The following is a 42,566-nucleotide window of genomic DNA, read 5'->3' as shown; positions in this document are numbered from 1 at the left end:
GGACCGCGATTTCCGCCGTGACGGCAACGGCGAGGGCGGCGAGCGTCGCGACTTCCACAAGGGCCCGCGCCAGGGCGGTTTCCGCAAGGACGGCGAGCGTGGCGGCTACCGCGGCAACGGCGGTTCCCGTCGTGACGACCGTCGCGGCGACCGCGGCGGCTTCCGCAAGGACTTCCATCGCGATGGCGACCGCGATTTCCGCCGTGACGGCAACGGCGAGGGCGGCGAGCGTCGCGACTTCCACAAGGGCCCGCGCCAGGGCGGCGACCGCGACTTCCGCGGCAACGGCGGTTTCCGTCGTGACGACCGCCGTGACTTCCACCGTGACGACCGCCGCGGCGGCAAGGGCGGTTTCCGCAAGGACTTCCATCGTGACGGCGACCGTGATTTCCGTCGTGACGACCATCGCGACGGCGAGCGTCAGGGCTTCCGCAAGGACTTCCATCGTGACGACCGTCGTGACGACCGTCGCGATCGCGATTTCCGCCGTGACGAGCACCGTGGCGGCAACCCGCGTTACCAGCGCGACGACGCGCGCCGCGGCGAGGAGCGCCGCGAGTTCACCGCGGAGGAGAAGCGCGAGTACCGCGAGCAGAAGCGCTCCGAGTACATGCACAAGGGCCCGCGCCGCAACTCCGACGGCACGGTGAGCTTCCCCTCGCAGAACCCGTACACCGACCGCCGCCCCGACGAGCCGAAGATGCCGAAGGGCATGGTGTGGGGCATGCTCTCCAAGGACGAGAAGGAGCGCCTGCGCGGTCTGTCCAAGGAGCACGCCGAGAACATCGGCCTGCACATCCTGGCCGCCTACACGCTCATCGAGGATGATCCGGACGCGGCGCTCGAGCACGCCAAGTGGGTCGCCCGCCAGGCCTCCCGCATCGACTTCGCCCGCGAGACGCTCGCGTTCGTCGCCTACCGCCGCGGCGACTACAAGCTCGCCCTCAAGGAGTTCCGCACCGCCTACCGCATGAACGGCTTCCTCGACTACCTGCCGTTCATGGCCGATTGCGAACGCGGCCTGGGCAACCCGAAGAAGGCCATCGAAATGGCCGTCTCCGACGACGCCAAGTACCTCAAGGGCGAATCCAAGGCCGAGATGTTCCTCGTCTACGCCGGCGCCCTCGCCGACCTCGAGCGTTGGGACAAGGCCATCGAGATCGTGCACACGCTGGGCCGCTCCAAGGGGCTGGCCGGCGGCTACCGCATGCGCGCCCTGCAGGCCGAGCAGCTCTTCCTCGAGGAGGCCGGCCGTTCCGACGAGGCCATCGCGCTCGACCAGGTCATCGAGAAGCTGGAGAACCAGTACGCCGACTTCGACGAGGACGAGGACAGCGACGACGTGGTCATCGACCACGACCTCGAGCGTCTCGAGGACCCGGACGTGCTCGCCGAACTCGGCATCACCGAGGACGACGCCCAATACGCGCCCGAGGACGAGGATGCCGACGAATCCGACGGCGAGCCCGAAGAGGCCGGCGAAGCCGAAGAGACCGAAGACGGGTCCGACGGGGTCGAAACCGAGTCCGAGTCCGAGGCGCACTCCGAGGAGGAGGCCCAGGACGAGGCCGTGGAGTCCGCCGACGGCGAGACCGCCGACACCGACGAGACCCAGGCCCCGGCCGAGGAGGCGACGGAAGGCGCCGAATCCGACGGCGAGCCGGAGCGGGCCGAGGCCCCGGAGACCGAAGAGGCCTCCGACGAGACCGCCTCCGACGAATCCGCGACGGCCGAGGCGTGAGCCGGACGATGACGCGATTCCTCAAAGGCACCGCGAAGCCGATCGCCGAAGCCTACAAGCTGGCGCTGCTCGACCTCGACGGCGTGGTCTACCGGGGCAAGAACCCGGTGGACCACGCCGCGGCGTCCATCCGCGCGGCCGAGGCCGCCGGCATGACCATCGAATACACGACGAACAACTCGTCGCGTTTCCAGCACGTCGTCGCCGACCAGCTCAAGGGCTTCGACCTCGACGTCGAGCCCTGGCAGGTCATCACCTCCTCGGTGGTGGCCGCCCGCATGGTCGCCAAGGCCGTGCCGGCCGGCTCCACCGTGCTCGTCGTCGGCGCCGAACATCTGCGCGAGGAGGTCGCGCGCGCCGGACTCGTCGTCACCGACGATCCGAGCGACGGGCCCGCCGCCGTCATCCAGGGCTGGTTCCCGGAGATGACCTGGCAGATGATGGCCAACGCGGCGTATGCGGTCGAGGCCGGGGCCACGTACTTCGTGACCAACCGCGACCTGACCATCCCGCGCGAACTCGGCATCGCGCCCGGCTGCGGATCGATGATCCGCGCGGTCATCGCCGCCACCGGCGTCGAACCGGTCGCCTCCGCGGGCAAGCCCGAAGCGTACATGTACGACGAGGCCCGCGAGCTCAACGCCTCCGGCGGCCAGAGCCTCGTGCCCAAGGAGGAATCCATCGCCATCGGCGACCGTCTCGACACCGACATCGAGGCGGGCAACCGCGGCGGCTACGACTCGCTGGCCGTGCTCACCGGCGTCACGAACCCGCATGAGCTCATGCTCGCGCCCGCGCACCTGCGCCCCACCTACGTGGCGCCCGACCTGCGCGCGCTCACCGAACCCATGCACGCCCCGGCCGACCACGGCGACGGCCGGTGGACCTGCGGCGACGCCGAAGCCGTGTTCGACGCGGCGGCCGGTGCGGTCACCGTCTCCGACGCCACGTCGGCGGACGCCCTGCGCGCCGCGATCTGCGCCGCATGGCAGGCCGCCGACGACGGCGTGGACATGACCGGCGTCACGTTGCCGCGATTCGCGCTGCAGGAACGATAGGACACGCACGAGGCCCCGTGGGAACGGGGCCTCGCCGATAGTGGAGGACATTCCACCATGAACGACCACAGCATCGGGGACGGCCCCGTCTCCGGCGCCGGCCTCGCCGTGAACACGGACATAGACACGGCCGGCGCCGCACCTTCCACCGCCACCGCCGCATCCGACGGCGACCCGGCCCGCACGCCGCTCGCCGACCGGTTCGCCGTGCTCGCGGACCTCGACGGCGCGGACGACGAACGCCTCATCGGGGCGTTCCGCGACGTGCTCGGCTCGCTGCGGAACGAACTCGACGGGATCGGCAGGTGAGGACGACGCCATGACCGATCGCTTCGACATCGATGCGGAACCCGTCGACATGCCCGACCGTCTCGACCTGTGGCTGGTCGCCGGGGGAGTGGTCGACTCGCGTTCCAAGGCGCAGCGGCTCATCAAGGGCGGCCACGTCACCGTCAATGGACGGACCGTCACCAAACCGGCGTACGCCATCGGCGACGCCACGCACACGCGCATCGTCGTGGACAAGGGCGACGACTACGTCTCGCGAGGCGCGTACAAGCTCGTCGGCGCGTTCGAACGGTTCGCCGAAGACGGGCTGCCGGAGCCGGAGGGCCTCGACTGCCTCGACATCGGCGCCTCCACCGGAGGGTTCACGCAGGTGCTGCTGCGCCGTGGCGCGGGCCGCGTCATCGCGCTCGACGTCGGCCACGGCCAGCTCGACCCGCGCGTCGCCGACGATCCGCGGGTCATCGAGATGAGCGGCGTCAACATCCGCGACGTGACCGCCGACGACCTGCCGTACCGTCCGGGGATGATCGTCTCCGACGTCTCCTTCATCTCCCTGACCTACGTGATCCCCGTGATCGCGGGGCTGGCGGCGCCGGGCGCGCACATCGTGCTGCTCGTCAAGCCGCAGTTCGAGGTGGGGCGCGCGGGGCTCGACCGCCACGGCGTCGTCGTCAGCGAGGCGTTGCGCGCCAAGGCGCTGGACGACGTGGTCGCATGCGCCGGCGACCACGGCCTGCGGGTCGTCGCCACCGCGCCGAGCCCCATCGAGGGCACGCACGGCAATGCCGAATGGCTGCTCTACGCGCGCGGGTGAGGTGACGGGCCGACGGCCCCGGCAAGCCCGCCCGCTCAGCGGTTCCCGTCGTGGATGAACTTGTCGATCTGGTCCTCGGTGCCCATGATGACCAGTTCGTCGTTGCGGTGCATGATGAGCTCCTTCGAGCCGTACTGGAACTCCTTGCCCGGCGATTTGATGCCCACCACGGTGATGCCGTAGCGTTCGTGCACCTGGGCGTCCTCGATGGATTTGCCCACCGCGTGCGAGGGCGTGTGGATCTTCACGACCGTGTGCGCGCCCTCGATCTCGATGTAGTCCAGGTAGTTGCCGCTCACCAGGTGGCCGACGCGCTTGCCCGCGTCGGTCTCCGCGTTGATGATGTGGCGCGCGCCGATGCGCTGCAGGATGCGCGCATGCTGGACGGACACGCTTTTCGCCCACAGGTCGGTCACGCCCGCGTCCAGCAGGTTGCCGGTGGTGATGACCGACGCCTCGACGCTGTCGCCGATGGCGACGACCGCCGTGTCGAACTGGGAGGCGTCGATCTGTTCGATGGCCAGCACGTCGGTCATGTCCGCCTGGACGACCGGCACGTGCGTCGACCAGCGGGCCACGAGGCCCGGGTCCTTGTCGACGGCGAGCACGTCCTGCCCCATGGCGTCCAGGGTCATGGCCACGGCGCTGCCGAAACGGCCCAGTCCCACGACCAGCACGCTCTTGCTTGATTTCGCCATTGCCTTCCGTCCTTTCCGTGGGATCCCGGTGGTTGTCCCGTGTGGTTGTCCTGTCGAGGTTTCTTGGATGTTCGGATCGTCCGAGGCCGGTCAGCCGACCACGATCGGCTCGGTCGGGTAGCGCACCGCCTCGAGCGTGCGCGGCCTGCTGATCGAATACGCGATGGTCATCGGTCCCAGACGCCCCACCACCATCGTGGCGGCGAGGATCGCCAGCGCGGCCGGGTTGTCCTCGCGGGCGACGCCCACCGTGTAGCCGCCCAGGCCGAACGCGGAGCAGGAGTCGAACAGCGAGTTCGTCAGCGACGCGCCGGAGACGAGCATGAGCGACAGGGACGAGACGAGCACGAGCAGCAGGCAGGTGCTCGTGATGCTCACGGCCGTCATCGCCACGTTCGTGTGGATGCGGTGGTGGAACGTGTTGATGTCCTTGTGCCCGGTGAACGAGGCCCGGCAGATGAGCAGGATCACCGCGAACGTGGTCACGCGGATGCCGCCGGCGGTCGAGGTGCTGCCGCCGCCGATGAACATGATCACGCTCATGAACACCTTCGTCGGCTCGCTCACCTGCGGCACCCACGACAGGTCGAACCCGGAGCTGCGCGGCATGACCGCCGCGACCATCGCGTAGCGCATGCGGGTGTTGAGGTCGGCGTCCTTGAACAGGAACGGGTTGTCCCATTCGACGAGCAGGAACCATGTGAGCGACATGGCGACGATGATGAACGTGACGGTGAGCGTGATCTTCGTGTGCAGGCTCCAGCGCTTCGGAGGCACGTGGGCGCGCGCGCATTTGAGCAGGTTGAGGATCACGGGGAATCCGAGCGTGCCGCAGAACGCGGAGAGCATGATCGGCAGCCCCACGCCCCAGCTGTTGACGTGCAGGCCGGCCGTGTCCGGCGTGAAGCCCGCGTTGTTGTACGACATGACCGCGAAGAACAGCGACTCCCACAGCGACTTGCGCCAGTCGCCCTCGTTGACCTTGAGCAGGCCGGGGAACAGCGCCACGAACGTGATGGTCTCGATGACCATCGTGGTTGCGATGACCACGTTGAGCACGCCGCGGATCTCGCTGAGCTTCGACGTGCCCAGCTCGCTGGCGGTCAGCAGGCGCTGCGTGGACTTCATGTGGTGGTTGATGGCGAGCGTGATCAGCGAGGCGAACGTCATCACGCCGATGCCGCCGAGCTGCACGGAGACGAGCAGCACCGCCTGGCCGAACAGCGTCCAGTGCGTGGTCGAGTTGACGATGGAGATGCCGCAGGTGGACAGCGCGGACACCGCGGTGAAGATCGCCGTCGAGAACGTGGTCGTCTCGCCCTTCGGCGTGGACGGCGGGATGAGCAGCATGGTCGTCGAGGCGATGACCAGCACGATGAAGTACATGATGGTCAGGCGGCCGGGGTGGGAGACCAGATGCTGGATGACGGTGCGTTTGCGCGGCGGGCGCCCGTCGCCGGCCTCGGACTGCGCGAACGTGTTGCCGGAGAACCACCAGGCGTAGCCGTGCGAGGATTCCCGGTTCGACGAGGCCTGGTCAAAGACGGGATTCGCCATGTGCCTCGCTCCTCGTGAAACCTTGGGGTCCTTAACGTGTTCTCTCCTGGCCGGCCCCGAATCGGGCCGTATGTGGGCCATTGTAGGCGTGCGTGGCGAGAAGTGCGCGGCGGGGGCGCGGGAGAGATGCCGCGCGGGCGGTCCGATTCGGTTAGGATGGGGGCTGCAATGTGTCCTGCGCGCCGCCATGGCGCACGTCGTTCCAAGGGGGATCGCGATGTCCGGTGTTCGTCATGCGGTGGTGGTGACCCACACGCGCCTCAGGCGCAGCGGCACCGTGGTCGCCGAGGCGGTGGACAGGCTGCGCGCGGCCGGCTTCGAGGTCACGATCATCGACAACCTCGAGCCGCCCGCGTTCGACGTGCAGCCGCCGGTCGTGGGCGAGGACACCGAGATCGTCGTCGTATTGGGCGGCGACGGCACGATCCTGCGCGCCGCCGAGCTCGTGCGCTGCACCGCCACGCCGATCCTCGGCGTCAACATGGGGCACGTCGGCTTCCTCGCCGAATTCGAAAGCTTCCAGATGGACGAGGCGTTCCGGCGCATCGCCGAACGCGACTACTCCATCGACGAGCGCATGATGGCCCACGTGGACGTGTGGCTGCCGGGTGCGTCGAAACCCATCGAGAACTGGGCGTTGAACGACATCACGCTCGAGCGCGCCGACCGCGGCAAGATGGTCGAACTGTCCATCAGCGTCGACGACGTGGAGATGAGCTCGTTCGGCGCGGACGGCGTCATCGTGTCCACGCCCACCGGCTCCACCGCCTACGCGTTCTCCGCGGGAGGGCCGATCATGTGGCCGAACGTCAAGGCGCTGCAATTGGTGCCGCTCGCCGCGCACGCCCTGTTCGCGCGTCCGCTCGTCATCGGCGCCGATTCGACGTTCACCATCACCATCCTCGACGATTCGATGTCCGACGGCTGGATCTGCTGCGACGGCCGCCGTCAGCGCGCCCTGCCGAAGGGCACGCGCGTCGACGTGCGCGCCTCGCACGGCACGCTGCGCCTCGCACGGCTCTCCGGCGCGCCGTTCACCGACCGCCTCGTCACCAAATTCGACCTGCCGGTCGTCGGCTGGCGCGAGCAGGCCTCGCACGGCGCCGCGGACCGTGCCCCGCACGAGGCGGGGGCCGCCGACTTCCGTTCCGCCTACGCGGACCACGCCGACCTGCATCGGCACGACGGCGACGGGGAGGCGCGCCGCTGATGCTCGAGGAACTCTCCCTGCGCGACCTGGGGCCGATCCGTTCCGCGGTCATCACGCCGGCCGCCGGCATGACCGCCATCACCGGCGAGACCGGCGCCGGCAAGTCGATGCTGCTGAGCGCCCTGTCGCTCATCTCCGGCGGCCCCGCCAACGCCAAGCGCGTGTCCGTCGGCGCCTCCGAGGCGTGGGCGCAGGGCATCTTCGCCGTCGACGACGCGGACGACGACGCTTCCGCGGCGTCCGACGACGCCGGCGGTTCCGATGGGGACGACGCGGACGACGGCGACGAGGCGCTGTCCGGCGGGGCGCTCGCCATCGCGCGCCGCGCCGGCGTCGAACCCGAGGACGGCGAGCTGTTCCTCGCCCGCACCGTGCGCGCCACCGGTCGTTCGCGCGCCGTGCTGGGCGGCAAGACGGTACCCCGGTCGGTGCTCGCCGCCGTCGCGGGCGAACTCGTCACCATCCACGGCCAGACCGAACAGCTCAGGATCGCCTCGCCGTCGCGCCAGCGCGACTTCCTCGACCACGCCGCCGGCGACGAACGCGAACTGGCCGCCTACCACGCCGCATGGCGCGAACTGGCCGACATGGACGCGCGTCTGGAACGCCTGCGTGCGCAGGAGTCGTCCGCGCGCGCCCAGGCCGATTACCTGCGCGAGTCGGTGGAACGCATCAACGCGGTCGACCCGCATCCGGGCGAGTTGGAGGAACTCAAGGCGAAACGCGACCGCATCGAGAACGCGGCCGACATCGCCGAAGGCGTCTCCCGCGCGATCGCCGCGCTCGACGCCTCGCAATTGGACCTCACCGACACCCCGGCCGACGCCACCGGGGCCTCGGACCTCATCACGCAGGCCGCGCAGGCGCTGCGGTCCATCCACGTGGCCGACGGCGGGTTCGACGAGCTTGCCGATCGCCTCGAATCGGTGAACGCCGACCTCGCGGACATCGTCTTCACCCTGTCCGGCCATCTCGGCGAGGACGTCGGTGAGGCGGACCTCGACGCGCTCAACGCGCGCATCCACGACCTCGACGAGCTCACCCGCCGTTGGGGTCCATCCGTCGAGGACGTGATCGCGTGGCGCGACAAGGCCGCGTTCGACATCGAGGACCTCGACGCCTCGCCGGAGAAGCTCGCCGAACTCGAGGCCGAGCGCGACCGGCTGCACGAGGCGGCCGCCTCCGCCGCCGCGAAGCTGCACGGGGCGCGCGCCACGGCGGCCGGGCGTCTCGCCGCGCGCGTCACCGAGGAGCTCACGTCGCTCGCCATGGACGGCGCGTCGCTGGAGATCCGCGTCACGTCGCGCGAGGGCGGCGACGCGCTCGACGCGAACGGCGGCGACGACATCGCGTTCCTGTTCACCCCCTACGAAGGCTCGCCGCAGCTGCCGATGGGCAAAAGCGCGTCCGGCGGCGAACTGAGCCGCCTCATGCTCGCCCTCGAACTGTCCGCCGCGGACATGCACGCGGGCGCCGGCGGGGAGGGGGAGCGGAGCTCCGCGCCCGCCGACATGACGTTCATCTTCGACGAGGTCGACGCCGGCGTCGGCGGCAAGGCCGCGGTCGAGCTCGGCCGGCGCCTCGCCCGCCTCGCCCGCAGCTCGCAGGTCATCGTCGTCACGCATCTGGCGCAGGTGGCCAGCTGGGCGGACTCGCAGTTCGTCGTCACCAAGGAACCGCCGGATGCGGACGACGACGATCTGGGCGTCGTCACCACCGTCGCCGAGGTGAGGGACGCCGAACGCGTCCACGAGGTGGCGCGCATGCTCTCCGGATCCGAATCGGAGGCGTCGCTCGACCACGCCCGCGAACTGCTTAAGGAGAGCGAACTATGACATCACGCAAGGCCGCCATCTTCGACCTTGACGGCACGCTCCTCGACTCGATGGGCGTGTGGGAGCGGATCGACATCGACTTCCTCGGCCGGCGCGGCATCCCCGTGCCGCCGGACTACACGGTCGCTGTCGCGCCGATGCAGTTCCACGAGATCGCCGACTACACGATCGCGCGGTTCGGCCTCGAGGAGACGCCGGAACAGGTCATGGCCGAATGGGACGCCATGGCGCACGAGGCGTACGCGCACGCCGTCCAGGCCAAGCCCGGGGCGTTGGCGTACCTGCGTGAACTGAAGGCGGAGGGCGTCCGGCTCGGCGTGGCCACCACCCTGACGCGGGGCCTGCGCGAGCCGGCGCTGAAGCACACGGGGCTGTTCGACCTGTTCGACGACATCGTCTCGGTCGACGAGCTGGGGTGCGCCGGCAAGTCGCAGCCGGACGTCTATCTCATGGAGGCGGCCCGTCTCGGCGTGGAGCCGCGCGACTGCACGGTGTTCGAGGACCTGCTCGTGGCCGTGCGCTCCGCGAAGGCCGCGGGCATGCGCGTGTGGGCCATGCGCGACGACTCGTCGGCGGCCGACTGGCCCGCCATCGTGCGCGAGGCCGACGGCGTCCTCACCGATTTCCGCGACGCGCCCCGCGACCTGTAGACATATATGGGCCTGTAGGCATATACACGACGGGCGGGTGCGCCATCCGCCGGCAGCGGAGTGGCGCACCCGCCCGTGGGATTGCGGGGCTTAGCGCACCGGCAGCAGGTCGGAGGGACGTTCGGCGGCGAAACGCTGCGCCTCGAGGCGTTCGCCCTCCTCGCGTTCGGCGGCTTCGGCGGTGATGCGGCCGGTGAGGCGTGCGATCGGCGCCCGGTAGGTCACTTCGCCGAAGGCGCGTCCGTCACGCTCCACGACGCCTTCCTTGCGGTCGACCTCCGTGAAGCCGAGGGATTCGACCATATGGCGGGCGCGCAGGTTGAACGACCACACCTTGACGGTGATGCTTTTCGCCTTGAGCTGTTTGGCGGCGAGCGCGATGCCGAGCTTCATGGCCTGGTTGCCGAAGCCGCGGGCCTGGTAGTACGGGCCGATGAGCACCGACATCGTGGGGTCGCGGTCCGGGTCGCCGCCGTCCCAAGCGGAGACGAAGCCGACGGGGTCGCCGAACGGGTCGAGCACCGTGCGTCCGAACCGGGTGTCGTCGTCGGTGTCGCTCCATTCGTGGAACAGGCGTTCCGCGTCGGCCGTGGGGATCCGGTCCGGGGTCTTTCTGCAGTTTTCCGCAACGGACGGGCTGTTCCACCATCGGGCGAAGAGCGGATAATCGGATGGTTCGGTCCTGCGCAAGGTAACGGCGTCGTTTGGCATGATTGCTCCCTTCACGCGTCATTGTAGGCATGGGGTTTTCGATGACGTGGCGGTGTTAACCGGCTATTCACACGATTCGCCGTGCGGCGTTTCCCCGGACTATCTGTTATACAGTTCTATATAACAGTTAAACAGCTGTGGCGTGACGGGCGACCATAGGACCCATGGAAAGGGGGCGCGGATGAAGCTGATCATCTCATCCGTGTCCGGCGAGCCCATCTACGAGCAGATCAAGACCCAGATCCGCGCCGCCGTGCTCGACGGCGAACTCAAGGCCGGCGAGGCGCTGCCCTCGCTGCGCAAGCTCGCCAGGGAGCTGCGCATCTCGGTCCTCACCGTCACCAGGGCGTACAACGAGCTGGCCGACGAGGGCGTGGTGCAGAACATCCAGGGCAAGGGCACGTTCGTGATGGACAAGGGCAACGAGCTGATGAGACGCCAGCTCGAGAACCAGGTCCGCGGCGCGCTCGCCGAGGCGGTCCGCGCCGCCGAGGCCGCCGGCGTCACGGAGGGCGAGCTGGGGGAGATGCTCGCGGAGGAATACCGCAGGCGACAGTCCCGGAAGGGGGCATCATCATGACCATCGCACGAGTCCCGGCCGCGTCCGCCGCCGTGCCGCCGGCGTTGTCCGTCACCGGAGCGACCAAACGCTACGATTCCGGCTTCACGCTCGACGACGTGACCTTCGACCTGCCGGCCGGATACATCATGGGCCTCATCGGCCCGAACGGCGCCGGCAAATCCACGCTCATCAAGCTCGTCCTCAACATGATCCGCCGCGACGCCGGCGAGATCCACGTGTTCGGCCTCGACAACATCGCCGACGAGGAAGAGGTCAAGGAAACCTCGGCGTGGTCTTCGACTACAGCTATTTCATCGACGCATGGACGGTGGACACGGTGGAGAGGGCCATGGCGCCCATGTACCCCACGTGGGACCACGCCACGTTCGACGCGTATCTGGAACGCTTCGGCCTCGCGCGCAAACGGCAGGTCAAGGAGCTGTCGCGCGGCATGCAGATGAAACTCATGCTCGCCGTCGCGCTCAGCCACGACGCGAAACTGCTCATCCTCGACGAGCCCACCAGCGGCCTCGACGTACTCGCCCGCGACGACCTCATGGACCTCCTGCAGGACTACATCGCGGACGGGACGCGCAGCGTGCTGTTCTCCACGCACATCACCTCCGACCTGGAACGCGCCGCCGATTTCATCACCTACATCACCGGCGGGCGACTCCGCTACACCGGTCCGAAGGACGAATTCACCGAATCGTTCCGCATCGTCAAAGGCGGCCCGGACGACCTGGCGGCCGTCGCGCCCGTGGCGGCGGGGGTGCACCGCTACGCCACCGGTTTCGACGCGCTCGTGCGCACCGGGGACGCGGCGCGCGTTTCCGGCCTCGACGTCGAACCCGCGTCCATCGACGACATCATCCGACTGACCAACGCGCCCGGTGCCGCCGCGGCGGACGGCGAAAGGGGTGCATGATGGGCGGGTCCCCCGTACGCGGCCCGGCCGTGGCCGCACGTTCGCGGACGGCGTGGAAATCCATCCTCCGCGCCTACCGCATGGACTGGTGCAGGATCTCGTCGCCGGGAAGGCTGTTCGTCCCCTCCGTCGTGGCGCTCCTGCCCGGGTTCGTCCTCCTCATCACGGCGGCGGGCGGCGATGCCCGCCCCGATGGGGGCGGGGCCGCCTATGCCGCCGTGTCCGGCGCGTCCGTGTGGATGTACATGATCGTTCCGATGTACGCCTTCATGTACGAGCAGCAGAACGGCGCCGCACGGCTCGCCGGACTGATGCCCGTGACCCGGCGCAGGCAGGTCGCGGCGCGGTATCTGCTCGTGCTCACCTGCACCGCGCTCGTGATCGTCTCCTGGCTGCTGGCCGCCGCCGTGCAGGTCGCGTTCGGCATGGCCGACGTCGCGTCGATCCCCTCGTCCGTGGCGGTGACGGCCGGACAGTACCTCGTCACGCAGGCTCTGCTCTGCCCGCTGCTGTATCGGTTCTCGACGCGGAAGGCGCTCCTCTGGTTCGCCGCGTCCGCGCTGATCGGCTTCATCGTAAGCATGGGGTCGTTCACCGCCGCCATGCGCACGACGCCGTCCGACGCGCTCGGCGGGTTCGTCGGCGCCTTCAACGACGCCGTCGCCATGCTGGCGGGCCATCCGGGGGCGTCGGCGGCCGCGTTCGTCCTGTGCTCACTGATCGCGCTCGCCGTCTCGTACCGTCTGTCGGTGCGCATCTACGAAGGGAGGGAGCTGTGATGACGTCGGCTGTGATGCGTCATGCGACGCCTGTGAAGCCCGCGGGGTCCCCGAAGGACCTGCGCCGCGCCGCCCGGCGACGGGCCATGATGACGGCGTTGCGCATGGACTTCGCGGCGATCTGCGGCAACTCCGCGGTGGCGGCCTCCGTCATGTTCCTGCTGCCGCTGCCGTTGTGCCTGTTCGGGCAGAACCTCGAATCGCCCGCCCTGTCCGCCGTGGCGGTCGCGATGATGGCCTTCCTGACCATGCTGTACTGCGGCATGCTGGTGGGGATGTTCTTCCGGTGGAACGGCGGCGCGCTCGAAAGCCGGATGATCGGCGTCATGCCGGTCTCCCGGCGCACGCAGGTCGATGCGCGCTACCTGTCGGCGATGATGGTGTTCGGCGTCTGTCTCGTGCAGATCGGCGCCGAGGTCGCCATCGCCATCGCCGCGTTCGGTCTTGACGCGGGCGGATTGTGGGTCGTGCCCTACGCCGCGGCGCTGTTCCCGATGCTGGCGGCCATCCAGCTTCCCGTGTTCTACGCGAGCGACGACTGGCTGACCGCATACCACCGGATGGTCAGGGGCGGCATGGCGCTGTTCTTCGCGGCGGTCATCATCCTGCACCTGATTCCGGACGGGGTGCGGATGCGCGTGATCGGCATGCATCCCGCGATGCCGGTCCCCGGATGGGCGCTCCTGTGGCTGGTCGCCGCGATCGCGCTCGCCGTGTCCCATCATCTGTCCGTGAGGCTGTGGTCCGCGCGGGAACTGTAATCTCCACGCTGCTCGTCGTCATCGCCGGCGTGCCAATCGCGTTTGCCTGGCTGTAAGGAAATCCCCCTCAGTCTGGCGTGGGCTGAGGGGGATCGTCGTAGTCGAGGGGAATCGCGAAGCGCGATTACAGCGTCTTGGCGGCCTGCTCGACGAACGCCTCCATGCCGTCGATCGGGACGACCGTGTCGAAACGCACGTCGGCGGTCTCGAGGCCTCGCAGCGCGGCAGGGGCGGTCGTGCCGGTCTCACGCGCGAGCACGTCCATGCATTCGAAGTCGGTGCCGGTCGCGTCGAAGCCGAGGGACTCGTTCACCACGCGCGGGAACTTGTACGGGCTCGCGGTCGCGAGGATCACGCGCGGGGTCAGCGGGTCGCGCGGCATCTGCTGCGCGACGAAGTACGCGCACGCGGTGTGCGGGTCGATGACGTAGCGGTTCCTCTCCCAGCAGTCGGCGATCATCGCGCGCACCTGGTCCTCGTCCGCCCAGCCGCAGCCGAACAGCCGGCGGATCTTGGCGAGCAGCGGCTCCGGGATCTCGTACGTGCCCCAGTTCTTGAGATCGTTCATCAGCATCGAGATGAGGCGCGTGTCGCCATCGGACAGGTAGTAGAGCATACGCTCCAGGTTCGAGGAGATGAGGATGTCCATCGACGGGCTGATCGTCTGGAAGAACGGGCGCTGGCGGTTGTACGTGCCGGTGGTGAGGAAGTCGAACAGCACGTTGTTCTTATCGCTCGCGACCACGAGATGCTTGACCGGCAGGCCGAGCAGCTTCGCGTAGTAGCCGGCGAGGATGTCGCCGAAGTTGCCGGTCGGCACGACGAACTCGACCTCGTCGCCCACGTTGATGACCTGCCGTTCGAGCAGCTGCGCGTACGCGGAGAAGTAGTAGACGACCTGCGGCACGAGACGGCCCACGTTGATCGAGTTCGCGGAGGAGAGCGCCACATGCGAGTCGCCGGCGAGCCTCGCGGCGAGCTCCTTGTCGCCGAAGATGCGCTTGACGGCGGACTGCGCGTCGTCGAAGTTGCCCTCCACGGCGGCCACGTTCACGTTCGAGCCGGTCTGCGTGGTCATCTGCAGCTCCTGCACCTGGCTCACCTTGCCCTCCGGGTAGAAGACGGTGATCGCGGTGCCCGGGGCGTCGGCGAAGCCGGCCAGCGCCGCCTTGCCCGTGTCGCCGGAGGTGGCGGTGAGGATCATGATCCTCTCGTTGGCGTCGCCGTCGGCCGGCGTGGTGCGTGCCATGAACCGCGGCAGGATCTGCAGGGCCACGTCCTTGAACGCGGAGGTCGGGCCGTTGAACAGTTCGAGGATGAAATCGTCGCCGAGCGGCTTCAGCGGCGTGATGCGGTCGTCCGACCACTGCTCGCCGTATGCGGCGTCGATGCACGCGCCCAGCTCCTCGGCCGTGAAATCGGGCAGCAGCGCGCCCAGCACGCGGCGCGCGATCTCCTGATAGGACTTGCCGGCCAGATCGCCGATCCCGACCTTCGCGGAACCCAGCTGGTCGGAGACGAACAGGCCGCCGTCGTCGGCGATGCCCTTGCGGATCGCCTGCTTGGCGGTCAGCGAATCGGTGGTGGAGCGGGTGGAATGGAACGTGGTGGACACGGCGGATCCTTAGCTTGCAGAAGGGATAATGAACCACCATCAGTCTATCGTGGCCCCGCTCCATGGCGTCCGGTGTCCGAGGGGTGAGATTCGTCACCCGGCGGAAACAGGTTCGCCACAAACGGACCGTACACTCGGCGCCCGAACGGCAAACCAGTCGTTACCCACACCGTTTAAGGAGCACACATGACCGCTTCACCCCTCGCACAGAAGGCCACCGACGCATTCAACGCGCCCATCAGCGCCGCCGATCCCGAGATCGCCGAGCTGCTTGACTCCGAACTCCGCCGCCAGCAGGGCGGCCTCGAGATGATCGCATCCGAGAACTTCGTGCCGCGCGCCGTGCTGCAGTGCCAGGGCTCCGTGCTCACCAACAAGTACGCCGAAGGCTACCCGGGCCGCCGCTACTACGGCGGCTGCGAGTACGTCGACCAGATCGAGACCATCGCCCGCGAACGCGCCAAGAAGCTGTTCGGCGCCGAATACGTCAACGTCCAGCCCCACTCCGGCGCCCAGGCCAACGCCGCCGTCTACCAGGCGCTCGTCAAGCCCGGCGACACCGTGCTCGGCCTCGCCCTCGACCACGGCGGCCACCTCACCCACGGCATGAAGATCAACTTCTCCGGCAAGTTCTACCACGCCGAAGCCTACGGCGTGAACCCGGAGACCTTCCGCATCGACCCGGAGATCATCCGCCAGCGCGCCCTCGAGACCCACCCGGCCATGATCATCGGCGGCTGGAGCGCCTACCCGCGCATCGAGGACTTCAAGGCCATGAAGGAGATCGCCGACGAGGTCGGCGCCAAGTTCTGGGTCGACATGGCCCACTTCGCCGGCCTCGTCGCCGCCGGCCTGCACCCGAGCCCCGTCCCGTACGCGGACGTCGTCTCCTCCACCGCCCACAAGACCCTCGGCGGCCCGCGTTCCGGCTTCATCCTCGCCAAGCAGGAGTACGCCAAGAAGCTCAACTCCTCCGTGTTCCCCGGCCAGCAGGGCGGCCCGCTCATGCACGTGATCGCCGGCAAGGCCGTCAGCTTCAAGGTCGCCGGCTCCCCGGAGTTCAGGAACCGCATGGAGCGCACGCTCGAAGGCGCGAAGATCATCGCCGAGCGCCTCCTCGCCGACGACGTCAAGGCCAACGGCATCAGCGTGCTCACCGGCGGCACCGACGTGCACCTGGTGATGGTCGACCTGCGCAACAGCGAGATGGACGGCAAGCAGGGTGAGGACCTGCTCGCCCAGTGCGGCATCACCATCAACCGCAACACCGTGCCGTTCGACCCGCGTCCCGCCTCCGTCGCCTCTGGCCTTCGCATCGGCGCCTCCGCGCTCGCCACCCGCGGCTTCGGACCGAAGGAGTACGAGGAGGTCGCCGACATCATCGGCACCGCGCTCGCCGCCGGCCCGTCCGCCGACGTCGAAGCCCTCAAGGCCCGCGTCGACAAGCTCGTCGAGGACTTCCCGCTCTACCCGGACCTCGACCAGATCCACTGATCCACTGATTCACTGATCGCGGATCGGGCCCCTTCGCCGGATCCGTGGACGCCAAGGCTCCCCTTCGCGGGAGCCTTTCCCATATGCGGGACCGTTCGCCCCGCCCGCCGGTTCCGGCGCGGATGCTGCCGCGCATCCTGACATTGATGTGCGGTAAGGTGAATGGTTATGACGAAGAACGAGGAAGCCGCGGTGCCGCAGTCCGTCTTCGACGCGGTCTGCGCACGCGCCGACGCCGCCGCACGCGCGCAGCGGGCGCTCGCGCGGGCGGACACGGACGCGAAGAACCATCTGCTCGCCGCCGTCGCGGATGCGCTCGACGCACGCGCCGGCGAGATCGCCGAAGCCAACGCCGGGGACATGGCCGCATCCCGCGCGGCCGGCATGGACGAAGGCAAGCTCGACCGCCTGCTCTTCGACGAGGCGCGGGTCGGTGCCGCCGCCGACGGCGTGCGCCACGTCGCCTCCCTGCCCGATCCGGTCGGCGAGATCGTGCGCGGCTACAACCTGCCCAACGGCATGCGTCTGACCCAGACGCGCGTGCCGATCGGCGTCATCGGCATGATCTACGAGGCGCGGCCCAACGTCACCGTCGACGTCGCCTCCCTGTGCCTCAAATCCGGCAACGCGGCGATCCTGCGCGGCGGCCATGCGGCCGAACGCACGAACGCGGCCACGCTCGCCGTGATCGGCGACGTGCTGCGCGCGGAGGGCCTCGACCCGTCACTCGTCGCCACCGTCGACGACTTCGGCCGCGAGGGCGCCACCGCCATGATGGAGGCGCGCGGCCACATCGACCTGCTCGTGCCGCGCGGCGGCAAGGGGCTCATCCGGGCGGTCGTCGAGAACTCGAAGGTGCCGGTCATCGAGACGGGCGCCGGCAACGTGCACATCTACATGGACGCCTCCGGCGACCCCGCCAAGGCGGTCCCGATCATCATCAACGCGAAGACGCAGCGCGTCGGCGTGTGCAACGCCGCCGAGAAACTGCTCGTGCACGGGCGCGTCGCCGCGACGTTCCTGCCCGTGGCCGCCGCCGCGCTCCTCGACGCGGGCGTGACGCTCCACGCCGACGACCGCGCCTACGCGATCATCGACGCCGCCGCGCCGCGGGCCGCGGCGGACGGACTGCTCACGCACGCGACCGCCGAGGACTGGGACACCGAATACCTCGCGCTCGAAATGGGCGTGCGCGTCGTCGGCTCGCTCGACGAGGCCATCGACCACATCAACGCGCACTCCACCGGACACACCGAATCGATCATCGCCGAGGACTACACGGCCGTCGAGGAGTTCACCTCGCGCATCGATTCGGCCGTCGTCATGGTCAACGCCTCCACGCGGTTCACCGACGGCGGCGTGTTCGGCTTCGGCGCGGAACTCGGCATCTCCACGCAGAAGATGCACGCCCGCGGGCCGATGGGCCTGAGGGAGATGACCACCACGAAATGGATCGGATACGGCAGGGGGCAGGTGCGCGCATGAGCGACGTGAACGAAACTACCGACGGGAAGACCATGAACGACGGCATGAGCGTGCCGATCACCGAGCTGCGCGACGACCTCGACCTCGACGACCCGCGCTGCGGGCTCAAGATCGCGGCCGAACGCCTGAGCATCGTGCGGTACGTGTTCCTCGTGCAGATCGAGGACGGCATCGCCTCGGCGTCGCAACGCTCCTCGCTCGAATACGCGGACGCCGTGCTCATCGGCTGGCCCGACGAGCACGCGCCGGACGTCGTCGACCTGGACGACGACCAGCTGAAGGCCGTCCGCTCCCACATGGAGGCGATGGAGGAGTACATCGCGCGCTTCGCCACGCTCGAACGCGAAGGCGACGTGGACGGCATGACCGACACGCTCATCCGCGTCACCGAGCGCGTCGCCGAGGTGCGCCGCCTCTACCAGCCCGACTTCCCGCTGCCCACGTTCGCGGAGATCCGCCGCGTCGTGCAGGACGAATGGGACGAGGACATGGGCAAGATCGACCCGAAGGACGGCAGCCCCACCGCCATGGAGATCGAACAGGAGACCGAACAGGCCGAGCACAACGAATTGCGCGAGGAAGCGGCCGAACGCAAGGCGGAGGGACGCGCGTGAACGCGGCCGGCATCGATGCCGGGGGCCTGAACCCCGGCGAACGCCGCATGTCCGACCTGTCCGTCGATTCGGTGGAGGCGGCGGCCAACGTGGCCAATGCGGGCGCGCCCGGCACCGGCGGCTCCGAATCCGGTCCCGCCTCCGCGCGGGGCGGCGCCACCCGCCGGTCCGCGCGCGGCAACTGGCACGCCACGCCGCGCATCGGCATCATGGGCGGCACGTTCGACCCGATCCACAACGGCCACCTGGTCGCCGCCAGCGAGGTGGCATGGGTGTACGACCTCGACGAGGTGATCTTCGTGCCCACCGGCCGTCCCGTGTTCAAGCTCGACAAACACGTGACCAACGCCGAGGACCGTTATCTGATGACGGTGATCGCCACCGCCTCCAACCCGAAGTTCACCGTCAGCCGCGTCGACATCGACCGTCCCGGCGTGACCTACACCATCGACACGCTGCGCGACATCCGCGCGCAACGGCCCGACGCCGAACTGTTCTTCATCACCGGTGCGGACGCGGTCGCCGAGATCATGCAGTGGAAGGACGCGGAGAAGATGTGGGACCTGGCCCACTTCGTCGCCGTCACCAGGCCCGGCTATTCCTCGCCGGAGGGCGTGAGGCTGCCCGAGGGCAAGGTGGACACGCTGGAGATCCCCGCGCTGGCGATCAGCTCCACCGACGTGCGCCGCCGCGCCGAACACGACGAACCGGTCTGGTACCTCGTGCCGGACGGCGTCGTCCAGTACATCGGCAAGCACGGGCTGTACCGCTAGCGCATCGCCCACGGCCTGCGGTGTTCCCTGTCGGGACACGCTCCGGGCCGCTCAGGCCAAGTCCTTAATGGTCCCGACAGGGAACACCGCAGGCCGCTCCGTTCTCAGTGCATCAGCCCCATCCGGAGCTTGAGGCGCACGACGCGTTCGGCGGAACGCGCGACCTTGGCCGCGAACGCGTCGTCCGCCTTCGCCTTCGCCTCCAGTCCGTCGAGGATCGGCGTGACGTAACCGCTCTGGCCGATGCACGCCAGATCGCCGCCCGCCTCGACGAGACGCACGCCCAACTGGTCGGTCGGCGTGCCGCTGACCGCCGTGGCGGACAGCGAATCCGAGGTGACCACGCCGTCGAAGCCCTGGCGTCCACGCAGGACGCCGTCGATGATCGTCGACGAGAACGCGGCCGGATTGGCGGCGTCGATGGACTGGTAGGTGGCGAGCGACATCATCACCATCGCCGGCCGCGCCTGGCCGATCACCGTATGGAAGGCGGAGATCTCCGCGCCGTCGGCCGTGGTCGTCGTGTCGACGATGCCCTCGGCGGTGAAATCGGTGTTGCCCTTCACCGCGCCCAGACCCGGATAATGCTTGACCGACGCCTGCACGCCCGCGTCGCGCAGCCCCTCGACGAACGCCGCGGCATGCGAGGCGTTGCCGGCCGCGTCAAGACCGAAGTCGCGGTCGAGCGCGCCGATCGGATCGTTCGCCGACCGTTCGCCGACCACCGTGTCCGTCACCGGCGCCAGATCGACGTTGACGCCCGCCTGCGCCAACTGGCCGCCCCAGCCGGCCGCGGACGAGCGCAATCGCGCCGGATCCATGCGTCCCTGTTCCACGGCGCTGGGCATCTCGTCGAAGCCCGCGCCGGACAGATGCTGCACCTGCCCGCCCTCCTGGTCGGTGGCGACGATAAGCCCCGCACCCTGTGGCGCATACGATTGCAGGGTGTCGACCGCCCGTCGCACGTCGGCCACGCCGCCGCGCCAGTTGCCGATGACGAGCACCGAACCCACATGCCGTCCGGAGATCGCGTCCTCGAGCACGGACGGGTCGTCGCCGGCGAACAGCGGCGCCATCACCAGCTGGCCCACGCGCTCCTCAAGCGTCATGCCGTCCACCAGCGCCTTCGCCCTCGCCGTGACCGGGTCGCCCGGCGCCGGAGTCCCGCCCCGCGTCAGCGAGGACGGGCCGGAGCCGCCGGTCGGCGCGGCGTCACCGCCGCGACGGATGTTCGGCAGGCACAGGAACGCCACGACCGACGCCACGACGAGCACGGCGGCCACGACGGCGACCGCCACGCCCGCGGACCCGCGCCGCGTGCGCGCCGCCTTCCGATACACGCCACTGCCGTACCTTCCGTACCTGCCGCGTCCCCGATCGCGCCGATGTCCCGCCATCACCACTCCTTCTCGCGCCGCCTCTTCCGGCGACCGCCTGCGCACGAGGATACACTGCGGCGCGTCTGCGCCCCGGGCGAACGGGCGCGAATTGACATTCCCTACCTATTTGTAGGCTGGAATCATGTCATTCGCAGATATATTCGGTATGTTCGACCCCGATTTCGACCCGCGCGGCAACCGCGGGCGGTCCGGTCGGAACGGATCGCAGGGGCGCGCCGAACGCTCCGACGACGATCCGATCATCATCAACGTCGAGACGGACGGCGACGACGGCGCGGACGCCGGCGCCCGACGCGGCGGGGGAGCGGGACGGCCCCCGTTCGGCCCCGGATTCCCGCGCATCACGCGCAAACCCGGAAGGCCGCGAGGGGGAGTGGACCGCGGCACCAAGGTCCTCATCGGCGTCGTGCTGGCGCTCGCCGTCATCGTCGGCCTGTTCTTCGCCCTCTCGCGCTTCATCACCGACCTCATGTGGTACGGCCAGCTCGGCTTCCAGTCGGTCGTGTGGACGCAGCTGGGCGTCAAGGTCGGCCTGTGGGTCGCGTACGCGCTGCTCATGGGCCTCGTCGGCTTCCTGTCCGCGTGGCTCGCGATCCGGGCCCGCCCCGACTCCGCCGACGGCCGCCGCGTGCGCGTCGACGGCGACGTGGTCGAGGTGAAGCAGACCGTCAGCTCGAAGACCGCGCGCCGCGTCGCCGCCGCGATCTCGGTCATCGTCGGTGCCGTGTTCGGCGCGCAGTTCAACGCGAACTGGGCCGACGTGCTGCTCCTGTTCCACGCGCAGAGCTTCGGCGTCAAGGACCCGCAGTTCGGCCTCGACAACGGCTTCTACGTGTTCGTGCTGCCGGGCCTGCGGCTCGTCATGTCCGCCGTGTCGATGCTGCTGCTCATCGGCATCGTCTTCTCCGTCGCCACCCACGTGATGATGGGCGGCATCCGCCTGACCATGCCGGTGAACGGCCGCGGACTGTTCGCCATCACGAAGCGCGCCCGCCGCCAGATCGCCGTGTGGCTCATGCTCAACATGTTCGCGCTCGCCGCCTCCACCGCGCTCGGCGTGTTCGCGCACCTCACCCAGCAGGGCTCGCGCATCACCGGCGCCACGTACACCACCGTCAACGCGACCATCCCGGTCACGTTCATCATGGCCGCGCTCATCGCGGTCCTCGGCGTCGTGCTCGGCGTGTGGCTCATGCGCTCGCATGCGCTGGAGGGCGCGCAGCCGCTCGGAGTGCGCGCCTCCGCCGCCCTGAAGGCATGGCGTACGCCGGTCGTCGCCATCGCCGTCGTGGTCGTCGTCTCCATGGTTCTGACCATCGTGTGGCCGGCGCTGCTGCAGCGCTTCCGCGTCAACCCGAACGCGCAGGAGATGGAATCCACGTACATCCAGCGCAACATCGACGCCACGCGCGCCGCCTACGGCCTCGACAAGCTCAAGACCGAGAACTACAAGGCCACCACGAAGGGCGAATCCGGCGCGCTGAGCTCGGAGGGCGAGACCACGGCGCAGATCCGCCTGCTCGACCCGCAGGTCGTCTCCCCGACGTTCAAGCAGCTCCAGCAGTCCAAGCAGTACTACACGTTCGCCGACACGCTCGCCGTCGACAAGTACGAGGTGGACGGCAAGAGCCAGGACACGGTCATCGCCGCCCGCGAGCTCGACCTCGCCGGCAACGACAACCGCAACTGGGTGAACGACCACACCGTGTACACGCACGGCTACGGCGTCGTCGCCGCCTACGGCAACAAGGTGACCGCCGACGGCCAGCCCGAGTTCTTCGAATCCGGCATCCCCACGCAGGGCAAGCTCACCGAATCCGAGAAGTACGAGCCGCGCATCTACTTCTCGCCCAACATGAGCGAATACTCGATCGTCGGCGCGCCCGAAGGCACCGCCGCATGGGAGTTCGACTACCCGACCGGGTCGAAGGGCGCGACCAACACGTTCAAGGGGAACAGCGGCCCGTCCGTCGGCAACCTGTTCTCGCGTCTCCTGTACGCGATCCGTTTCGGCTCCGACCAGATCCTCTTCTCCGACCGCGTGACCTCCGCCTCGCAGATTCTCTACGACCGCTCGCCCCGCGAACGCGTCGCCAAGGTTGCCCCGTACCTCACGCTCGACGGCCGCGTCTACCCGGCGGTGGTCGACGGCCGCGTCAAGTGGATCGTCGACGGCTACACCACGTCCGACGCGTACCCGTACTCGCAGATGACCGACCTCGGCTCGGCGACCAAGGACTCCACCACCGTGAGCTCCTCGACCGTGACCGGCCTCGGCTCGCAGCAGGCGAACTACATCCGCAACTCGGTGAAGGCCACCGTCGACGCCTACGATGGCTCCGTCGACCTGTACGTGTGGGACAAGTCCGATCCGGTCATCAGGGCGTGGGAGCAGGTCTTCCCTGGCCAGTACCACCAGCTGTCCGACATCTCCGGCGACCTCATGAGCCACATGCGCTACCCGGAGAACCTGTTCAAGGTGCAGCGCGAGCTGCTCGCCAAGTACCACGTCACCTCCGCCAGCCAGTACTACTCGGGCGAGGACTTCTGGCAGACGCCGGTCGATCCCACCGAGCCGCAGTCCCAGCAGGACCAGGACATCCTCCAGCCGCCCTACTACCTGACGCTGCAGACCGGCGGCACCAAGGAGCCGGTGTTCTCGCTGACCTCCTCGTACATCCCCGCCGGCACGTCGACGCGCGAGATCCTCACCGGATTCCTCTCCGTCGACTCCGACGCGGGCTCGAAGAAGGGCGAGATCGGGCCGAACTACGGCACATTGCGATTGCAGGAGCTGCCCAAGGACTCCAACGTGCCCGGCCCCGGACAGGCGCAGAACAACTTCAACGCGGACGCCGACGTGTCCAAGGAGCTCAACCTCCTGCAATCCGGCTCCACGAACGTGGTGCGCGGCAACCTGCTCACCCTGCCGTTGGGCGGCGGCCTCGTGTACGTGCAGCCCGTGTACGTGAAGTCCTCGGGCGCCACGTCGTTCCCGCTGCTCAAGAAGACGCTCGTCGCGTTCGGCGACCAGGTCGGCTTCGCCGACACGCTCGACGAGGCGCTCGACCAGGTGTTCGGCGGCGACTCGGGCGCCTCCGCGGGGGATGCGGCGAACGTCTCCGGCGGTTCGGATCCGTCTGGCAAGACCGAGGGCGACCAGTCGAAGAAGGACGATTCGTCCTCCCCGTCCGGGTCGCAGTCCTCCACGTCGCGCAGCCCAGAGCTCCAGCAGGCGCTCAACGACGCCGCGCAGGCGATGAAGGACGGCCAGCAGGCCCTGAAGGACGGCGACTGGACCGCCTACGGCGAAGCCCAGAAGGCCCTTCAGGACGCCCTTAACAAGGCCATCGAACTGGAGCGGTGACGAGTCTCTCGTCCCGGTCGTTCTGAACCGCACCCCGATTGTTGGACTGGAGTAATCCGGATTCGATGATCGGAGGTGCGGTTTCTCATGTTCATCCCGCATCAGCGCCGTTCAAGCGGCGCGGGAAATTCCGCGGAACGGGTCCATACGCCCGAATATGTCGCGCCGACAACGCCTCATCGCGACATATTCGGGAGGAAGTCCCCGTTTCCCCGAATATGTCGCGCTGATGACGCCTCAGCGCGACAGAATCCGGAGCATGGGGGCGTTTCCCGGAATTCGTCGCGCCGGATGCTAGCCTGTGGCCATGCCCTATGTGTTCCGCGCCGCGACCGAATCCGATCTCCGGGCCGTCACCGACATCTACAACGCATCCGTCGTCGAAGGAGGCTCCACCGCCGATCTGACGCCGCGCACCTTCGAACAGCGCCGCGCATGGGTCGAATCGCACAAGCCGCCCTACGGGGTGTTCGTCGTCGAGACGGCGGACGGCGGGGATGACGAGGGAATCACCCGTGGCGACGGAACCTCCCATGGGCCGGTCGTCGCCTTCGGTGCCCTGTCCGTCTTCTACGACCGCGCCGGGTACGACGGCGTCACCGACCTCGCCTACTACATCGCGCCGCGATGGCGCCGCCGCGGCGTCGGCACGTTCCTGCTCGACCATCTGCTCGACGAGGCGAGGGAGCGCGGCATGCGCAAGGCCATCGGCGTCATCTTCGCCGACAACGCCGGCTCCATCGCCCTGATGCGCCGCTTCGGCTTCACCCGGTTCGGCGAGCTGCCGGACGCCGCCACCGACTCCACCGGCACGATGCGCGGCATGTCCTACTGGTATCTGGACCTGTGAGCGTCCGCGGCCGGGCCCTCGGCGGCCTTGACTGAGGTGGTGGGTACAATCTGTTCGGTCGAAAACGAGTAAGGAGCAACGTACATGGCATCGGATTTCTGGCTGATCGCGGGACTGGGCAACCCGGGCAAGAAATATGAGGACACGCGACACAACATGGGCTTCATGACCGCCGACGTGCTCGCGGAACGCTGGTCGGTCGCCTTCTCCGACCACAAGGGGCTCGCCATGCTCGGCAAGGGCGCGATGCATCTCGACGGCCGCGCCGTCAAGTTCTTCCTGGCCAAGCCGCTGACCTACATGAACGACTCCGGCAACGCCGTCGCCTCGATCTGCTCCTACTACCAGATCCAACCCGACCACGTCATCGTCATCCACGACGACATGGACCTCGACTTCGGACGCATCAAGGTCAAGGCCGGCGGTTCGGCCGGCGGCCACAACGGCATCAAGTCCATCGACAAGTCGCTGGGCACGCCGAAGTACGCGCGCGTGCGCATGGGCGTCGGCCACGCCCGCCGCGGCGCCAACGCGCACGACAACACCATCAACTGGGTGCTCGGCGGCTTCGGCCCCGACCAGCGCAGGCAGCTGCCCGACTTCCTCATGGACGGCGCCGACGCCGCCGAGGACATCATCTTCAAGGGGCTCGCCAGGACCCAGGAGAAGTTCAATGGCCGCTGACTCCAGGTCCGCGAAGGCCGCCGCATCCGAACGCGACCTCGTCGACGGATCGCTCGCCGGCCTGCTCGAACGGCTCGTCGCGGACGACGCCGCGTTCCGCGACGTGGTTTCGGGGAACATCGCCGGCTCCGCCGACATCGACGACCCGATTATCGTCGGCATGCCCGAAGGCCTGCGGCCGGCGCTCGCCGCCGCCATCGCCCAGGGCGCGGGCGGCAAGGCCGGCAAGCCGGTCGTGCTCGTCGTCGCCTCCGGTCGCGAGGCCGAGGAGACCGTGGGGGCCCTGCGCTCCTGGTACGCGGGCGACCCGAACGACATCGCCCAGCTGGAGGCGTGGGAGACGCTGCCGCACGAGCGGCTCAGCCCCCGCGCCGACACCGTCGCCAGCCGCATGGCCGTCTTCCGCCGTCTGAAGCATCCGAGCGACGCCGATCCGATGTTCGGCCGCATCCGCATCCTCGTCATGCCGGTCCGTTCGCTCATCCAACCGGTCGTCGCCGGCCTCGCCGACGTCGCGCCGCTCGTCTTCACGCAGGGCGAGGAACTCGCTCTCGACGAGGCCGCGGACCGTCTCGTCGAGAACGCATACACGCGCGTCGACTTGGTCATGGACCGCGGCGAGTTCGCGGTGCGCGGCGGCATCCTCGACGTGTTCCCGCCGACCGCGCCCCACCCGGTGCGCATCGAGTTCTTCGGCGACGAGGTCGACGGCATCAGGGAGTTCCACGCCTCCGACCAGCGCACCTACGGCGACGGCCTCACGACCATCTGGGCGACGCCCTGCCGCGAGCTGCAGCTCACCGACCGGGTGCGCGCCCGCGCGAAATCGCTGATCGGGTCGATCCCGAACGCCGACGACATGCTCGAATCGATTGCCAACGCGATTCCCGTCGAGGGCATGGAATCGCTCATGCCCGCGCTCGTCGACGACATGGAGCCGGTGTCCGGCATGCTGCCGGACGGCGCGGCCGTCCTGCTGGGCGACCCGGAAAAGCTGCGCCGCGCCGCCGAGGACCTCGCCAAGACCGCGAACGAGTTCCTTGCCGCCAGCTGGCACGTCGCCGCGTCCGGCCACGGCGCCGGCGCGCCCATCACCTTCGACCAGGCGAGCTTCATCGACTACGACGAGGCGATCTCCGCGCTCGAGCATTCGAGGCACGACGTGATCCGCCTCACCAGCTTCACCGTGGACGCCTCGCGCCCCGGTCGCGTGCAGATCGACGCCGCGAACCCGGGGGAGTACCGCGGCGACGAGGCGAAGGCCGCCGCCGGCATCGAGGGACTCATCGACGCCGGCTACGAGGTCACGGTCACCTCCGCCGCCAAAGGCACGCTCGCGCGTCTCAAGCGCGCCGTCAACGCGACCGGCATCACCCGGTTCGACACGATCCGCTCGCAGGCCGTCGACGGGTTCGTCGACCGGCAGGCGAAGGCCGCCCTGCTCACCGAACGCGACCTGACCGGCCGCACGTCGGCGATGGCGCAGGCGAAGACCCCGAAGCGCCGCCGCAAGGCCATCGACCTGATGGAACTCAAGACCGGCGACTACGTGGTGCACGAGCAGCACGGCATCGGCCGTTTCGTCGAGATGCGCCAGCGCACCATCGGCACCGGCGCGAACCGGACCACACGCGAATACCTCGTCATCGAATACGCGCCGAGCAAGCGGGGCGCCCCGCCGGACAAGCTGTTCATCCCCACCGACCAGCTCGACCTGGTGAGCAAGTACATCGGCGCCGAGGCCCCCAAGCTCAACAAGCTGGGCGGCTCCGACTGGGTCGCCACCAAGGCGAAGGCCCGCAAGCACGTCAAGGAGATCGCCGACGACCTGGTGAAGCTGTATTCGGCCCGCCATCGCACCCCCGGCTTCGCGTTCAGCCCGGACACCCCGTGGCAGAAGGAGCTGGAGGACGCGTTCCCCTACCAGGAGACCGCCGACCAGCTCACCACCATCGACGAGGTCAAGCACGACATGGAGCAGCCCCGCCCGATGGACCGCCTCATCTGCGGCGACGTGGGCTTCGGCAAGACCGAGATCGCGGTGCGCGCCGCGTTCAAGGCCATCCAGGACGGCAAGCAGGTGGCCGTGCTCGTGCCCACCACGCTGCTCGTCCAGCAGCATTACGAGACGTTCACCGAACGCTACGAGGGCTTCCCCGTCAACGTGGCGGCGATGAGCCGCTTCCAGAAACCCAAGGAGATCAAGGAGACCATCGAGGGACTTGCCGAGGGCACCGTGGACGTGGTCATCGGCACGCACAAGCTGCTCAACCCGAAGATCAAGTTCAAGGATCTGGGTCTCGTCATCATCGACGAGGAGCAGCGGTTCGGCGTCGAGCACAAGGAGACGCTCAAGGCCCTCAGAACCAACGTGGACGTGCTGTCCCTATCCGCCACGCCGATCCCGCGCACGTTGGAGATGGCGGTCACCGGCATCCGTGAGATGTCGACGCTCGCCACCCCGCCGGAGGACCGTCTGCCGGTGCTCACCTACGTGGGCGCCTACGAGGACGCGCAGGTCACGGCCGCGGTGCGGCGCGAGCTGCTGCGCGGCGGACAGGTGTTCTACGTGCATAACCGCGTCGAGGACATCGCGCATATCGCCGAGAAGATCCACACGCTCGTGCCGGAGGCGAAGGTCGGCGTCGCGCACGGCAAGATGGGCGAGAAGCAGCTCGACCAGATCATCCGCGACTTCTGGCACCGCGACATCGACGTGCTCGTGTGCACGACGATCATCGAGACCGGCCTGGATATCTCGAACGCGAACACGCTCATCGTCGACCATGCGGACCGCTTCGGCCTCTCGCAGCTCCACCAGCTGCGCGGACGCGTCGGCCGCGGCCGCGAACGCGCGTACGCGTACTTCCTGTACGACCCGTCCAAGCCGATGACCCAGCAGTCGCACGACAGGCTCGCGACGATCGCGCAGAACACGGCGCTGGGATCGGGCTTCGACGTGGCGATGAAGGACCTGGAGCTCAGGGGCACCGGCAACCTGCTCGGCGACCAGCAGTCCGGCCATATCGAGGGCGTCGGCTTCGACCTGTACGTGCGCATGGTCTCCGAGGCCGTCGAGAAGTACAAGGAGCCGGACAAGGCGGCCGAACCGGTGGCCGTGTCCATCGACCTGCCGGTCGAGGCGTCGATCCCGGTGGACTACATCGACTCGGACAAGCTGCGCCTGGAGGCGTACCGCAAGCTCGCCGCCGCACGCGACGAGAACGACCTCAAGGACCTCGCCGAGGAGCTCGTCGACCGTTACGGCCCGCTGCCCGGGGAGTTCGAGATGCTGTTCGGCGTGGCGCGTCTCAAGTTCAAGGCGCGCAGGCTCGGCATCTCGGAGATCCTGGCCCAGTCGAACCGTCTGCGCGTCGGCCGCGTCGACCCGCCCGAGTCGGTGCTCATGCGCATGTCGCGCATCTACAAGGGCTTCCAGTACCGTCCGGTCACGCACCAGATGATCATCCCCACCCCGTTCGCCGGCACGCTCGGCAGGGGGCCGATGCCCGGCGAGCAGGTCATGGACTGGGTGTCCGACCTGCTCAACGATCTGGCCTACGTGCCGGGCGGCAAGCGCCGCTAGGCCGGTGGGGGAGTGCGCCGGCCAGGCGGGGCCATGCGGGCCTGCCTGGCCGGCTCCTACAGAATCGTCTCCATGCCGATCTTGTAGGGCCTGAGGCCCATCCGCTCGTAGAACGCCTGTGCGCCCGGATTGCAGGACCACACGTTGAGCGTCACGTTGTAGCAGCCGGATTCGCGGGCGAAATCGAGCACGTGGCGGTAGACGGCGGTGCCCACGTGGCGGCCGCGCGCCGCCTCGTCCACGCAGATGTCGTCGATGTAGAGCGTCGTGACGTCGGTCAGGACGTGATTGCCGGGGTGCCGCTCGAACACGCAGAACGCGTAGCCGTAGAGCGTCGCGTCGTCGGCGTCGGCGAACGCGCCGAAGACCGGCCGTTCCCCGTCGGCGAGGATCGCGCCGAGCTCGTCGTCGGTGTATTTCGTCGCGTTCGCCCTGAACAGGTCGGGCCGGCCGGCGTGATGGACGTCGGCCACCTGCCGCAGCAGCCGGTGCAGTTCGGGGATGTCGCGCGCCTCGGCGCGGCGGATGTGCATGTCGTTCATGGGGCCCCAGTCTAGTGATGCGGGCCGTCCCCTCCCGTGCGTCCGGCCGTGGCGTGGGACGCGGGCGGCGGCGGGGAGGCCCGTACCCGCGGGGCCCATGTCCGGACCGTGGAACGTTGCCGGAAGGCGAACGGCATGGAAAACAACGTCGAAATATCGGTGAACAGTGGGATGTGAGCGCTCACAACACGCAATGTGGAATCCTTGCGCGTAGTCCATCAATCACACTATTCTTGACGATGTCATCACAACCTAACGTTAAAGGAGTAGTTGTGGCAGCAATTGAAAGCGTCTACGCGCGTCAGATTCTCGATTCCCGCGGCAACCCGACCGTCCAGGTCGTCCTGGACACCGAGGACGGCGCCCGTGGTCTGGGCCTGGTCCCGTCCGGCGCCTCCACCGGTGAGGCCGAGGCCTGGGAGCGTCGCGACGGCGACAAGTCCGTCTACGGCGGCAAGGGCGTTCTGAACGCGGTCAAGGCCGTCAACGAGGAGATCGCCCCGAAGGTCATCGGCATGGATGCCTCCGACCAGCGCGCCCTCGACGACCTGATGATCGAGCTCGACGGCACCCCGAACAAGGGCCGTCTGGGCGCCAACGCCATCCTCGGCGTCTCCCTGGCCGCCCTGTACGCCGCCGCCGAGTCCGCCGACGAGCCGCTGTACCGCTACATCGGCGGCACCAACGGCCACATCCTGCCGGTGCCGAACATGAACATCATGAACGGCGGCGCCCACGCCGACTTCGCCACCGACATCCAGGAGTACATGATCTCCCCGTACGGCTTCGACACCTACTCCGAGGCCCTGCAGGCCGGCGTCGAGGTCTACCACACCCTGAAGAACGTCCTCAAGAAGCAGGGTCTGAACACCGGCCTCGGCGACGAGGGCGGCTTCGCCCCGAAGATGAAGTCCAACAAGGACTCCCTCAACTACATCATGGACGCCATCTCCGCCGCCGGCTACGAGCCGGGCAAGCAGATCGGCATCTCCCTCGACGTCGCCTCCTCCGAGTTCTACAACAAGGAGACCGGCAAGTACCACTTCGAGGGCGACGAGCGCGACTCCCAGTACATGCTCGACTTCTACGAGCAGCTCATCGAGGAGTACCCGATCGTCTCCATCGAGGATCCGTTCAACGAGGAGGGCTGGGAAGACTGGACCGCCATCACCAAGCTGCTCGGCGACCGCCTGCAGTTCGTCGGTGACGACCTGCTCGTGACCAACCCGGCCCGCCTGGCCAAGGCCATCGAGCTCGGCGCCGCCAACTCCCTGCTGGTCAAGCTCAACCAGATCGGCACCGTCACCGAGACCCTCGACGCCATCGAGCTGGCCACCGCCAACGGCTACACCTCCATGGTCTCCCACCGTTCCGGCGAGACCCCGGACACCACCATCTCCGACCTGGCCGTCGCCAAGAACACCCGCCAGATCAAGACCGGTGCCCCGGCCCGTGGCGAGCGCGTCGCCAAGTACAACCGCCTGCTCGAGATCGAGGAGGAGCTCGGCTCCACCGCGAAGTACGCCGGCTACAGCGCCTTCAAGGCCTGCAAGAAGTACATCAACAAGTGAGTTGATGCCGCTTCGCCGGCGTGCCGAGGCGTCGCCCCATGAGGGGCGGCCCTAGCGCAGCAGCGAATACCCGTCGTGTTCCGTCGAACGCGACGGGTATTTTGTTGTTCCATGACCACAAGGAACCGGACCGCGAAGGCGACGGACAAGGCATCCGACTCCGGGAAGCGCCGTCGTTCCGGCAACTCCGGCCCCATCGCCTTCTTCATTTCGCTGTTCATCGTCGCCGTGGGGGCCATCCAGCTCGTCTCCACGTTCAACACCTACGCCGCGGATCTCGCGCACCTCAACAGCCTCAAGCGCGAGGAGGCCGCGCTCATCGCCAAGAAGCAGGACCTCGAGAACGACATCTCCCGCTGGAACGACAAGAACTACGTCGCCGCGCAGGCGCGCGAACGCCTCGGCTTCGTCTTCCCCGGCGAACAGTCCGTGCACGTGCAGAACCCCCAGGCCGTCACCGGCCAGGACGCCGCGACGCAGAACGGCCAGGAGTCCGAGACGGACACGTCGAAGCAGCTGCCTTGGTACAGTGAACTGTCGTACGCCTTCAAGAAGGCCGACGAGCCGCTGACCAAGAGCCAGGGGAACGCGCGATCCGGCCAGGGCGGCAGCCAATCCACCACCACCGACGAAAAGGACAAGCAGTGACCCATATCGACCCGACCGCGCTGGCGGACCGTATCCTCGAACATCCGGCGGGCGACGGGGACATCGCCATCGTCGAGCGCCAGCTCGGCCGGTACCCGCGCGGCATGGTCGCCGTGGGCGCGCGTTGCGTGTGCGGCCGTCCGCTCGCCGTCGTCACCAGGCCGCTGCTGCCCGGCGGCGTCCCGTTCCCCACCACCTGCTACCTCACCAGCCCCGAGGCCGTCAAGGCCGCCTCCCATGTCGAGGCCGAGGGCGTGATGCAGGAATACAGCCGTCTCGTCGCCGAGGACGAGGACGTGAAGGCCGCCTACGCGCACGCGCACGAGCTGTACCTCGCGTTCCGCCACGAGATCGCCGTCAGGCTCGGCGACGACGAGGAGCACATCACGGGCACGTCCGCCGGCGGCATGCCGGTGCGCGTCAAGTGCCTGCACGCGCTGATCGCCCAGTCGCTGGTCATGGGCCGCGGCGCCAACCCGATCGGCGACATGGTCCTCGACAGGGTGAAGGACGAATTCGATCCGGCCGTCTGCCGCTGCAGCGTGCTGGAATAGGGAAGGAAGGCAACGACATGGGCAACGCGGTGACCGTCGCGGGCATCGACTGCGGCACCAACTCCATCCGACTGAAGATCGCTCGCGTCGACGGGCACGGCATGACCGAGATCGTGCCGCGCCAGCTGCGCGTCATCCGCCTCGGCCAGGACGTCGACAAGACGCACCGGTTCGCCGACGAGGCGCTGGAACGCGCCTACGCGGCGGCGCGCGAATTCGCGGGTATCCTCGCCGAGCATCCGGTCGACGGCATCCGCTTCGTCGCCACCTCCGCCACGCGCGACGCCGAGAACCGCGAGCAGTTCGAGGACGGCATCGAATCGATCCTCGGCGTGCGCCCCGAGGTCATCCCCGGCACCGAGGAGGCCGACCTGAGCTTCCTGGGCGCCACGTCGGTCGTCGACCGCGGCGAACTGCCCGCCCCCTATCTGGTCGTTGACCTGGGCGGAGGCTCCACCGAACTCGTCATCGGCGGGGACGGCGAGACCGCTCCCGTCACGCAGGTGCAGGCCGCATACTCGATGGACATCGGCTCCGTGCGCATGACCGAACGGCATCTGAGGACCGATCCGCCCACCGAGGAGGAGATCGCCGAGGCCGTCGAGGACATCGACGCGCACATCGACGAGGCGTTCCGCACCGTGCCCGCGGGCAAGGCGCGCACCATCATCGGCGTGTCCGGCACCGTGACCACGATGACCGCGCTCGCCATCGGGCTGGAGGAATACGACCACACCGTCGTCGACGGATACCGGCTGCCGCTGGACGAGGCGTACGCGGTCGACGACCGCTTCCTGCGCATGACGCGTGAGGAGCGCCGCGCCTACCGCACGATCCACCCGGGGCGCATCGATGTGGTGGGCGGCGGCGCCGTCGTGTGGAACCGCGTGCTCGCCAAGGTGAGCGAGGCCGCGCAGGCCGACCACGGCGAGCCCATCGACTCGTACGTGGCCAGCGAGCACGGCCTGCTCGACGGTATCGTCCTCGACTACGGGCGGCGTCTGCTCGCCGCGTGACGCGACCAGACACGATTATGCGGCGCACGCCGGCATACGGACGCGCCGCATAGTACAATGACACGGTCGGTTCCCGCCGACCACAGGCCCCCGTGGCGAAATCGGTAGACGCAGTCGACTTAAAATCGATCGCTTCGGCTTGCGGGTTCGAGTCCCGCCGGGGGCACTTCATCACCCGGCTTCACGAAATATCGTGGGCCGGGTTTTGTATTTTCGACGATAGGCGATGTTGCGATTGCGTTGGAATCATGCGGCTGTTGGGTGACGGCCCGGGAGCGGCACGGGGCACGGCGCAGGAAGCGAAGACGGAGCGCATGGCTCGGGGCCGTGTATGAAGGAGAGTGTGTCGAACAGCCCCGCCTGGAGCATTCTCTTCTGAGGCGGGGTGGCATGTTAACGGAGCAGCCGGTGCAGTACCGCCGCGAGACCGTTGTTGTCGACGTTTGGCGCAATCATGTCGGCGACTGATTTGACGGCTTCGGTGCCGTTGCCCATCGCCACGCCGATGCCGGCAGTCTGTATCATCTCAAGGTCGTTGTCGCTGTCGCCGATGGCGATCGTGTCGGACAGTGGAAATCCAAGCCGTTGAGAGACTTTCATGAGCGCCGTGCCCTTGTCTACTCCGGGGATAAGGATCTCGCCGTTGTCGTCGCTGGAAGCGTTGATGGATCCGTGGATAATGGTCGCGTAGCCAGCGAGCTCGCGACGCACGTCTTCCACGGTAAGACTGCCGTTCTCGGGGACGTAGAACGTTCCTTTGCGGACTGGAGGCAGAGGGGCGGAATGGTCGGTGATGGTGTGCCAGGAGCCGCGCATCTGCGGATGTCGCAGCAGTTTGCGCCAAATACCGAGCCGGTACAGGTAGCGTTCGGTGGCATGCATGCCGTCGGGGCAGTGCCAGGCATACGGCATGGAGTGTGCGGTGAAGAACGAGGTCGCCATGCGGACGGATTCAGCGGGCATGCGCTCGTCGATAATGGTCTCGCCGTCGAGCTTGGCGCATGCGCCGCCGTCGGATACGATGCCGTCGAACCCAAGTTCGAGCACCGGCGGATCGATGTCCAGCGCCGCACGGCCCGAACAGATGAACAGCCGGTGCCCGGCCTGTTGCGCTCGGCGGCACTCCTCTCGTGCGGAATCGGGAATGCGGTGGCTGCTGTCCAGCAGCGTGCCGTCGATGTCGATGAACACTAGCGTGGGTTTTCTCATGCGCGTACTCTCCTATGGAATGTCGACATCAGCGTCTGAACTGTAGATGGTGTTCCCTAAGAATAATTCATTCGAATGAATCATGCAATTGTGGGTGATGGGGTGTCTGCAATTCGAATGAATATGAGTCATGCGATAATATGGACACATGTGCCGCGGCGATGTGGCGCGGCTGAATGATGTGGTTTTGGAGGGTGCATGAAATACCGTGAACTGGCGAAGATTCTCAAGGTGGAGATCGACAAGGGCAAATATCGCGACACGGGGAAGCTGCCCACCGAACCCGAGCTCATGGAGCAGTTCGGCGCGACCCGGTATTGCGTGCGCAATGCCATCTCTCTGCTGGCCGAGCTCGGCGACGTGTACCCGGTGCAGGGCAGCGGCATGTTCGTGCGGGAAAACAGGCGGGAGGGGTGCCTCAACATCAATGGCACGAGGGGCATGACCTCGGAGTTCCCCGGCCATTCCGTGTCCTCCAAGCTGATCAAGCTGGAGCAGCGTGAGGCAGGAGAAGACTCCGTGCGCCTCAAGTGCGCCGCCGACGCCAAGGTCTACAGCGTCTCGCGCCTGCGTCTGCTGGACAACGAACCGTTCGCCATCGAGTACGCCCTGTATCTCAAGGAGTTCGTGCCGTATCTCAACGAGGAGATCGCCAGCGGCTCCATTTACGCGTACATTCGCGAGGATCTGGGGCTGAGCACGGGCTTCGCGGACAAGCTGATATACGCGCGAGGGCTGGATCACGGACGGGCCGACCTCCTCGGCCTGTCGGCAGGGGACCCCGCCCTGGTGGTCGAGGACGACGCCTATCTGGCCAGCGGCCGCATGTTCAACGCCGGCACGGTCTACTACCACTACAAGAAGGCCACGTTTTTTAATTTCGCCGACCTGAAGTAGTCCCTTATGCGCGTGAAGAGGCGCCGCCGGTGGGGGTGGCGCCGCTTCACGGCATTCCCTCGGGAAGGCGACACGCCGTATCCAAAAATCATTCGAATGAATTTGACACAGCCGAATGAAACTCGTATATTGTAGTCAAGTCATTCGGATTATGCCTATTCATTCGAATGACCTGACACTGAACAAGAGGAATCGGACCGGCAACAAGGACGCCGGTCCAGGGACATCAACCAGTCCAAAGGAGGACGAGAATGAAGGAGTTCGGCAACAAACTGCTCAACGGCTTCATGAAATTCGCGACGACCAAGGCGGTCACCGCTCTGAAGGACGGCTTCGTGCTCACGATGCCGGCCACCTTGGTGGGTTCGCTGTTCCTGCTGCTCGCGAACCTGCCGTTCGAGGGCTACACGGACTTCATGAACAACCTGCTGACCGACAAGTGGAACATCGGCCTGAACCAGGTTTCCGCCGGAACATTCAATATCCTGGCCGTCATCATCGCGGTCGGCATCGGCTACGCCTACGCGCGCAACGAGAAGGAAGACGGCATCTCCTCCGGTCTGCTAGCCCTGGTCGCCTTCTTCATCCTCTCGCCGTCCTCGGTGAGCATCGACCACAGCACCGTCGACGCGATCAAGGAGGGCACCACCGCCTCCGTGTCCGGCGCGATCTCCACCTCATGGACCGGCGGCAACGGCGTGATCACCGCCATCATCGTCGGCCTGCTGTCCGGCCTGGTGTTCGTCAAGTGCATGAAGCACAACCTCAAGATCAAACTGCCCGACTCCGTGCCCGAAGGCGTGTCCAACGCGTTCTCCGCCATGATCCCCGGCTTCTTCGTGGTGCTCGGCTCCGCCGTCATCTACCACCTGTGCCAGCTGTTCGGCGGCGTGAGCTTCACCGAACTCATCTTCAAGATCCTGCAGACCCCGATGCAGAACCTCACCGACAACTGGGCCGGCGCGATCATCATCACCCTGCTCATCTCCATCCTCTTCTGGTGCGGCATCCACGGACCGAACGTCGTCATGGGCATCATGGCCCCGCTGCTGACCGCCAACTCCGTGGCCAACCAGGCCCTCATGGACGCCGGCAAGGCCGTGACCACCGCCGACGGCGGCCACATCCTCACCCCGCAGATCGTCGACTGCTTCGTCAAGTTCGGCGGCACCGGCATCACCCTCGGCCTGCTCATCGCCGGCCTGATCGTGGCCAAGTCCAGCCAGATGAAGGAAATGTCGAAGCTGTCCGTCGTGCCCGGCCTGTTCAACATCAACGAGCCGGTCATCTTCGGCCTGCCGATCGTGTTCAACCCGTTCTTCCTGATCCCGTTCATCGTCGTCCCGCTGATCGCCATGATCATCACCTACGGCGCGATGTACATCGGCTTCCTGCCCCCGTTCGGTGCCGTCCAGGTGCCGTGGACCACCCCGGTGATCATCTCCGGCTTCCTGCTGGGCGGCTGGAAGGCCGCGCTCATCCAGCTCATCATCCTCGTGATCTCCGTGGTCGTCTACCTGCCGTTCGTCAAGAAGCAGGACCAGGCGTGGGTCGCCGAACAGGCCGCCAACGACGCCGACATCGAGACTGCCGCCGCCGCGGCCAAGGCCTGAGCCGCCGCACCGAACGGCCCGACTCTTCCGATCGGCAATGATCGGATGACATGGGAGCCCGGTACGAGCAACCACCCTTGCCGGGCTCCCTCCTTATCAACACTTAAATAACACCCATAACAACCAACCGCCCCACGATCGGTGTGGGGCCCACTGAAAGGAAAACACCATGAAGATCGTACTGTGCTGCAACGCCGGAATGTCCACCAGCATGCTGGTCAAGAAGATGCGCGCCGCCGCCGAGGCCAAAGGCATCGAGGCCGAAATCGACGCCTACCCGATCTCCGAGGTCGAGGAGAAGGCCGCGAACGCCGACGCCGTGCTGCTCGGACCGCAGGTACGCTACGAGCTCGACCACGTCAAGAAGCTGCTGCCCGGCAAGCCGGTCGAAGCCATCAACCCGCAGGACTACGGCATGGTGCGCGGCGACAAGGTGCTCGAACACGCCATCGCCATCGCCTCCAAGTAACCGACACCAAACAGACAGACAACACAACCAAACGAACGAACCAAGGGTGGTAACAATGGCAGAAGACAACAAGGACTTCGACTGGGAGACCCTCTGCTTCCAGATGATCACGGCCGCGGGAAGCGCCAAATCCGACTACATCGAGGCGCTGCAGGCGGCCAAGGCCGGCAAATACGACAAGGCCGACGAACTCATCAAGAGCGGCGACCAGAGCTTCGCGACCGGCCACGACCTGCACACCAACCTCGTGCAGCGCGAGGCATCCGGCGAGAAGATCGAGGTCAGCCTGCTCATGACGCACGTCGAGGACCAGATGATGGCCGCGGAGACCGTCAAACTGCTGGTCAACGAGCTCATCGCGCTGTACAAGAAGATCAACTGACCCACAGGGCTTATCAGGAAAAGGAACACAACATGGGTTTCCCAAGCAACTTTCTGTGGGGCGGCGCAGTGGCCGCCCACCAGCTCGAAGGTGCGTGGAACGAAGACGGCAAGGGCGTGTCCATCGCCGACGTGATGACCGCGGGCGCGCACGGCGTGCCCCGACAAATCACCGATAGCGTCGAGACCGGCAAGATCTACCCGAACCACTGGGGCAACGACTACTACCACCGCTTCCGCGGCGACGACTCGTTGTTCCAGGAGATGGGCTTCAAATGCTTCCGCACCTCCATCGCCTGGTCGCGCATCTTCCCTAACGGCGAGGAGGACGAACCCAACGAGGCGGGTCTGAGGTTCTACGACGACCTGTTCGACGACCTCAAGGCCAAGGGCATGGAGCCGGTAGTGACGCTCTCGCACTTCGAGATGCCGCTCAATCTGAGCCTCAAATACGGAGGGTTCACCGACCGAAGGCTCATCGACCTGTTCGTCAAGTTCGCGCTCACCGTCATGGAACGCTACAAGACCAAGGTGAAGTACTGGCTGACCTTCAACGAGGTCAACAACCAGATGAACCTCGACAACCCGATCTTCGCCTACACCGACTCCGGTATCCGGTTCTCCGAGACGGACACGATCCACGAGCGCAAGCGCAAGGTCTGGCAGGCCGTGCACAACGAGTTCGTCGCCAGCGCCCTGGTCGTCAAGCGCGGCCACGAGATCAACCCCGACTTCCAGATCGGATGCATGCTGGCCATCGTGCCGATCTACCCGGCCACCTGCAACCCCGACGACGTGATGCGCGCCGAAGTCGCCATGCGCGACCGGCTCGTATTCGGCGACGTGTACGTCAACGGCGAATACCCGAACTACGCGAGGAACATGTGGGCCCGCGAGGGCGTGGCCCCGCGCATGGAGCCGGGAGACGAGACGGCCATCGCCGAGGGCACGGTCGATTTCATCTCCATCAGCTACTACATGTCGATGGCCCTGTCCGCCGACGACTCCACCCCCGGCGACTTCGACTCCGGCATCGCCGGCGTGGTGCGCAACACGTACATCCCCGCCACCAAGTGGGGCTGGCAGATCGACCCCGTCGGCCTGCGCTACGCGCTGAGCGTCCTGTACGAACGCTACCGCAAGCCGATCTTCATCGTGGAGAACGGCTACGGCGCATACGACACCGTCAACCCGGACGGCACCATCGACGACGACGACCGCATCGACTACCTGCGCGCCCACATCGAACAGGTCGGCAAGGCCATCGACCTCGACGGCGTGGAGGTCATGGGCTACACCGTGTGGGGCTGCATCGACGTGGTCAGCTTCGGCACCGGCGAATTCAAGAAACGCTACGGGCTGATCTACGTCGACGCCGACGACGAAGGCCACGGCACCTTCGAACGCCGCCGCAAGAAATCCTTCGGCTGGTACCAGAAGGTCATCGCCACCAACGGCGAACAGCTGTAAACCACAGCACGTATACAAGGCGCTTCAAGCGCAACACGTCAAACGCATAAAGGAATCATCATGTCTCAGGAATTCACGTTCACCGTATCCGACCCCGAGGGCATGCACGCCCGCCCCGCAGGCCTGCTGGTCGCCAAGGCCCAGGAATACCAGTCGAGCATCATCGTCACCCGCGACGGCAAATCCGTGGATGCCAAGCGCATCTTCGGAGTCATGGGACTCGGCGTCAAGCAGGGTGACGAGGTCACCGTCAAGGTGCAGGGCAACGACGAGGTCAAGGCCGCAGCCGAATTCGAGCAGTTCCTCAAGGAGAACCTGTGATGAGAACGATACAAGGCGTTGGAGTCTCCGCCGGCATCGCCATCGGCGTGATCCGCGTGCTCGACACCGCCGACCACGCCGTTGAACGCCGCGTGGTCGACGACCCGAAGGCCGAGGTGGAACGCTTCCGCGCGGCCCGTGATACGGCCGTCAACCAGCTCAAGCAGTTGCGTGACAGGACCGCCGCCGAATTCGGTGAAGGCAAGGCCGAACTGTTCGACACCCACCAGCTCATGCTCCAGGATCCGGACTACGTGGAAAGCATCGAGGACCTGATCACATCGAGCAAGGTGAACGCCGAGTTCGCGGTCAACAGCACCGCCGAACAGTTCGCCGCCATGTTCGCCGCCATGGACAACTCCTACATGCAGGCGCGCGCCGCCGACGTCAAGGACGTCTCCCGCCGCGTGATCAACGTACTCGAAGGCAAGCGCGGCAGCGGGGCGCAGGACGGCGACGGCGACAGCCACATCATCCTCGCCGAGGACCTGGCCCCCAGCGAGACCGTGCAGCTCGACCGTGCCAAGGTGCTGGGCTTCGTGACCGCCAAGGGCTCCGCGAACTCGCACACCGCGATCCTGGCCCGCACGATGGGCCTGCCCGCCATCATCGGCATCGGCGACGCCTTTGACCCAGCCGACGACGGCCACACCGCCGTGATCGACGGCACCAGCGGCATGGTGTTCGTCGACCCGGACGAGGCCACGCTGACCGAATACCAAGGCAAGAAGGCCCAGTACGAGGAACACCTGCGCCTGCTGCAGGAGCTCAAGGGCAAGCCCACCGAGACCAAGTCCGGCCAGCAGGTGCGCCTGTACGCCAACATCGGCCGCCCCTCGGACGTGACCGCCGTACTGGCCAACGACGCCGAAGGCATCGGCCTGTTCCGCAGCGAGTTCCTGTATTTGGAGAGCGAGGACTACCCGACCGAGGAATTCCAGTTCGAAGCCTACAAGGAAGTCGCGCAGAAGATGGGCGACCGCCTGGTCGTCATCCGCACGCTCGACATCGGCGCGGACAAGCAGGTCGGCTACTTCAACCTGGAGCACGAGGACAACCCCGCGCTCGGCTACCGCGCCATCCGCATCTGCCTGACCCGCCCGGAGATCTTCAAGGTCCAGCTGCGCGCTTTGCTGCGCGCCTCCGTGTACGGCAACATCGCCATCATGCTGCCCATGATCACCTCGGTCCAGGAGGTGCGCGACGCCAAGAAAATCCTCGGCGAAGTCAAGAACGAGCTGCGCGGCGAGCACGTCGACTTCAACGAACACATCCAGGTCGGCATTATGATCGAGACGCCCGCCTCGGTCATCATGGCCGACGAACTAGCCGCCGAAGTCGATTTCTTCTCCATCGGCACCAACGACCTGACCCAGTACACGCTGGCCTGCGACCGGCAGAACCCGAACCTCGGACGGTTCGCCGACCCGCACTCGCCCGCCGTGCTGCGCATGATCCGCATGGCCACCGAGGCCGCGCATCGCCATGACATCTGGTGCGGCATCTGCGGCGAACTCGGCGCGGACCTGGAACTGACCGACACGTTCCTCGAAATCGGACTCGACGAACTGTCCGTCTCGCCCACCAGCGTCCTACCCCTGCGCAACGCCATCCGCAACCACTGAGTGGCGGTTAGCTTTCAACAACTATTTCGACAGCAAGGAAAATCAGCCATGGAAACGCTCGGCATTGATATCGGCGGTACAAAGATCGCCGGAGGCATCTGCGACGAGGAAGGCAACATCCGCTGCCTGCAGCGTGTGCCCACACCGGAGGACGCCGCCGACATCAACGCCGTCGTGGCCGACATCTACCAACAGTGCAAAAAAGAGGGCGACATCAAGGCCATCGGTATTTCGGCCGCCGGCAACGTGGCGTCCGACCGACGCACCGTCAGCTTCGCGGCGAACCTGCCGGCATGGAACCAGTATCCGCTCGCTGATGCCATCGAAGATTTGATCGGAGACGGGGTCAAGGTGGTCGTCGAGAACGACGCCAACGCCGCCGGATGGGGAGAATACCGCTTCGGCGCCGGCCGAGACTCCCGTGACATGATCATGATTACCGTGGGCACCGGTGTCGGCGGCGCCATCATCGTCGACGGCCATCTGGCCAGGGGCGGGTTCGGCATGGCCGGTGAGATCGGCCACATGGTCATGGTCCCCGACGGTGAGGCCTGCGGATGCGGCCTGTTCGGGTGCGCGGAGCAATACGCCTCCGGTTCGGCGTTGGAACGGTTCGCATGGTCGGCCGTCAGACGCCGACCTAACCAATCACAGCACCTGCTCGAAGCATGCGAATACGACCGCGGCAAACTCATCGGCCCCATGGTGCGAGACGCCGCCCAACAGGGGGACCCCACCGCCACCGAAGCGTTCGAACGCCTAGGCGACTGGCTCGGCCGGCTCATGGCCA

38 protein-coding genes, 1 tRNA gene and 1 pseudogene (1 of these 40 only partly in view) are annotated in these 42,566 nt (G+C 67.3%); 33 read left to right on the top strand and 7 right to left on the bottom strand.

Annotated elements, in window-relative coordinates:
• From GFD21_RS11150 to GFD21_RS08325, 4 genes are all read left to right on the top strand, one after another.
• On the top strand, positions 1-1,741 hold a 1,741-nt coding region (locus GFD21_RS11150), incomplete at its 5' end, for a helicase (protein WP_225431745.1).
• 8 nt (positions 1,742-1,749) lie between these two features.
• Positions 1,750-2,799 (top strand): HAD-IIA family hydrolase, encoded by a 1,050-nt coding sequence (locus tag GFD21_RS08335; protein WP_163197521.1) that lies wholly within the window; start codon positions 1,750-1,752, stop codon positions 2,797-2,799.
• A gap of 57 nt (positions 2,800-2,856) precedes the next feature.
• Positions 2,857-3,108, top strand: coding sequence for a hypothetical protein (locus tag GFD21_RS08330; protein WP_163197448.1), 252 nt, complete (start codon positions 2,857-2,859; stop codon positions 3,106-3,108).
• Positions 3,109-3,118: 10 nt separating this feature from the next.
• Entirely contained in the window at positions 3,119-3,901 is a 783-nt protein-coding gene (locus GFD21_RS08325) for a TlyA family RNA methyltransferase (protein WP_163197520.1), read from the top strand.
• A 35-nt stretch (positions 3,902-3,936) separates the two neighbouring features.
• Here the strand turns inward: GFD21_RS08325 and GFD21_RS08320 are convergent, their stop codons facing one another.
• Together GFD21_RS08320 and GFD21_RS08315 are read right to left on the bottom strand one after the other, a co-directional pair.
• Positions 3,937-4,599 (bottom strand): potassium channel family protein, encoded by a 663-nt coding sequence (locus GFD21_RS08320; protein ID WP_163197519.1) that lies wholly within the window; start codon positions 4,597-4,599, stop codon positions 3,937-3,939.
• Positions 4,600-4,689: 90 nt separating this feature from the next.
• Positions 4,690-6,156, bottom strand: a complete 1,467-nt coding sequence (locus tag GFD21_RS08315) for a potassium transporter TrkG (RefSeq protein ID WP_163197518.1) — start codon at positions 6,154-6,156, stop codon at positions 4,690-4,692.
• Between the two features lie 217 nt (positions 6,157-6,373).
• On the opposite strand from GFD21_RS08315, the gene GFD21_RS08310 reads away from it, so the two are divergent.
• The 3 genes from GFD21_RS08310 to GFD21_RS08300 are packed head-to-tail and all read left to right on the top strand — an operon-like array spanning position 6,374 to position 9,851.
• Complete coding sequence (locus GFD21_RS08310; RefSeq protein WP_163197517.1) at positions 6,374-7,366, top strand: NAD kinase; 993 nt, start codon at positions 6,374-6,376, stop codon at positions 7,364-7,366.
• A complete protein-coding gene (recN, locus tag GFD21_RS08305) occupies positions 7,366-9,201 on the top strand; it encodes a DNA repair protein RecN (RefSeq protein ID WP_163197516.1) in 1,836 nt (611 codons plus the stop codon). The genes GFD21_RS08310 and recN overlap by 1 nt, the downstream gene beginning before the upstream one ends.
• Positions 9,198-9,851 (top strand): HAD family hydrolase, encoded by a 654-nt coding sequence (locus GFD21_RS08300; protein ID WP_163197515.1) that lies wholly within the window; start codon positions 9,198-9,200, stop codon positions 9,849-9,851. The genes recN and GFD21_RS08300 overlap by 4 nt, the downstream gene beginning before the upstream one ends.
• Positions 9,852-9,941: 90 nt before the next feature.
• Here the strand turns inward: GFD21_RS08300 and GFD21_RS08295 are convergent, their stop codons facing one another.
• Positions 9,942-10,562: a GNAT family N-acetyltransferase gene (locus GFD21_RS08295; protein ID WP_163197514.1), complete on the bottom strand. Its 621-nt coding sequence runs from the start codon at positions 10,560-10,562 to the stop codon at positions 9,942-9,944.
• 181 nt (positions 10,563-10,743) lie between these two features.
• Between GFD21_RS08295 and GFD21_RS08290 the strand changes: the two genes are divergently transcribed.
• The 5 genes and pseudogenes from GFD21_RS08290 to GFD21_RS08275 all read left to right on the top strand — a co-directional run bounded on the left by GFD21_RS08290 (position 10,744) and on the right by GFD21_RS08275 (position 13,592).
• Entirely contained in the window at positions 10,744-11,142 is a 399-nt protein-coding gene (locus tag GFD21_RS08290; RefSeq protein ID WP_163197513.1) for a GntR family transcriptional regulator, read from the top strand.
• Positions 11,139-11,315 (top strand): annotated as a pseudogene (locus GFD21_RS11475) (ATP-binding cassette domain-containing protein); the annotation flags it as partial. The gene GFD21_RS08290 and the pseudogene GFD21_RS11475, both read left to right, overlap by 4 nt.
• A complete protein-coding gene (locus GFD21_RS08285; protein WP_404801573.1) occupies positions 11,264-12,052 on the top strand; it encodes an ATP-binding cassette domain-containing protein in 789 nt (262 codons plus the stop codon). The pseudogene GFD21_RS11475 and the gene GFD21_RS08285, both read left to right, overlap by 52 nt.
• The gene (locus GFD21_RS08280) at positions 12,049-12,831 is read left to right on the top strand and encodes an ABC-2 transporter permease (protein ID WP_163197512.1); all 783 of its coding nucleotides are present in this window, start codon (positions 12,049-12,051) and stop codon (positions 12,829-12,831) included. Before GFD21_RS08285 ends, GFD21_RS08280 begins: the two co-directional genes overlap by 4 nt.
• On the top strand, positions 12,831-13,592 hold the full coding sequence (locus tag GFD21_RS08275) for an ABC-2 transporter permease (RefSeq protein WP_163197511.1): 762 nt from the start codon (positions 12,831-12,833) through the stop codon (positions 13,590-13,592). Before GFD21_RS08280 ends, GFD21_RS08275 begins: the two co-directional genes overlap by 1 nt.
• 124 nt (positions 13,593-13,716) lie before the next feature.
• On the opposite strand, the gene thrC is transcribed toward GFD21_RS08275, so the two are convergent.
• On the bottom strand, positions 13,717-15,207 hold the full coding sequence (gene thrC, locus GFD21_RS08270; RefSeq protein WP_163197510.1) for a threonine synthase: 1,491 nt from the start codon (positions 15,205-15,207) through the stop codon (positions 13,717-13,719).
• 186 nt (positions 15,208-15,393) lie between these two features.
• Between thrC and glyA the strand changes: the two genes are divergently transcribed.
• The 4 genes from glyA (at position 15,394) to nadD (ending at position 19,573) form a co-directional block, all read left to right on the top strand.
• Positions 15,394-16,701, top strand: coding sequence for a serine hydroxymethyltransferase (glyA, locus tag GFD21_RS08265; RefSeq protein ID WP_163197509.1), 1,308 nt, complete (start codon positions 15,394-15,396; stop codon positions 16,699-16,701).
• A gap of 168 nt (positions 16,702-16,869) precedes the next feature.
• The gene (locus tag GFD21_RS08260; protein WP_191996906.1) at positions 16,870-18,186 is read left to right on the top strand and encodes a glutamate-5-semialdehyde dehydrogenase; all 1,317 of its coding nucleotides are present in this window, start codon (positions 16,870-16,872) and stop codon (positions 18,184-18,186) included.
• Between the two features lie 44 nt (positions 18,187-18,230).
• A complete protein-coding gene (locus GFD21_RS08255; protein WP_163197560.1) occupies positions 18,231-18,800 on the top strand; it encodes a phosphoribosylglycinamide synthetase in 570 nt (189 codons plus the stop codon).
• Positions 18,801-18,847: 47 nt separating this feature from the next.
• Positions 18,848-19,573, top strand: a complete 726-nt coding sequence (gene nadD / locus GFD21_RS08250; protein ID WP_163197558.1) for a nicotinate-nucleotide adenylyltransferase — start codon at positions 18,848-18,850, stop codon at positions 19,571-19,573.
• 104 nt (positions 19,574-19,677) lie between these two features.
• On the opposite strand, the gene GFD21_RS08245 is transcribed toward nadD, so the two are convergent.
• A complete protein-coding gene (locus GFD21_RS08245) occupies positions 19,678-20,913 on the bottom strand; it encodes a glycoside hydrolase family 3 N-terminal domain-containing protein (protein WP_318643749.1) in 1,236 nt (411 codons plus the stop codon).
• Between the two features lie 181 nt (positions 20,914-21,094).
• Between GFD21_RS08245 and GFD21_RS08240 the strand changes: the two genes are divergently transcribed.
• The 4 genes from GFD21_RS08240 (at position 21,095) to mfd (ending at position 29,460) form a co-directional block, all read left to right on the top strand.
• Positions 21,095-24,340, top strand: a complete 3,246-nt coding sequence (locus GFD21_RS08240) for a UPF0182 family membrane protein (protein ID WP_163197507.1) — start codon at positions 21,095-21,097, stop codon at positions 24,338-24,340.
• Between the two features lie 307 nt (positions 24,341-24,647).
• Positions 24,648-25,190 carry a GNAT family N-acetyltransferase gene (locus GFD21_RS08235; RefSeq protein WP_163197557.1) on the top strand — a complete coding sequence of 181 codons (543 nt, stop codon included), beginning with the start codon at positions 24,648-24,650 and terminating at the stop codon, positions 25,188-25,190.
• Between the two features lie 84 nt (positions 25,191-25,274).
• Positions 25,275-25,874, top strand: coding sequence for an aminoacyl-tRNA hydrolase (gene pth / locus GFD21_RS08230; protein WP_163197506.1), 600 nt, complete (start codon positions 25,275-25,277; stop codon positions 25,872-25,874).
• The gene (gene mfd / locus GFD21_RS08225) at positions 25,864-29,460 is read left to right on the top strand and encodes a transcription-repair coupling factor (protein ID WP_163197505.1); all 3,597 of its coding nucleotides are present in this window, start codon (positions 25,864-25,866) and stop codon (positions 29,458-29,460) included. Before pth ends, mfd begins: the two co-directional genes overlap by 11 nt.
• 56 nt (positions 29,461-29,516) lie before the next feature.
• Here the strand turns inward: mfd and GFD21_RS08220 are convergent, their stop codons facing one another.
• Positions 29,517-30,002 carry a GNAT family N-acetyltransferase gene (locus GFD21_RS08220; RefSeq protein WP_163197504.1) on the bottom strand — a complete coding sequence of 162 codons (486 nt, stop codon included), beginning with the start codon at positions 30,000-30,002 and terminating at the stop codon, positions 29,517-29,519.
• 272 nt (positions 30,003-30,274) lie between these two features.
• On the opposite strand from GFD21_RS08220, the gene eno reads away from it, so the two are divergent.
• The 5 genes from eno to GFD21_RS08195 all read left to right on the top strand — a co-directional run bounded on the left by eno (position 30,275) and on the right by GFD21_RS08195 (position 33,957).
• Positions 30,275-31,573, top strand: coding sequence for a phosphopyruvate hydratase (gene eno / locus GFD21_RS08215; protein ID WP_163197503.1), 1,299 nt, complete (start codon positions 30,275-30,277; stop codon positions 31,571-31,573).
• Positions 31,574-31,684: 111 nt separating this feature from the next.
• Positions 31,685-32,221 carry an FtsB family cell division protein gene (locus GFD21_RS08210; protein WP_163197502.1) on the top strand — a complete coding sequence of 179 codons (537 nt, stop codon included), beginning with the start codon at positions 31,685-31,687 and terminating at the stop codon, positions 32,219-32,221.
• Positions 32,218-32,775, top strand: coding sequence for a DUF501 domain-containing protein (locus GFD21_RS08205; RefSeq protein ID WP_163197501.1), 558 nt, complete (start codon positions 32,218-32,220; stop codon positions 32,773-32,775). The genes GFD21_RS08210 and GFD21_RS08205 overlap by 4 nt, the downstream gene beginning before the upstream one ends.
• Positions 32,776-32,792: 17 nt before the next feature.
• Positions 32,793-33,791 (top strand): Ppx/GppA phosphatase family protein, encoded by a 999-nt coding sequence (locus tag GFD21_RS08200; RefSeq protein ID WP_163197500.1) that lies wholly within the window; start codon positions 32,793-32,795, stop codon positions 33,789-33,791.
• Between the two features lie 86 nt (positions 33,792-33,877).
• A tRNA-Leu gene (locus GFD21_RS08195) sits at positions 33,878-33,957 on the top strand.
• A 227-nt stretch (positions 33,958-34,184) separates the two neighbouring features.
• On the opposite strand, the gene GFD21_RS08190 is transcribed toward GFD21_RS08195, so the two are convergent.
• Positions 34,185-35,000 (bottom strand): HAD family hydrolase, encoded by an 816-nt coding sequence (locus GFD21_RS08190; RefSeq protein ID WP_163197499.1) that lies wholly within the window; start codon positions 34,998-35,000, stop codon positions 34,185-34,187.
• 198 nt (positions 35,001-35,198) lie between these two features.
• Between GFD21_RS08190 and GFD21_RS08185 the strand changes: the two genes are divergently transcribed.
• From GFD21_RS08185 to GFD21_RS08150, 8 genes are all read left to right on the top strand, one after another.
• Positions 35,199-35,897, top strand: a complete 699-nt coding sequence (locus tag GFD21_RS08185) for a GntR family transcriptional regulator (protein WP_163197498.1) — start codon at positions 35,199-35,201, stop codon at positions 35,895-35,897.
• A gap of 251 nt (positions 35,898-36,148) precedes the next feature.
• A complete protein-coding gene (locus tag GFD21_RS08180) occupies positions 36,149-37,510 on the top strand; it encodes a PTS sugar transporter subunit IIC (protein WP_163197497.1) in 1,362 nt (453 codons plus the stop codon).
• A gap of 169 nt (positions 37,511-37,679) precedes the next feature.
• Positions 37,680-37,979, top strand: a complete 300-nt coding sequence (locus GFD21_RS08175) for a PTS sugar transporter subunit IIB (RefSeq protein ID WP_100494382.1) — start codon at positions 37,680-37,682, stop codon at positions 37,977-37,979.
• Between the two features lie 55 nt (positions 37,980-38,034).
• The gene (locus GFD21_RS08170) at positions 38,035-38,361 is read left to right on the top strand and encodes a PTS lactose/cellobiose transporter subunit IIA (protein ID WP_033889656.1); all 327 of its coding nucleotides are present in this window, start codon (positions 38,035-38,037) and stop codon (positions 38,359-38,361) included.
• Between the two features lie 32 nt (positions 38,362-38,393).
• Positions 38,394-39,830 carry a 6-phospho-beta-glucosidase gene (locus GFD21_RS08165; protein ID WP_163197496.1) on the top strand — a complete coding sequence of 479 codons (1,437 nt, stop codon included), beginning with the start codon at positions 38,394-38,396 and terminating at the stop codon, positions 39,828-39,830.
• Between the two features lie 60 nt (positions 39,831-39,890).
• Positions 39,891-40,151: an HPr family phosphocarrier protein gene (locus tag GFD21_RS08160; protein WP_100513134.1), complete on the top strand. Its 261-nt coding sequence runs from the start codon at positions 39,891-39,893 to the stop codon at positions 40,149-40,151.
• Positions 40,151-41,776, top strand: a complete 1,626-nt coding sequence (gene ptsP / locus GFD21_RS08155; protein WP_163197495.1) for a phosphoenolpyruvate--protein phosphotransferase — start codon at positions 40,151-40,153, stop codon at positions 41,774-41,776. Before GFD21_RS08160 ends, ptsP begins: the two co-directional genes overlap by 1 nt.
• A 48-nt stretch (positions 41,777-41,824) precedes the next feature.
• Positions 41,825-42,566, top strand: partial view of an ROK family glucokinase gene (locus tag GFD21_RS08150; RefSeq protein ID WP_163197494.1) — the 5' portion only. 206 nt of this gene lie beyond the right edge of the window; the window shows 742 of its 948 coding nt (coding positions 1-742); its start codon is at positions 41,825-41,827; its stop codon lies beyond the right edge, outside the window.

This window comes from Bifidobacterium platyrrhinorum, from assembly GCF_010667645.1.
In the GTDB taxonomy this organism is placed as follows: domain Bacteria; phylum Actinomycetota; class Actinomycetes; order Actinomycetales; family Bifidobacteriaceae; genus Bifidobacterium; species Bifidobacterium platyrrhinorum.
Note: the sequence above shows the minus strand (reverse complement) of the source record. Positions and strands in the feature narration are given on the sequence as shown.

Excerpts from the sequence above, each read along its gene's own strand:
- GFD21_RS08295 (WP_163197514.1), bottom strand. The coding sequence starts at position 10,562 with ATGCCAAACGACGCCGTTACCTTGCGCAGGACCGAACCATCCGATTAT.
- GFD21_RS08320 (WP_163197519.1), bottom strand. The coding sequence starts at position 4,599 with ATGGCGAAATCAAGCAAGAGCGTGCTGGTCGTGGGACTGGGCCGTTTC.
- GFD21_RS08300 (WP_163197515.1), top strand. The coding sequence starts at position 9,198 with ATGACATCACGCAAGGCCGCCATCTTCGACCTTGACGGCACGCTCCTC.
- GFD21_RS08200 (WP_163197500.1), top strand. The coding sequence starts at position 32,793 with ATGGGCAACGCGGTGACCGTCGCGGGCATCGACTGCGGCACCAACTCC.
- GFD21_RS08210 (WP_163197502.1), top strand. The coding sequence starts at position 31,685 with ATGACCACAAGGAACCGGACCGCGAAGGCGACGGACAAGGCATCCGAC.
- GFD21_RS08170 (WP_033889656.1), top strand. The coding sequence starts at position 38,035 with ATGGCAGAAGACAACAAGGACTTCGACTGGGAGACCCTCTGCTTCCAG.
- GFD21_RS08315 (WP_163197518.1), bottom strand. The coding sequence starts at position 6,156 with ATGGCGAATCCCGTCTTTGACCAGGCCTCGTCGAACCGGGAATCCTCG.
- GFD21_RS08185 (WP_163197498.1), top strand. The coding sequence starts at position 35,199 with ATGAAATACCGTGAACTGGCGAAGATTCTCAAGGTGGAGATCGACAAG.
- recN (WP_163197516.1), top strand. The coding sequence starts at position 7,366 with ATGCTCGAGGAACTCTCCCTGCGCGACCTGGGGCCGATCCGTTCCGCG.
- GFD21_RS08190 (WP_163197499.1), bottom strand. The coding sequence starts at position 35,000 with ATGAGAAAACCCACGCTAGTGTTCATCGACATCGACGGCACGCTGCTG.
- GFD21_RS08280 (WP_163197512.1), top strand. The coding sequence starts at position 12,049 with ATGATGGGCGGGTCCCCCGTACGCGGCCCGGCCGTGGCCGCACGTTCG.
- GFD21_RS08275 (WP_163197511.1), top strand. The coding sequence starts at position 12,831 with ATGACGTCGGCTGTGATGCGTCATGCGACGCCTGTGAAGCCCGCGGGG.
- GFD21_RS08330 (WP_163197448.1), top strand. The coding sequence starts at position 2,857 with ATGAACGACCACAGCATCGGGGACGGCCCCGTCTCCGGCGCCGGCCTC.
- GFD21_RS08290 (WP_163197513.1), top strand. The coding sequence starts at position 10,744 with ATGAAGCTGATCATCTCATCCGTGTCCGGCGAGCCCATCTACGAGCAG.
- nadD (WP_163197558.1), top strand. The coding sequence starts at position 18,848 with ATGTCCGACCTGTCCGTCGATTCGGTGGAGGCGGCGGCCAACGTGGCC.
- GFD21_RS08240 (WP_163197507.1), top strand. The coding sequence starts at position 21,095 with ATGTCATTCGCAGATATATTCGGTATGTTCGACCCCGATTTCGACCCG.
- GFD21_RS08180 (WP_163197497.1), top strand. The coding sequence starts at position 36,149 with ATGAAGGAGTTCGGCAACAAACTGCTCAACGGCTTCATGAAATTCGCG.
- GFD21_RS08165 (WP_163197496.1), top strand. The coding sequence starts at position 38,394 with ATGGGTTTCCCAAGCAACTTTCTGTGGGGCGGCGCAGTGGCCGCCCAC.
- GFD21_RS08255 (WP_163197560.1), top strand. The coding sequence starts at position 18,231 with ATGAGCGTGCCGATCACCGAGCTGCGCGACGACCTCGACCTCGACGAC.
- GFD21_RS08220 (WP_163197504.1), bottom strand. The coding sequence starts at position 30,002 with ATGAACGACATGCACATCCGCCGCGCCGAGGCGCGCGACATCCCCGAA.
- GFD21_RS08235 (WP_163197557.1), top strand. The coding sequence starts at position 24,648 with ATGCCCTATGTGTTCCGCGCCGCGACCGAATCCGATCTCCGGGCCGTC.
- glyA (WP_163197509.1), top strand. The coding sequence starts at position 15,394 with ATGACCGCTTCACCCCTCGCACAGAAGGCCACCGACGCATTCAACGCG.
- GFD21_RS08325 (WP_163197520.1), top strand. The coding sequence starts at position 3,119 with ATGACCGATCGCTTCGACATCGATGCGGAACCCGTCGACATGCCCGAC.
- ptsP (WP_163197495.1), top strand. The coding sequence starts at position 40,151 with ATGAGAACGATACAAGGCGTTGGAGTCTCCGCCGGCATCGCCATCGGC.
- GFD21_RS08310 (WP_163197517.1), top strand. The coding sequence starts at position 6,374 with ATGTCCGGTGTTCGTCATGCGGTGGTGGTGACCCACACGCGCCTCAGG.
- GFD21_RS08260 (WP_191996906.1), top strand. The coding sequence starts at position 16,870 with ATGACGAAGAACGAGGAAGCCGCGGTGCCGCAGTCCGTCTTCGACGCG.
- pth (WP_163197506.1), top strand. The coding sequence starts at position 25,275 with ATGGCATCGGATTTCTGGCTGATCGCGGGACTGGGCAACCCGGGCAAG.
- GFD21_RS08175 (WP_100494382.1), top strand. The coding sequence starts at position 37,680 with ATGAAGATCGTACTGTGCTGCAACGCCGGAATGTCCACCAGCATGCTG.
- mfd (WP_163197505.1), top strand. The coding sequence starts at position 25,864 with ATGGCCGCTGACTCCAGGTCCGCGAAGGCCGCCGCATCCGAACGCGAC.
- GFD21_RS08335 (WP_163197521.1), top strand. The coding sequence starts at position 1,750 with ATGACGCGATTCCTCAAAGGCACCGCGAAGCCGATCGCCGAAGCCTAC.
- GFD21_RS08160 (WP_100513134.1), top strand. The coding sequence starts at position 39,891 with ATGTCTCAGGAATTCACGTTCACCGTATCCGACCCCGAGGGCATGCAC.